This window comes from uncultured Maribacter sp., from assembly GCF_947500985.1.
Taxonomy (GTDB): domain Bacteria; phylum Bacteroidota; class Bacteroidia; order Flavobacteriales; family Flavobacteriaceae; genus Maribacter.
The window spans coordinates 1-57,455 of sequence record NZ_CANMTX010000002.1 but is presented as its reverse complement, the minus strand read 5'-3'; the positions used below and the strand labels follow the sequence as shown (position 1 = coordinate 57,455).

General features: G+C 35.6%; 62 protein-coding genes and 1 tRNA gene (1 of these 63 running past the window's edge). 41 read left to right on the top strand and 22 right to left on the bottom strand.

Annotation, left to right across the window (positions count from 1 at the left end):
• Window positions 1-96 carry the start of a DUF2945 domain-containing protein gene (locus tag Q0871_RS03865; RefSeq protein ID WP_299318098.1) on the bottom strand. It extends 117 nt beyond the left edge of the window, so only the first 96 of its 213 coding nucleotides appear in the window; its start codon is at window positions 94-96; its stop codon lies off the left edge, out of view.
• 269 nt (window positions 97-365) lie between these two features.
• On the opposite strand from Q0871_RS03865, the gene Q0871_RS03860 reads away from it, so the two are divergent.
• The 3 genes from Q0871_RS03860 to Q0871_RS03850 all read left to right on the top strand — a co-directional run bounded on the left by Q0871_RS03860 (window position 366) and on the right by Q0871_RS03850 (window position 1,941).
• Window positions 366-608: a hypothetical protein gene (locus Q0871_RS03860; RefSeq protein ID WP_299318096.1), complete on the top strand. Its 243-nt coding sequence runs from the start codon at window positions 366-368 to the stop codon at window positions 606-608.
• 49 nt (window positions 609-657) lie between these two features.
• A complete protein-coding gene (locus Q0871_RS03855; RefSeq protein ID WP_299318094.1) occupies window positions 658-1,107 on the top strand; it encodes a PA2169 family four-helix-bundle protein in 450 nt (149 codons plus the stop codon).
• Window positions 1,108-1,233: 126 nt separating this feature from the next.
• Entirely contained in the window at window positions 1,234-1,941 is a 708-nt protein-coding gene (locus Q0871_RS03850; protein WP_299318091.1) for an SOS response-associated peptidase, read from the top strand.
• Here the strand turns inward: Q0871_RS03850 and Q0871_RS03845 are convergent.
• Window positions 1,938-2,975, bottom strand: coding sequence for an AraC family transcriptional regulator (locus tag Q0871_RS03845; protein WP_299318089.1), 1,038 nt, complete (start codon window positions 2,973-2,975; stop codon window positions 1,938-1,940). The two genes, Q0871_RS03850 and Q0871_RS03845, sit on opposite strands and share 4 nt — an antisense overlap.
• Before the next feature lie 256 nt (window positions 2,976-3,231).
• Here Q0871_RS03845 and Q0871_RS03840 point away from each other — a divergent pair, with 256 nt between their 5' ends.
• On the top strand, window positions 3,232-3,414 hold the full coding sequence (locus tag Q0871_RS03840; RefSeq protein ID WP_036150642.1) for a membrane protein: 183 nt from the start codon (window positions 3,232-3,234) through the stop codon (window positions 3,412-3,414).
• 72 nt (window positions 3,415-3,486) lie between these two features.
• Here the strand turns inward: Q0871_RS03840 and Q0871_RS03835 are convergent, their stop codons facing one another.
• Window positions 3,487-5,043: a hypothetical protein gene (locus Q0871_RS03835; protein WP_299318085.1), complete on the bottom strand. Its 1,557-nt coding sequence runs from the start codon at window positions 5,041-5,043 to the stop codon at window positions 3,487-3,489.
• Between the two features lie 79 nt (window positions 5,044-5,122).
• The gene (locus tag Q0871_RS03830; protein WP_299318082.1) at window positions 5,123-5,533 is read right to left on the bottom strand and encodes a hypothetical protein; all 411 of its coding nucleotides are present in this window, start codon (window positions 5,531-5,533) and stop codon (window positions 5,123-5,125) included.
• A gap of 133 nt (window positions 5,534-5,666) precedes the next feature.
• Between Q0871_RS03830 and cls the strand changes: the two genes are divergently transcribed.
• Entirely contained in the window at window positions 5,667-7,091 is a 1,425-nt protein-coding gene (cls, locus tag Q0871_RS03825) for a cardiolipin synthase (RefSeq protein ID WP_299318079.1), read from the top strand.
• Complete coding sequence (locus Q0871_RS03820) at window positions 7,091-7,717, top strand: hypothetical protein (protein ID WP_299318077.1); 627 nt, start codon at window positions 7,091-7,093, stop codon at window positions 7,715-7,717. Before cls ends, Q0871_RS03820 begins: the two co-directional genes overlap by 1 nt.
• A gap of 104 nt (window positions 7,718-7,821) precedes the next feature.
• Here the strand turns inward: Q0871_RS03820 and Q0871_RS03815 are convergent, their stop codons facing one another.
• The 3 genes from Q0871_RS03815 to Q0871_RS03805 all read right to left on the bottom strand — a co-directional run bounded on the left by Q0871_RS03815 (window position 7,822) and on the right by Q0871_RS03805 (window position 11,265).
• Entirely contained in the window at window positions 7,822-9,345 is a 1,524-nt protein-coding gene (locus Q0871_RS03815; RefSeq protein WP_299318075.1) for a GH3 auxin-responsive promoter family protein, read from the bottom strand.
• Window positions 9,346-9,465: 120 nt separating this feature from the next.
• Complete coding sequence (locus tag Q0871_RS03810; RefSeq protein WP_299318073.1) at window positions 9,466-10,452, bottom strand: hypothetical protein; 987 nt, start codon at window positions 10,450-10,452, stop codon at window positions 9,466-9,468.
• 57 nt (window positions 10,453-10,509) lie between these two features.
• Entirely contained in the window at window positions 10,510-11,265 is a 756-nt protein-coding gene (locus Q0871_RS03805) for a sulfite exporter TauE/SafE family protein (RefSeq protein ID WP_299318071.1), read from the bottom strand.
• A gap of 75 nt (window positions 11,266-11,340) precedes the next feature.
• Here Q0871_RS03805 and Q0871_RS03800 point away from each other — a divergent pair, with 75 nt between their 5' ends.
• Entirely contained in the window at window positions 11,341-13,152 is a 1,812-nt protein-coding gene (locus Q0871_RS03800) for a sodium:solute symporter family protein (protein WP_299318068.1), read from the top strand.
• Between the two features lie 7 nt (window positions 13,153-13,159).
• A complete protein-coding gene (locus Q0871_RS03795; RefSeq protein ID WP_367275121.1) occupies window positions 13,160-14,248 on the top strand; it encodes an acyltransferase family protein in 1,089 nt (362 codons plus the stop codon).
• Window positions 14,249-14,252: 4 nt separating this feature from the next.
• Here the strand turns inward: Q0871_RS03795 and Q0871_RS03790 are convergent, their stop codons facing one another.
• Window positions 14,253-14,837: a riboflavin synthase gene (locus Q0871_RS03790; RefSeq protein ID WP_299318066.1), complete on the bottom strand. Its 585-nt coding sequence runs from the start codon at window positions 14,835-14,837 to the stop codon at window positions 14,253-14,255.
• A 137-nt stretch (window positions 14,838-14,974) separates the two neighbouring features.
• Here Q0871_RS03790 and pdxA point away from each other — a divergent pair, with 137 nt between their 5' ends.
• From pdxA to Q0871_RS03735, 11 genes are all read left to right on the top strand, one after another.
• Window positions 14,975-16,027, top strand: coding sequence for a 4-hydroxythreonine-4-phosphate dehydrogenase PdxA (gene pdxA, locus Q0871_RS03785; RefSeq protein WP_299319759.1), 1,053 nt, complete (start codon window positions 14,975-14,977; stop codon window positions 16,025-16,027).
• A gap of 122 nt (window positions 16,028-16,149) precedes the next feature.
• Window positions 16,150-16,680: a DUF177 domain-containing protein gene (locus Q0871_RS03780; protein WP_299318063.1), complete on the top strand. Its 531-nt coding sequence runs from the start codon at window positions 16,150-16,152 to the stop codon at window positions 16,678-16,680.
• A 7-nt stretch (window positions 16,681-16,687) separates the two neighbouring features.
• A complete protein-coding gene (gene rpmF, locus Q0871_RS03775) occupies window positions 16,688-16,885 on the top strand; it encodes a 50S ribosomal protein L32 (RefSeq protein WP_027065618.1) in 198 nt (65 codons plus the stop codon).
• Window positions 16,886-17,118: 233 nt separating this feature from the next.
• Window positions 17,119-18,111 (top strand): beta-ketoacyl-ACP synthase III, encoded by a 993-nt coding sequence (locus Q0871_RS03770; protein ID WP_299318058.1) that lies wholly within the window; start codon window positions 17,119-17,121, stop codon window positions 18,109-18,111.
• Window positions 18,112-18,144: 33 nt separating this feature from the next.
• Entirely contained in the window at window positions 18,145-18,636 is a 492-nt protein-coding gene (gene accB, locus Q0871_RS03765; RefSeq protein WP_299318056.1) for an acetyl-CoA carboxylase biotin carboxyl carrier protein, read from the top strand.
• An 84-nt stretch (window positions 18,637-18,720) separates the two neighbouring features.
• Window positions 18,721-20,073, top strand: a complete 1,353-nt coding sequence (gene accC / locus Q0871_RS03760) for an acetyl-CoA carboxylase biotin carboxylase subunit (protein ID WP_299318054.1) — start codon at window positions 18,721-18,723, stop codon at window positions 20,071-20,073.
• A gap of 89 nt (window positions 20,074-20,162) precedes the next feature.
• Window positions 20,163-21,278: an FAD-binding oxidoreductase gene (locus tag Q0871_RS03755; protein WP_299318052.1), complete on the top strand. Its 1,116-nt coding sequence runs from the start codon at window positions 20,163-20,165 to the stop codon at window positions 21,276-21,278.
• Between the two features lie 170 nt (window positions 21,279-21,448).
• Window positions 21,449-22,060 (top strand): hypothetical protein, encoded by a 612-nt coding sequence (locus tag Q0871_RS03750; RefSeq protein ID WP_299318049.1) that lies wholly within the window; start codon window positions 21,449-21,451, stop codon window positions 22,058-22,060.
• Window positions 22,047-22,517, top strand: coding sequence for a 3-oxoacyl-ACP synthase (locus Q0871_RS03745; RefSeq protein ID WP_367275120.1), 471 nt, complete (start codon window positions 22,047-22,049; stop codon window positions 22,515-22,517). The genes Q0871_RS03750 and Q0871_RS03745 overlap by 14 nt, the downstream gene beginning before the upstream one ends.
• A gap of 14 nt (window positions 22,518-22,531) precedes the next feature.
• The gene (locus tag Q0871_RS03740) at window positions 22,532-23,335 is read left to right on the top strand and encodes an FKBP-type peptidyl-prolyl cis-trans isomerase (protein ID WP_299318046.1); all 804 of its coding nucleotides are present in this window, start codon (window positions 22,532-22,534) and stop codon (window positions 23,333-23,335) included.
• Window positions 23,336-23,465: 130 nt separating this feature from the next.
• Window positions 23,466-24,794, top strand: coding sequence for a GntP family permease (locus tag Q0871_RS03735; RefSeq protein ID WP_299318043.1), 1,329 nt, complete (start codon window positions 23,466-23,468; stop codon window positions 24,792-24,794).
• 13 nt (window positions 24,795-24,807) lie between these two features.
• On the opposite strand, the gene arfB is transcribed toward Q0871_RS03735, so the two are convergent.
• From arfB to Q0871_RS03700, 7 genes are all read right to left on the bottom strand, one after another.
• Window positions 24,808-25,209 carry an alternative ribosome rescue aminoacyl-tRNA hydrolase ArfB gene (arfB, locus tag Q0871_RS03730; RefSeq protein ID WP_299318041.1) on the bottom strand — a complete coding sequence of 134 codons (402 nt, stop codon included), beginning with the start codon at window positions 25,207-25,209 and terminating at the stop codon, window positions 24,808-24,810.
• 14 nt (window positions 25,210-25,223) lie between these two features.
• On the bottom strand, window positions 25,224-26,213 hold the full coding sequence (locus tag Q0871_RS03725; protein WP_299318039.1) for an ABC transporter ATP-binding protein: 990 nt from the start codon (window positions 26,211-26,213) through the stop codon (window positions 25,224-25,226).
• An 85-nt stretch (window positions 26,214-26,298) separates the two neighbouring features.
• On the bottom strand, window positions 26,299-28,455 hold the full coding sequence (locus Q0871_RS03720; protein WP_299319751.1) for a prolyl oligopeptidase family serine peptidase: 2,157 nt from the start codon (window positions 28,453-28,455) through the stop codon (window positions 26,299-26,301).
• An 86-nt stretch (window positions 28,456-28,541) separates the two neighbouring features.
• The gene (locus tag Q0871_RS03715; protein WP_299318036.1) at window positions 28,542-29,531 is read right to left on the bottom strand and encodes an aspartate-semialdehyde dehydrogenase; all 990 of its coding nucleotides are present in this window, start codon (window positions 29,529-29,531) and stop codon (window positions 28,542-28,544) included.
• 242 nt (window positions 29,532-29,773) lie between these two features.
• Window positions 29,774-30,175, bottom strand: coding sequence for a large conductance mechanosensitive channel protein MscL (gene mscL, locus Q0871_RS03710; RefSeq protein WP_299318033.1), 402 nt, complete (start codon window positions 30,173-30,175; stop codon window positions 29,774-29,776).
• An 85-nt stretch (window positions 30,176-30,260) separates the two neighbouring features.
• Window positions 30,261-31,367: an alanine racemase gene (alr, locus tag Q0871_RS03705; protein WP_299318031.1), complete on the bottom strand. Its 1,107-nt coding sequence runs from the start codon at window positions 31,365-31,367 to the stop codon at window positions 30,261-30,263.
• Entirely contained in the window at window positions 31,360-32,004 is a 645-nt protein-coding gene (locus Q0871_RS03700; RefSeq protein ID WP_073241217.1) for a thymidine kinase, read from the bottom strand. Before Q0871_RS03700 ends, alr begins: the two co-directional genes overlap by 8 nt.
• Before the next feature lie 104 nt (window positions 32,005-32,108).
• Between Q0871_RS03700 and Q0871_RS03695 the strand changes: the two genes are divergently transcribed.
• The 13 genes from Q0871_RS03695 (at window position 32,109) to Q0871_RS03635 (ending at window position 43,054) form a co-directional block, all read left to right on the top strand.
• Window positions 32,109-32,801 carry a hypothetical protein gene (locus tag Q0871_RS03695; protein ID WP_299318026.1) on the top strand — a complete coding sequence of 231 codons (693 nt, stop codon included), beginning with the start codon at window positions 32,109-32,111 and terminating at the stop codon, window positions 32,799-32,801.
• Between the two features lie 155 nt (window positions 32,802-32,956).
• Window positions 32,957-33,628 (top strand): 16S rRNA (cytidine(1402)-2'-O)-methyltransferase, encoded by a 672-nt coding sequence (gene rsmI / locus Q0871_RS03690; protein WP_299318025.1) that lies wholly within the window; start codon window positions 32,957-32,959, stop codon window positions 33,626-33,628.
• An 87-nt stretch (window positions 33,629-33,715) separates the two neighbouring features.
• Complete coding sequence (locus tag Q0871_RS03685) at window positions 33,716-34,087, top strand: hypothetical protein (RefSeq protein WP_299318023.1); 372 nt, start codon at window positions 33,716-33,718, stop codon at window positions 34,085-34,087.
• A 233-nt stretch (window positions 34,088-34,320) separates the two neighbouring features.
• Window positions 34,321-35,124, top strand: a complete 804-nt coding sequence (locus tag Q0871_RS03680; protein ID WP_299318020.1) for an MbnP family protein — start codon at window positions 34,321-34,323, stop codon at window positions 35,122-35,124.
• 52 nt (window positions 35,125-35,176) lie between these two features.
• Entirely contained in the window at window positions 35,177-36,205 is a 1,029-nt protein-coding gene (locus tag Q0871_RS03675; RefSeq protein WP_299318018.1) for a cytochrome c peroxidase, read from the top strand.
• A gap of 12 nt (window positions 36,206-36,217) precedes the next feature.
• A complete protein-coding gene (locus Q0871_RS03670) occupies window positions 36,218-37,189 on the top strand; it encodes a transporter (protein ID WP_299318016.1) in 972 nt (323 codons plus the stop codon).
• A 34-nt stretch (window positions 37,190-37,223) separates the two neighbouring features.
• Window positions 37,224-37,568 (top strand): HopJ type III effector protein, encoded by a 345-nt coding sequence (locus Q0871_RS03665; RefSeq protein ID WP_299318014.1) that lies wholly within the window; start codon window positions 37,224-37,226, stop codon window positions 37,566-37,568.
• Between the two features lie 76 nt (window positions 37,569-37,644).
• Window positions 37,645-38,217 carry a uracil-DNA glycosylase family protein gene (locus Q0871_RS03660; RefSeq protein WP_299318011.1) on the top strand — a complete coding sequence of 191 codons (573 nt, stop codon included), beginning with the start codon at window positions 37,645-37,647 and terminating at the stop codon, window positions 38,215-38,217.
• A gap of 386 nt (window positions 38,218-38,603) precedes the next feature.
• Window positions 38,604-39,032, top strand: a complete 429-nt coding sequence (locus Q0871_RS03655; RefSeq protein WP_299318010.1) for an OsmC family protein — start codon at window positions 38,604-38,606, stop codon at window positions 39,030-39,032.
• A gap of 161 nt (window positions 39,033-39,193) precedes the next feature.
• The gene (gene recJ, locus Q0871_RS03650) at window positions 39,194-40,882 is read left to right on the top strand and encodes a single-stranded-DNA-specific exonuclease RecJ (protein ID WP_299318009.1); all 1,689 of its coding nucleotides are present in this window, start codon (window positions 39,194-39,196) and stop codon (window positions 40,880-40,882) included.
• Window positions 40,879-41,262, top strand: a complete 384-nt coding sequence (locus tag Q0871_RS03645; protein ID WP_299318007.1) for a VOC family protein — start codon at window positions 40,879-40,881, stop codon at window positions 41,260-41,262. The genes recJ and Q0871_RS03645 overlap by 4 nt, the downstream gene beginning before the upstream one ends.
• 62 nt (window positions 41,263-41,324) lie before the next feature.
• Window positions 41,325-41,687: a hypothetical protein gene (locus tag Q0871_RS03640; protein WP_299318006.1), complete on the top strand. Its 363-nt coding sequence runs from the start codon at window positions 41,325-41,327 to the stop codon at window positions 41,685-41,687.
• A gap of 104 nt (window positions 41,688-41,791) precedes the next feature.
• On the top strand, window positions 41,792-43,054 hold the full coding sequence (locus Q0871_RS03635; RefSeq protein WP_299318005.1) for an MFS transporter: 1,263 nt from the start codon (window positions 41,792-41,794) through the stop codon (window positions 43,052-43,054).
• Between the two features lie 638 nt (window positions 43,055-43,692).
• Here Q0871_RS03635 and Q0871_RS03630 read toward each other — a convergent pair.
• From Q0871_RS03630 to Q0871_RS03600, 7 genes are all read right to left on the bottom strand, one after another.
• Entirely contained in the window at window positions 43,693-44,457 is a 765-nt protein-coding gene (locus tag Q0871_RS03630; RefSeq protein ID WP_299318002.1) for a UDP-2,3-diacylglucosamine diphosphatase, read from the bottom strand.
• A gap of 83 nt (window positions 44,458-44,540) precedes the next feature.
• Window positions 44,541-45,527, bottom strand: a complete 987-nt coding sequence (locus tag Q0871_RS03625; RefSeq protein WP_299318001.1) for a hypothetical protein — start codon at window positions 45,525-45,527, stop codon at window positions 44,541-44,543.
• 83 nt (window positions 45,528-45,610) lie between these two features.
• Window positions 45,611-46,060, bottom strand: coding sequence for a 6-carboxytetrahydropterin synthase (locus tag Q0871_RS03620; protein ID WP_073241193.1), 450 nt, complete (start codon window positions 46,058-46,060; stop codon window positions 45,611-45,613).
• Between the two features lie 56 nt (window positions 46,061-46,116).
• Window positions 46,117-46,542 carry a hypothetical protein gene (locus Q0871_RS03615; RefSeq protein ID WP_299317996.1) on the bottom strand — a complete coding sequence of 142 codons (426 nt, stop codon included), beginning with the start codon at window positions 46,540-46,542 and terminating at the stop codon, window positions 46,117-46,119.
• Between the two features lie 213 nt (window positions 46,543-46,755).
• A complete protein-coding gene (locus tag Q0871_RS03610) occupies window positions 46,756-47,523 on the bottom strand; it encodes an enoyl-CoA hydratase/isomerase family protein (protein ID WP_282075013.1) in 768 nt (255 codons plus the stop codon).
• 69 nt (window positions 47,524-47,592) lie between these two features.
• On the bottom strand, window positions 47,593-48,927 hold the full coding sequence (locus tag Q0871_RS03605) for an MATE family efflux transporter (protein WP_299317991.1): 1,335 nt from the start codon (window positions 48,925-48,927) through the stop codon (window positions 47,593-47,595).
• Between the two features lie 12 nt (window positions 48,928-48,939).
• Window positions 48,940-49,440 carry a GNAT family N-acetyltransferase gene (locus Q0871_RS03600; RefSeq protein ID WP_299317989.1) on the bottom strand — a complete coding sequence of 167 codons (501 nt, stop codon included), beginning with the start codon at window positions 49,438-49,440 and terminating at the stop codon, window positions 48,940-48,942.
• 53 nt (window positions 49,441-49,493) lie between these two features.
• Here Q0871_RS03600 and Q0871_RS03595 point away from each other — a divergent pair, with 53 nt between their 5' ends.
• The 9 genes from Q0871_RS03595 (at window position 49,494) to Q0871_RS03555 (ending at window position 57,447) form a co-directional block, all read left to right on the top strand.
• Window positions 49,494-50,291: a universal stress protein gene (locus Q0871_RS03595; protein ID WP_299317987.1), complete on the top strand. Its 798-nt coding sequence runs from the start codon at window positions 49,494-49,496 to the stop codon at window positions 50,289-50,291.
• A 53-nt stretch (window positions 50,292-50,344) separates the two neighbouring features.
• A tRNA-Ala gene (locus tag Q0871_RS03590) sits at window positions 50,345-50,421 on the top strand.
• 884 nt (window positions 50,422-51,305) lie between these two features.
• Window positions 51,306-51,650: a single-stranded DNA-binding protein gene (locus tag Q0871_RS03585; protein ID WP_299317985.1), complete on the top strand. Its 345-nt coding sequence runs from the start codon at window positions 51,306-51,308 to the stop codon at window positions 51,648-51,650.
• A gap of 97 nt (window positions 51,651-51,747) precedes the next feature.
• The gene (locus Q0871_RS03580; protein ID WP_299317983.1) at window positions 51,748-52,197 is read left to right on the top strand and encodes a JAB domain-containing protein; all 450 of its coding nucleotides are present in this window, start codon (window positions 51,748-51,750) and stop codon (window positions 52,195-52,197) included.
• 18 nt (window positions 52,198-52,215) lie between these two features.
• Window positions 52,216-52,413: a hypothetical protein gene (locus tag Q0871_RS03575; protein ID WP_299317981.1), complete on the top strand. Its 198-nt coding sequence runs from the start codon at window positions 52,216-52,218 to the stop codon at window positions 52,411-52,413.
• Window positions 52,414-52,789: 376 nt separating this feature from the next.
• On the top strand, window positions 52,790-53,350 hold the full coding sequence (locus Q0871_RS03570; protein ID WP_299317979.1) for a BfmA/BtgA family mobilization protein: 561 nt from the start codon (window positions 52,790-52,792) through the stop codon (window positions 53,348-53,350).
• 2 nt (window positions 53,351-53,352) lie between these two features.
• Window positions 53,353-54,372, top strand: a complete 1,020-nt coding sequence (mobB, locus tag Q0871_RS03565; protein ID WP_299317977.1) for a MobB family relaxase — start codon at window positions 53,353-53,355, stop codon at window positions 54,370-54,372.
• A gap of 14 nt (window positions 54,373-54,386) precedes the next feature.
• On the top strand, window positions 54,387-55,973 hold the full coding sequence (locus Q0871_RS03560; protein WP_299317975.1) for a type IV secretion system DNA-binding domain-containing protein: 1,587 nt from the start codon (window positions 54,387-54,389) through the stop codon (window positions 55,971-55,973).
• A 472-nt stretch (window positions 55,974-56,445) separates the two neighbouring features.
• Window positions 56,446-57,447 (top strand): IS110 family transposase, encoded by a 1,002-nt coding sequence (locus tag Q0871_RS03555; RefSeq protein WP_299317973.1) that lies wholly within the window; start codon window positions 56,446-56,448, stop codon window positions 57,445-57,447.
• Window positions 57,448-57,455 lie beyond the last annotated feature (8 nt).

The window sequence follows — 57,455 nt, the reverse complement described above, 5'->3', positions numbered from 1 at the left end:
TGTCTTAGTTGTTTTTGAAGTATATGTTTCTTCAACTTTACCTTCTGCAGTACCATTACCCCATGACCATTTTACTGTTGTTCCTTTTCTTATCATAATACATGTATTTAATTGTTTGTGCTTTCCATCACAGCTAGTTTTTTGGAGAACCATGTGATGGAAATAACCATTTAGAGTAGCACAAACGTGAGAACTAATTTGATACTACAAGTTCTATAATTTTATTCTTTATTGTGTAGCAAGGGCATTATATTTTTGACCTTAAAGCCTTGAAAATTAACGCTATTCAAAGGAGTTAATGCAATAATTTTTTAAGATAAAAAGTACGTGTAATCGAATATATATTTGTCATCAAAACAAAACAGATGATACAATTAATTGCAGGTATATCGATAATTATAGGATTAGCATTCGTCAGTTTATTGCTAAGAGATTTTATCGTTGACAGTATCGATAATGATAACAGCAGTAATCAAGAAGATGCGTTTTGCGAAATTGATATGGAGCATGTGTTAATGAATTCAGATACATCAAAGAGTAAAGATGTTACTGAGCTAAAAAGAAAATTACAAGAATTTAAAAATAGAAATAAATTTTACAAGATGTAATTGTGATTGACATCTCTAAATAAAAATCACATCATTAAAACTATATAAAATGAGTACATATACAGAAGAAGTAGGAAATAAATTAAATGAACTTTTAGAAAAAACATATGATGCCGAAAAAGGATTTAAAAAGGCAGCAGAAAACACTGATAATGTTCAGTTAAAAGCTTTTTTCGAAACAAAGGCAAAGCAACGTTATGATTTTGGTCATGAGCTAAAGGCGGAAATAAAAACCTTTGGTCAAGAGATTGATAAAGGCGATAGCATAGCAGGTAAAGCACATAGAGCCTGGATGGATGTAAAAGCACTATTCTCTTTAGATAATGCAGAAGCAATGTTAGAAGAGGCTATTAGAGGAGAAAAAGCTGCAATTGAAGAGTATGAAGATGTTTTAGAAGATACTTCATTACCATCTACAACGGCAACTGTTTTAAGAAGTCAGAAAGAGGCTATTAAAAACGGACTATCAAACATTAAAATGTTAGAAGATATTAGTTAAGTACATGTTTGGGGAATGTTAAAAGAGGCTAGTAATAGCCTCTTTTTTTATGCTTATTTTTAATGGGTTATCTTTTTGTGTTTCTGCAACAATTGCTCTTTGTTTTATTGACGAAATTTGTCCTTAATGAAAACGATTGATATGTATTTTAAAATTTCGAATACAGCAAAAATGAAAGAGATAGAACAAGATGTAAATGCCTTGTTCAAGTATCCAGATTTATATACTCCACAGGTAGTAATTAGCGGCTTAAGTGAAGTCTCTATTCCCATAATTACCATGAATGAACCCAATGCTGTTAATCTAGCTATTTGGGGTTTATTGCCAAGTACTTTTAATGATGATTGGGAGCTATTTCAAAAGCTGACGAACACGTTGACTATCTCTGCTCAAAAAATAGATACGAATATATGGTATCATGATTCGTTTAAGAATAGTAGGTGTATTATACCGGTAACTGGCTTCTTTACTTCGATATTGAAAAACGGAGAAATATATCCTTACCATGTAAGTGGTAAAAATGGCGGGATATTATACTTGGCAGGTATTTATACCATTCTAGATGATGGCTTTATAACCTGTTCCTTACTTACTGGTCCGCTTGAGAAAGAAGTGGTTAATTACCAGAACCTAGTAGATTATATGCCCGTAATTATAGATCATGATGATAAGTATGAATGGCTTTCAGAAGACACTAGAATTGAAAGGGCGCAAATGATTTTACAACCGCCACATACAACAGATTTAGAAATACGACCTATTGCAAAGAATCTGTTTAATCAAGATATCTCATATGACAGTATGTTAATGCCTTATGAGTATCCAGAAAGTTAGCGTAAAGAAGCATTTTTGTTTTTTAAATGCTTTCTATAATCTGTTGGTAAAATATCATAGGCTTCAAAGAATATTTTAGAGAAATAACTTCTACTCTTTATTCCAATCGCATACACAATTTCAGACACCGATAAATCAGTATTTTTTAGATAATCTTTTGAGATTTCTAATTTCAGCTGCCTTACATATTCATTCACGGTTTTAGAATATAAAATCTTAAAACCAATTTGAAGTTTTTTTGGGCTTAGTCCAGATTCTGCGCTTAACGATGTTATAGAAACAGTATCAGAAATATGCTCTAATATATAAGTGGTTAATTTGTGAATCTTTAGAATATCCTCTTTAGAGATAGCTTCAGGTAAATTCATATTTTCTTCAAAATTTTTATGTTCTAATAACTGTAGCGATAGAATTAGATAAAGTCTGCCTTCAAGTGAAAGAGACCTTAACATTCCGCAAGTAGTATCAACATCGTTTAGTAACTTAATTTCATCTGCAATTTTTAAACTAAAATTACCACCATGGTTAAAAGTAGCCTCCCCTTCACTATCATTAAACAATGACACCAATAATTGGTTTAATTGAGAGACATTGTTGTTCTTTTTTTGTAAATATTCTTGCCGATTTATTCGTATGAAATTAATTTTTAAGTGTTCATCTTTTGGGAACAGAAATGTCTTTTCGGCATTACGTTTATGCGATATAATCGTATTCTGAAATTGCTCTAACCTGGTATAAGAATTTGTATTGTTCTCGCTGTACTCAAAGTATCCTTTACTGATAAAAATAAATTCAATTGGTGCCAGGTCTTTAGTATCAAAAACGATTTTAGCCTCTTCAGCCAGTTTCATATTACAATCAATAAGAGACACTCCCCAATTAAAATCTATGGTTCTCAAAGAGCCTTTTCCAGCTGTATTATTAAAAGTAAAAACACTTTCACCCCAATCTTCTATAAGCTCGCCTTGTATACATTTCTGTATTTGAGCAAACATATCGCTAGACTTAGAACTATTTATGGTTAACTTTTTCATTGTTTTATTTTATGTACAATGGCAATTGTACTTTATAAAAAAACTAGAAAAAAGAGAATAACCTTAACACTTTCAAGATGTTAATTGACACAAATGCGCTTTTGGTAGATGAGTTAATATTCATTTTTTTACAACTAAGCGCTCTCTCTTAAAAAGCTCATCTTTGGCTTGAAAGTTATTGGAAACTATATAGTTAACAAGTTTACCGATATGCTTACATATTAAAAATGTTAACCTAATTATTAAAATCTATATTATGAAAAAGTCACTATTAATGATTGTATTTGCATTTGCAACAATGAGCATTGCAACAAGCTGTAGAGAAGAAAAAACAACAGGAGAGAAGATTGAAGAAGGAATGGATGATGTTGGAGATGAAATCGAAGATGGAGCTGATGAAGTTGAAGACGCGGTAGAAGATGCCACTGATGACAACTAGTATAAAACATTGCTATGAAAAGAAAAGCCAGGTAGTTTACTACCTGGCTTTTTAAGTTTTAAAAGGTTTAGTTTAATCTTTCTTTCCGTTTCCTGTTAGGACATCTAAAAGACCGTCTTCTAAATTGATCCATAGATAATTAAAGAATGATTTATTCTTTATTCGTTCAGTTTCTATTCCACCATATCTATATCCATCTTGATCTGTTTTTGACCCATCGTTTATAAATAGATTACCAATAAATGAAAGTACTTTTTTTACTCCGTTTCTTTCTTTGTTAAGTACTTGAAATTCAAAATCTTCGTACCTCATTTTAATATCTCCCATAGCAGTATACTCATCACCAGAAATGGTAAAGTAAAGCTGATCGATGGTACCCGTAGTTTGGGTTCTTAAATTGGGCACTAGAAAATCATTTAAACTAGAGGTATTGAAATTAGATAATCCACCAGAAATCAGAAAAGTACTCCGGGGGTCATAAACATCAAATTGCCAATTAAGATGAAATTTTCCTGTTCCCATTAAATCGGCATTAAGTTGAATTTGAACCGGGTCTTCAATTCTTTTTTTGTTCGATAAATTACCGATTTTAGCATCTAAATTTTCAAAACTCAATGCACCTGCTCTTGCATCATTCGGAATATTCTCTTCATAGACTATTGCTCCTTTTTCGATAAAAACGGAGTCAATTGCTACTTTAAAGGGGAGTTTTTGCAATAATTTGCCATAAAGAGGCTTATTTTTAAAATCTTCTAATCTAGATTTGTCGCGGTATACTTCTAGTTTAGGTTGTGAAAGTAAAAGTTCTTTGAAGTTTACGAATAGCGAATCATTACTGACCAAATAGTTGTGATTTTCAACTTTTATGGCAGGAATAGATAAATTAATATAATCCCTTTGATAGGTGATTTCTTTACTTAATTCAGCTTTAGAGTAGACAGTAGAAAGTACAATATCGGTAATATCAATGTTAGAATTGTTTATCACCATCGACTGCATTTCAAGCTTCTCGAATTTACCTAAGGGCGCATTGAAGTTTTGAATTTTAATGTTGTATTCTGAAAATGTAAAGGGAACATATTTTGTTATAATATCCGGATCGGTAGCTACTTCTTTTAACGAAAGATTTATTTGGTCTACGGCTATTAATGAGATTTCTTCACTAGCATCCCAAATTTCTACCCTTCCTTTATCAAATATGATTTCTTCAACAAATATTTCTTTTAGTAATTTGATAGGGTTGCTTTTATTGGCAACTACATTATCAGTGTCTTCAGGGCAAGTTTTAAAATTTAGATGAGGTTTGGTAAGTGTAAGCGATTTAATGTAAATAGATTTTTGAAATAGAATTTTCCAGTAGTCTAATCCATTGATAGAAAGCATTTCAGCATCCACCTTTATTTCGCAAGAAGAAGTTTGCTTACCTAAACTAACTACAGCAACATCTTTAAATGCTATGTTGCCTTTAATAAGACCGATAGTCAATTTATCGTATGAAAAATCAATATGATCGGGTACTTTTCTCTCTAAAAAGCTAACGACCTCTTTTTTCATTTTCCATTCGGCAAGCATATAGCCACCAACGCAGAAAATTAGAAGTAGAACAAGCCATTTTAGAATTTTGTACATAAGGTATATTTAAGGGAATGTGGTTAGAAGTTTAGCAACCCTATGTATCAACTTAAACGTTGAATTTCTATAATCGCTGTTATTTATAAGGCTTTTCTATACCTGCACTATCAGGATCCATGTATTGCTTAAAGTCAGATGCACTGGTTAACTCAATAAAATTTTTACCTTTTATAACTATGGCGTTTTTAAGAAAACTAGGGTTCTTGTCCAGTACTTTCAACCAACCATCATCATCAAGATCAACAGATGTTTCGCCATAAGCTTCTTTAAAGTCTGGGTGGTCGGTATTGACCAAATCAGAAATGTTTTTATTTAGACCATCAGCAAGTTCTGCCCATTGAGTACCAGTAACGTTCGTCTTAGAAATATCTATAGTTAAATGATCTTTACCAGAAGATTCAACATAGGCATTTAGTTGTTTGCCTATTGAATTTTGCGAACTATAATATAAGGTTATCTGTTTTTTGTCCATAGCGATTACTCCCATTACTTTTTTTTAAAAGTACTCACATCTAGAGGTAGTAATTAACTCGTTTAAAACTAAAAGTATCTTAATAGGTTTAATCAAACTAGGGCTTAAGCAAATTATAGTATCTTGTTAAGGAACAAAATAATTAATAATGAATACTGTTTTTTGGCTTGCATACATAGCGGTAACTTTATGGAGTATAGTCAATATTATATTTAATGGATCTAAGGCAACTAAGATGGTTAGTTGGTCTTTATCTGTAATAATTTTCCCCTTTTTGGGTCCCCTTTTATATTATCTATTTGGTATTAACAGAAGAAAATTTAAGCTGTTTAAACTAAAGCAGACCGAAAAACGAAGACTGTATTCAGAAACCCATAAAGAGCTTGAGGGTGGTGAACAAAGTGTGCATAGGTTCGACGACTATAAACCAGAAAAATTAGCCTCACTTATTCGAAAAAATAGCTATTTCGCACCCTATGAAGGTAATGAGGTAACTTTGTTAAATAGTGGAGAAGAAGCGTTTGGGTCTATATTTAAAGCCATAGAAGAGGCTAAAGATTTCATACACCTTCAATACTACATTTTAGCAGAAGGCATGTTATTAGACACATTTCACGAACTGTTTCAAAAGAAGATAAAAGAAGGTGTAGAAATTAGAATGTTATACGATTCTTTTGGTAGCAACTCTATGCGTGGAAAGCGAGTAAAACGGTTTATAGATATAGGGGTAAAAGCATATCCGACGATGCCAATCCGTTTTGGAAATCTATTGTTTACCCTTAATTATAGAAATCACAGAAAAATAATAATCATTGATGGCAAAGTTGGTTTCACCGGCGGATTCAATGTGTCTGATAAATACATGAAACCAGTATCTGAACTTGGTGTGTGGCAAGATTTACACCTAAAAATTGAGGGTCCTGCGGTAAACAGTTTACAACGCGTTTTTGTAAAAGATTATCATTTTGCTGGTAAGGAAGAATTGTTGTTGCAAGACAAGTACTTTCCAAAAGTAGAGCCAGAAGGAGATACGGTAGCACAGATAATTTCTAGCGGACCAGATTCTAGATATCCAGCAATTATGCAGCAATACTTGGCAATGATCAATATCTCTACAAAACGTATTTGTATTGCGAATCCGTATTTTATTCCTGGAGAACCGGTTTTAGAAGCCATAAGAATTGCAGCATTAAGCGGCGTAGAAGTAACGTTGTTAACACCTAAAATATCAGATTCATTATTGGCTCAATATAGTATGTTTTCCACTTTTGAAGCTTTGCTAGAAGTAGGGGCTAATATTTACCTAAGACCAGATTTTTCGCATAGTAAGGTGATAATCATTGATGGTGAAATAGTATCTGTAGGCTCAGGTAATTTTGATTATCGAAGCTTTGAGCACAACTTTGAAACCAATGCTATTTTGTATGATAAAGAAAAAGCTTCTGAAATAGAAGAGCTATTTTCAAAACATTGTACCGAAGAGGCGAAGGTAGATTTAGAAAAATTTAAAAAGAGATCACCGTTCAGTAAATTTTTAGAAGGTCTCGCCAAATTCTTTAGTCCGCTACTATAATGAAACACCTATTCAAGGACAAATCAAATTATTTAATCTTAATACTATTAAGTTACACTATGGTTGCATCTGCACAACATACAATACCCGTTGAAATAACCGAAGAAGCAAAAATTGCACTTTCTCATTATCCCGAACTTACGAATACTAAAATTGAATTCAAGTTTAAAAAGGAAATCAAGAAGTCAACAATGCAGGCACAGCCTTCATTTTGGAGCGTTTTTAAGTCGAAGAAGAACCGTTCTTATTATATATTGATTAGTGAGAAAATTAAGATTGCCGATTCAGTGTACTATACAAAAGATATTCCATCAGAAATTATGATTGGGTGGTTAGGTCATGAACTGGGTCATGTAATGGATTACCAGCAGCGAAGCGGACTCAATTTAATAGGCTTCGGATTCAAGTATATAACCTCTGAGAACTATTTGCGTGCAGCAGAACGTCGTGCAGATTCTTTTGCGGTAGCACATGGGATGGAAACCTATATACTTGCCACAAAAGAATTTATTTTAAAAGAAGCAGGATTAACGAAAGCATATGTTGACCGTATTAAAAACTTCTACTTATCACCAGAAGAAATTATGATTTTGGTAGAAGAAAGAGATGCTGCCGGTAAAGAATAAAAGTAGCATGTACTTAATAATCGAGATGTCAATGCTCAAAGGCTTGCCATGAGATTATGCATTTGTTCTCTAACGAATACCTCATGTGTTTAACCGAAAGTAATTTATTGATGCTTTTCTACAAAAGCTTCCCACTTGGCAAACTTATCTTCTTTCATTACACGTTCCATTTTTACCTGTCCGCCTTTCTTTTTATTGCTATCGTTCCAGTCGTAAAATATATCAGGATTAATAGTAAAAACTTTCACTCCTTTTAGTGCCTTCGAACGGGCAACTTTATAATTTTTATTGGCAGCTTTTAAAGATTCATCTAGTTTATCGGCTATTTCTTTTGGGTCTTGAGTAGCCGTGGTTCCTAAATACCAAGTGTGATAAAATCCGTCTTCATACTTTTTTGCGCAAAGCGTGTATTCAGGCACTTCAATATCAAAAGTCTCCATGATATCTTGTAGGGCATCATCCAATTTATTGACAGATAACTGAGAGCCCACCGTATTCAGGAAGAACTTGGTACGCCCTGTAATTTTAATTTCGGCACGTTCTACATCAGTAAACTCAATAGTATCACCAATCAGATAGCGCCATGCACCACTAACCGTGCTTATAATAAGTACGTAATTCTGACCAGTTTCAACCTCAGACAATGTTAGGGAAGGAGCATCTTGAGAAAGAGAACCATCTTCTAAAATATAATCAGGATTGAAAGAAACAAACTCAAAGTAGATTCCGTTATCGGTCACCAATTTCATGGCATCGGTTTCTGGTCGCGCTTGAAAAGCAATAAACCCTTCAGATGCCAAATAGGTGTCAATTACCGTTACAGGTTTCCCCATTAAGGCATTAAAACTCTTTTCATACGGTCCGAATGCTACTCCCCCAGAAGTATATACCTGTAGATTAGGCCATATTTCGTGAATGTTGTTGAGGTTGTGTATTTTGATGACTTCTTTCAGCATTAATTCTATCCAAGAAGGGATGCCGCTTAAAGCACCTATATCCCAATCTGCAGCTTTTTCAGCAATTTTTGCAACACGTTCGTCCCAGTCATCAATTTGGGCAATCTCTTTTCCTGGTTTGTAGTAGCCACTAAACCATGACGGAATGTTGCTTGCACTAATACCGCTAATTTCACCCTCTAGGTGATCATTGTTTTCAACTAAATCGGTAGAACTACCCAACATTAGAATTCCAGTTTCAAAGAAATCTGCGGGAAGGTCAAAATTAGAAAGTGCTAGCACCTGCTTAATACCAGCTTGCCGAATTGAATTGATCATTTCATCGGTTACAGGAATACGTTTACTTGTTTTACCAGTAGTACCAGAGCTCAACGCAAAATAATCGGGACTACCAGGCCACGTAACATCGGTCTCATCTTCGTGCAATTTGTTCCACCATTTCTCATTGATTTGATTGTAGTCGAAATAAGGTACGCTATCGCGAAATGCTTGTTGTGGATTGTCACTTTCTAGAATATCTTCAAACTCATAGGCTGTACCAAAAGAAGTTTCTTTTGCGGTTTCTAAGAGATTTTTCAGCACTGCTTTTTGATCTTCTATAGGGTTGTCATCACCAGTAATTTTATCAGTAATGTCGATAACCCCTTTTATGAAATTTCCTATGATATTCATGTGTAGCAGTGTTTTTAAGTTATTGCTGCTAAATTACTGGTTACGTGAGTTAAAGATTAACCCTAATCTTAAATATGTGGACTTTATTGGGTTGGCGATTTAAGGATATAGCTTTAGTTTCTATTTAGACCATTTTATTATCCAAGCCATTAGTTCGTCTTTATCTACTGCAATCCAAGTAGCAGCAGTATTCTTTTTCTCTGTTTTACTTTCACGAGGATAAAATATCACTAAATCTGACTTCTCATTTCCTGTCAATTTTAATTGAGCAATGAATCCGACCATATCCGGTCCATTATTGTCTATTGTAGTCTTCCTTTTCTTCTCTAACCAGTATTGTATAGCAACTTCCATGTAGGCTCTTACCGGATAGTTTTTATAATATTTAATTTTTCTATCGGTTTTGTCTGAATAACTATAAGTTGAAAAATTAAGATAGTTCTCAAGATTTGATGTTGGGGTCCCATTAAGATTTTTCTCAAGTATAAAATTTGAGAAAGAACCTTCCCAAACAGCGCCTTCGTCATAATTTATTCTTCTATCTCTGTTGCCTTCATTGTATTGTCTTACCCAATCTAATGGTGCATCACAAATAACGAGTCCAGATAAGTTTAAAGCGAAATCAGGACTAATTTTTTCTTGATATTCAACATATTTTAAAGCTCTATGACCAGAAAGACCAACACCAATTAAGAATACATTGTTATTCGGTAAATTATTTTTATCGAAAGCCCTCTCAATTGTTTTATGCACATCTAAAAGTGAGTTCTCAGAGAAAAAGAAATCCAATGGTATTTCTGTTGAAACAGATAAAACAGCATACCCGGCTTTATTCGCCTGAGTATACAATTGTTTTGCACTCATATTCTTTTTGTCAAATCCCGAACCCTCAAAAAAGATAATTACCCCAGAAATATTCGATTTATTATCTGGTTTGGCAAGTGTATATCCTTTTTCAATATATTCAAGAAAATCAGTGTCAAGTTCTCCAATCCTTAAACTGTCGTTTTTTGATTTTTGATATTCTTCAACAATGTTTTGTCCATTAGTACTTAAAAAAGCCAGTATTGAAAGTAAAACTAGTACTGATTTTAATCCAAATTTCATCTATTATATAATTTGACAATTATGCTAAGAATTCAATATAAAGATACATGTCTAAGCCTAACTAAGCATAATAAGCACAGCACCCACAGCGGTCAACACCAATATCATCTTTCTAAAGAATGCCTCTTTGATATATTTGATAAAACGAATACCTACAAAGAAACCTATTAGTATACCTGGTAAAAGCATTAGGTTTAAGGTCAGCGATTCTTTTGTAATAGTTTCCCAAACGAAAAAATGAAAGGGAAGTTTAATGATATTTATGATTAAAAATAACCAAGCAGCAGTACCTATAAATTGATTTTTAGGTAAGCGCATGGCTAAAAAGTAAATATTAGAAAATGCGCCTGCTAAATTTCCGACCATGGTGGTAATTCCTGCAATAGTACCAATAGCTCCGGCAAATGTCCAGTGCGATGGTACATTCTTATCCTTTTGACGGTCCCAATAAAACATCATACCTACGGTTATGATAATTATGGTTGCCATGCCTATTTTAAAGAATTTTTCGGGCAGTTCGTTTCCAATAAACACACCTATTAATAAACCAACGATCATCCACGGTAGTACTTTAAAAACATACTTCCACTGTGTATATCTATTATAGTAGATGACGGCAAAAATATCGGCAAGAACAAGTAATGGTACTACCATGCCTGTAGACTGTCTTGCGCCAAATGCCAAAGCCATTATAGTGACATTTAAAACGGCAATACCTTTTATGCCGGCCTTAGATAATCCTATGATAAAGGTCGCAATTGATGCAAGGATCCAAGCGGTTGGGGTAATTTCTGTAGTTATTGATAGAAGCACGTGGTACGTTTAGCGTATTAGGTATAAGAATGTCCTAAAATAATATATCTTTAACAATCAACCTAAAACCAACTTATGGAACTCAGTACGCTAGACTATACATTTATTATAGTTTTCTTCTCCCTTGTCTTAGGCATAGGGTTTTATGTATCAAAAACATCGGGTGCAAGTTCTTCAGAATTTTTTCTGTCGGGCCGAACAATGCCGTGGTGGCTTTTAGGGCTTTCAATGGTAGCGACTACATTTTCAACAGATACGCCCAATCTGGTAACAGATATTGTTCGTACGAACGGAGTATCGGGTAACTGGGTGTGGTGGTGTTTTTTGATAACAGGTATGTTGACCGTTTTCGTCTATGCTAAATTATGGCGTAAGTCGAATGTGAATACAGATTTGGAGTTTTATGAAATGCGCTATGGCGGAAAACCGGCTAGTTTCTTAAGAAAATTTAGAGCTATTTATTTAGGAGTAATTTTTAACGTGATTACCATGTCTGCAGTAACATTGGCAGCAATTAAAATAGGAAGCATTATGTTGGGGTTAGAACCTTGGCAAACTGTAATAAGTGCAGGTTTGATTACGGTGACTTTTAGTGCCTTAGGTGGATTCAAAGGTGTGGTCTATACAGATTTTCTATTATTTTTCGTTGCAATGGCAGGGGCAATAGGTGCTGCATATTACCTAGTTAATATACCTGAAGTTGGCGGAATTGAAGCTTTAATGGCAAATGAGAACGTAGCTTCAAAATTAAATATTTTGCCAGATTTCAGTAACAAGAAAGCATTGATAACCTTATTTATAATTCCATTAGCTGTGCAATGGTGGAGTTCTTGGTACCCAGGTGCAGAGCCAGGTGGTGGTGGTTATATTGCGCAACGTATGTTAGCGGCAAAAGATGAAAATCACGCAATTGGTGCAACATTCTTCTTTAATATTATGCATTATGCATTAAGACCTTGGCCGTGGATTTTAGTGGCATTGGCGTCTATAGTGGTATATCCAGATTTGGCTAGTATACAAGAGGCTTTCCCAAATGTAACTCCAGATAAATTAGGTCATGATTTAGCATATTCAGCAATGTTGACCAAACTGCCAAGCGGATTGTTGGGAGTTGTTTTAGCATCCTTAGTTGCGGCATATATGAGTACGATAAGTACACAGTTAAACTGGGGTTCTTCGTATATCGTTTTTGATTTTTATAAGCAACAGATAAATCCCGATGCATCTGAAAAAAGATTGGTAGCAGTAGGTAGAATTTCAACCGTTGTTTTAATGATATTTAGTGCTGCATTGGCTTTATTGCTGCAAAATGCGCTTCAATTATTTAATATATTATTAGCTTTCGGTGCTGGTACCGGACTCATATTTATTCTAAGATGGTTCTGGTGGAGAATTAATGCATGGAGTGAGATTACTGCGATGTTCGCATCAGGTATTATTTCAATTGTTTTAAAATTGACTCCCTTAGGTGCATATCTTTTTGCCAAGGAAACGGGTCTATTCCCAGACTGGTCAGAATATATATTTATTGTAGTGTTGACTACCGCAATTTGGTTGATAGCAACATTTATGACACAGCCAGAATCTAACGATACCTTGAGAAGTTTTTACAAGAAGATTCAACCAGGTGGGCCGGGTTGGTCTAAAGTGGTTGCCGATGCAAAAACCGATGCTGTAGAAATTGTAAAAGAAAAAGAGAAGTGGAGTGTACCTGCTGGTATAACAGCAATGTTGTTAGGGGTAGTACTAATTTATTCTATAATGTTCGCTACGGGGTATTGGATCTATGGCAGAACCACACAAGCTATTGTTTTAACCGTAGTATCAGCAATTGCAGGAGTGTTGTTAGTAAAAGCTTGGAACCGCTTAAAAGGAAACATCTTATAGCAGTAGGATGGTGAAGGATAGAATTTTATCGGTCGATATATTTAGAGGAGCTACCATATTACTAATGGTCTTGGTAAATACACCAGGTACATGGTCTAATGTGTATGCCCCTTTCCTCCATGCCGATTGGCATGGCTATACACCGACCGATTTAGTTTTTCCTTTCTTCTTATTTATTGTGGGCACATCAATTGCATTCTCCTATAAAAATAGAGCCGTAGATGCCAAAGCGTATAAAAAAATAGTAATAAGAGCGTTGAAGTTAATTGTACTAGGACTCTTCTTAGGTGCGTTTCTTATTCACTTTCCGTTCTTTAAAAGCTTCAGTGATATTCGTTTTCCTGGGGTGTTGCAACGCATAGGTGTCGTGTTCTTTTTTGCCGCATTGTTATTCATCAACCTGAATTGGAAACAGTTGATTTGGGTAACAGCGATATTATTAATAGGATACTGGCTGTTGATGACATTTGTTCCTGTAGACGGAGTGACATCAACATTAGAAAGGGCACCAAATAATTTAGCCAATTGGATAGATGTAAAAGTATTCGGTTCTCACAATTACAAAGCAGATTATGACCCAGAAGGATTGTTAAGTACCATACCTTCAATCGCAAGCTCCTTGTTAGGAGTATTTACAGGACTCATCTTAACCAGTAAACAAGAAAAGAAAGCAACTATTTTAATGGGGTTGGGCGGTAGTCTTTTAATTATAGGACATATTTGGGATTTAGTATTCCCAATCAATAAAGCCCTTTGGACAAGTAGTTTTGTGCTGGTAACCGCAGGTTGGGCAAATCTTATACTGTCGTTGATTTATTATTTAACAGATGTCAAGAAAATAGAATTCGGCTCCGTCTTCAGATATGCAGGGGCAAATGCTATTATTATTTATTTCTTGTCAAGTTTTATTAGTAAGGTAATGGGCCAAATACAAGTTGGCGATACCTCGTTACACGGGTGGTTATTTCAAACCGTATATGTACATGATTTCCTGGCCCTAGAAACATCGTCCCTTTTATATGGGTTAAGTGTAGTGCTATTCTATAGCCTAGTGGGCTATATTTTATATCAAAAAAAGATATTTATTAAGGTATAGCTGGTTATTTCGCCATCAACTTTGCAACATACTTCCCAATAACATCAAACTCCAGGTTTACAATAGTACCCGGTTTGTAAGTGTTAAATCTAGTATGCTCGTAAGTATAAGGTATAATCGCTACTTCAAAAGTATTCTTACCAGAATTCACTACCGTTAAACTTGTACCGTCAATGGTAATAGATCCCTTTTCAATAGTTGGGTTTCCAGTTTTCGCATCGTAGGTAAATGAAAAAATCCAACTGCCATTATCTTCTTTTACGCTAGTACATTCCCCGGTTTGATCAACATGACCTTGAACAATATGTCCGTCTAACCTAGACCCCAAAATCATAGCGCGCTCTAAGTTTACGGAATCATTTGTTTTTAAGCTATTAAGGTTGGTTTTGCTTAATGTTTCAGCAATTGCGGTTACGGTATAGGTAGTATCCGTTAGGCTAACAACCGTTAAGCAAACACCGTTATGTGCAACACTTTGATCTATTTTCAGTTCAGGTGTTAAACTCGATTCTATAGTAATATCTAAGTTACCGCCTTTAGCTTCAAGAGAAGTAACCTTACCCAATGTTTCAATAATTCCCGTAAACATGTGTCGTTTAATTTAAGTAATTTTGTGCTTCAATATTTATATCCCAATGTATAAATGGGATAACCACTTTATCTTCCTTTCGGGAGATTGAAACCATTTTTATGGCTTTAGGTGGGGTTACAAAGGTACAGATTATCATGGAGGAAAACAGGAAAATTAGGTTAGGCATCTCTATAGGAGACTTGAACGGAATAGGTTGTGAGGTAGCGTTAAAAACATTCGAAGACAGCAGAATGTTAGACTTTTGTACTCCCGTTATATTTGCCTCTAATAAGACGGTTTCTTTTCAAATGAAACAATTAAAGCTCAATATTGTTTTTAACGGAATACCAGAAGCTTCGAAAGCCATAGACAATAAGATTAACATTGTAAATGTTTGGAAAGAAGTACCTAGAATTAATTTTGGGCAGGCGACTAAAGATGGTGGTGAATATGCCATTAAATCATTGCGAGCTGCAGTAGACGCATTAAAAAAGGGAGATATAGATGTGTTGGTAACGGCACCGATCAATAAAAACAATATTCAGTCAGAAGAATTTAAATTTCCAGGGCATACAGACTTTTTAGCACAGGAGCTTGAAGGTGAAAGTTTAATGTTTATGGTGACAGATACCTTAAAGGTAGGTTTGCTTACAGATCATGTAGCTGTAAAAGATGTTTCTGCTGCAATAATTCCGAGACTAATACGAGATAAGATCAATACCATTGAAAAGTCGTTGATGATGGATTTTGGTATTCGTAAGCCAAAAATCGCTTTGTTAGGTATAAATCCGCATAGCGGAGATAATGGCGTAATTGGTAAAGAAGATGATGAGGTAATGAAGCCGGTTATTAAAGAAATGTCTAATATGGGTCATTTAGTATATGGACCATATTCAGCAGATAGTTTTTTTGGATCTGATGGCTATAAAAAGTTCGATGCAATTTTAGCGGCATATCATGACCAAGGATTAATTCCGTTTAAAACAATAGCATTTGGTCAAGGTGTAAATTTCACGGCAGGTTTAAGTAAAGTTAGAACATCGCCGGATCATGGTACTGCCTATGAAATAGCAGGAAAAGGGGTAGCTGACGAGAGCTCCTTCAAAGAAGCGGTCTTTATGGCATTGAAGATTTTTAAGAACAGAACAGAGTATGAAGAGCTAACAAAAGACGTATTAAAAAAGCAACGTTTAAAGCGGGAACGTTAATTTTTAGTCAGATTAAAAAGTTATGAAGATAAATAGTTGATAACTATTGTCTTTTATCAAAATTATAGTATCTTTGCACCCGCCTTTTGTGGGCGATTAGTGTTAATTTAAGTGTGTACGAGATGAAGCAAAAGGAGTTCAATATTCCTTTCTCAGGATTGAAGCAAGGGAAACACAACTTTAATTACCAGATTGAAAATACGTTCTTTGATTCTTTTGGATACGATGAATTCAACGCTACCAACATCAATTTAGATGTAGTACTTCATAAAACAAGTACAATGATGGAGGTTGATTTGGAAGCATCAGGAACAGTGAATGTTGATTGTGACATAACTAGCGAGCCGTATGATCAAGCTATAAGCGGAGATTTGCATTTGGTAGTTAAGTTTGGTGAAGAGTATAATGATGAGAATGATGAAATATTAATTCTTCCGCATAACGAACACCAATTGAACATTGCGCAATATGTGTATGAAATGCTAGTATTGGCAGTTCCACAAAAAAGAATTCATCCTGGTATTGAAGATGGCACTTTAGAATCTGAAGTGTTAGACAGGTTAAACGAGCTTCAACCAAAAGAGAAAAGATCAGAAAAAGAAGAAAACGATCCCCGTTGGGACGAATTAAAGAAACTATTAACGGATAAATAAGGTTTAAATGGCACATCCTAAGAGAAAAATTTCCAAAACAAGGAGAGACAAAAGAAGAACACATTATAAGGCAGTAGCTCCTACTTTGGCTACAGATTCTACAACTGGCGAGACTCACCTATTTCATAGAGCTCACTGGCACGAAGGAAAATTACATTATAGAGGTCAAGTTTTGGTTGACAAAACCGAAGAAGCAGAAGCTTAAGACCCTTTTATATTATACTAAACTCCCACTTCATTTGAAGGAGGGAGTTTTTTTTAGCCCAATTTGTTTTTTACCACCTTGTTATTCAGATAATTCAAGGGCTTAAATGGATATGGCTATTAATTGCAATTTTTCAAAAACCCGATAACTTTACCCAAAAAGTCGTTGAAAATCACTAATTTTCATGACTTTTGACAGGTTTTTTAAGTTTTTTACAAGAAAGCAAATAAAGTATGACCAAAATTACAGCAGCTATTACCGCGGTAGGAGGCTATGTTCCCCAGTTTGTAATGACCAACAAAATGCTCGAGGACTTGGTTGATACCAATGACGAATGGATCACCAGCAGAACGGGCATTAAAGAAAGAAGGGTACTAAAGAAGGAAGAGGGAGAAGGTACGTCGTATTTGGCCATTAAAGCGGCACAAGACCTCATGGAGAAGAAGGGGCTAGATGCCTCAGAAATAGACCTTGTTATAGTTGCTACGGCAACACCCGATAGTATGGTAGCTTCTACAGCTGCTTTTGTTGCTTCAGAAATTGGAGCCGTTAATGCTTTTGCCTACGATTTATTAGCCGCATGTTCAAGTTTTCTTTTTGGCATGTCAACAGTTGCCGGTCATATCGAAACCGGTAGATATAAAAAAGTATTACTTATAGGGGCAGATAAAATGTCATCTATTATTGATTATACCGACCGTACCACATGTATTATTTTTGGAGATGGTGCCGGGGCCGTGCTTTTTGAGCCAAATACAGAAGGTCTTGGTCTACAAGATGAGTATTTGAGAGCAGACGGTAGCGGAAGACAATTTTTGGGCATGGAAGGTGGCGGATCATTAATGCCGGCTACTATAGAAAGCGTGACCAATAAAAAACACTACATTTTTCAAGAAGGAAAAACAGTGTTTAAATTTGCGGTATCTAATATGGCAGATGTAGCAGCGAAAATCATGGATAGAAATGATCTTACTGAAGAGGATGTAGACTGGCTAGTGCCGCATCAAGCGAATAAACGTATAATTGATGCCACTGCTAAAAGAATGGGTGTAGGCGAATCAAAAGTGTTGATGAATATTCAACGTTACGGTAATACCACTTCAGCAACCTTACCATTATTATTATTCGATTACGAAAAACAGCTTAAAAAAGGAGATAATCTTGTATTTGCAGCCTTCGGTGGCGGCTTTACATGGGGTTCTATCTACTTGAAATGGGCTTATTAACAAACAACAACTACCAATTATAACTTAGAAAATATGGATATTAAAGAAATTCAAAGCCTTATCAAGTTTGTTGCCAAATCTGGCGCTAGCGAGGTAAAACTGGAAACGGATGATATTAAGATCACCATTCGTACCGGAAGCTTATCAGCTAATTCTGAGCCAACTTATGTGCATACGATGCCTATGGCTCAACAAGCTATGTCAGCTGCAGCTCCTGCACCAGTAGAAGTTCCTGCAGCAGCCGGAGCTACAGAAGCTGAAAAGCAAAAAGCTGAAGATGATAAATACATCACTATAAAATCTCCGATTATTGGTACTTTTTATAGAAAGCCTTCTCCTGACAAACCAGTTTTTGTTGAGGTAGGACAAACTATTGGTACTGGAGATGTACTATGTGTTATTGAGGCAATGAAATTGTTCAACGACATAGAATCTGAAGTTTCTGGTACTATCGTTAAGATATTGGTAGATGATTCTTCACCAGTAGAGTTTGATCAACCATTATTCTTGGTAGATCCGTCTTAACTAAATTTTGAGTAGTTATTGTTAGATGCCGTTGCTAAACGATGTTTAAGAATGTTATGGAATCAAGAACTTAAAATTTAAAAGATGTTTAAAAAAATACTGATTGCCAATAGGGGAGAAATCGCTTTGCGTGTTATTCGTACCTGTAAAGAAATGGGTATTAAAACGGTAGCTGTATATAGTAAGGCAGACGAAGAAAGTTTACATGTGCGTTTTGCAGATGAAGCTGTATGTATTGGTCCTGCTGCTAGTAGCGAATCCTATTTAAAGATCCCTAACATAATTGCGGCTGCAGAGATTACAAATGCAGATGCTATTCACCCAGGATATGGTTTTCTTTCAGAAAACTCAAAGTTCTCACGTATATGTGCAGAGCATGAAATAAAATTTATTGGTGCTTCTGGTGACCAAATAGACAAAATGGGAGATAAGGCTACGGCCAAAGAAACCATGAAAGAAGCTGGTGTACCATGTGTACCTGGTTCAGAAGGTCTTTTGAAAGATGTTGCAGATGCCAAGAAAATAGCCAAGAAAATGGGCTACCCTGTAATGATTAAAGCTACTGCCGGTGGTGGTGGTAAGGGTATGCGCGCTGTGTTCTCTGAAGACAAAATGGAAGAGCTTTTTGATAGTGCCGTTAACGAAGCAACTGCTGCTTTTGGTAATGGTGGTATGTATATGGAAAAGTTGATCGAAGAACCAAGACATATTGAAATTCAAATTGTAGGTGATCAATTCGGTAAGGCGTGTCACCTATCAGAAAGAGATTGCTCTATTCAACGTCGTCACCAAAAGTTGACAGAGGAGACTCCGTCACCTTTCATGACAGATAAGTTAAGAGAAGCAATGGGTGAAGCTGCTGTGAAGGCTGCGGAATTCATAAAATATGAAGGCGCCGGTACTATAGAATTTTTGGTAGATAAGCACCGTAAGTTCTATTTTATGGAAATGAATACGCGTATTCAAGTTGAGCACCCAATTACAGAGCAGGTTATTGATTACGATTTAATTCGTGAGCAAATACTTGTAGCTGCAGGTGTGCCAATTTCAGGTAAAAACTATCTTCCAAAACTACATTCTATCGAGTGTAGAATTAATGCGGAAGACCCATATAACAATTTTAGACCATCGCCAGGTAAGATTACAACCTTACATACACCAGGTGGTCATGGGGTAAGAATGGATACGCACGTATATAGTGGGTATAGTATTCCTCCAAATTACGATTCAATGATTGCTAAGTTGATTACTACTGCCCAAACTAGGGAAGAGGCAATCAATAAAATGAAGCGTGCTTTAGATGAGTTTGTAATTGAAGGAATAAAGACGACTATTCCGTTTCACAGGCAATTAATGGATCATCCAGATTATTTGGCCGGTAATTATACGACAGCCTTTATGGATAGTTGGAAAATGAATCCACCTAAAGAAGATTAATCAAAAAAACTCTAACAGCAATGTTGGAGTTTTTTTTATTCTTTTTTTAGATTGATTTTTTTATCTTCTATCGCAATCAAAATGCTACTATGAATTTAAGCTTCTGGGAACGTACATCGTGGTTTTCGAATATCGATTTTACAATTATTGGTAGTGGTATTGTAGGCTTAAATTGTGCATTAGAATTAAGACGGATGCATCCGAAGGCACGTATTCTTATTTTGGAAAAAGGGAAACTTCCGCAAGGTGCGAGTACTAAAAATGCCGGATTTGCCTGTTTTGGCAGTATTTCAGAAATTTTATCCGACTTAAAAACACACTCAGAACAAGAGGTAATTAACTTAGTGCAAGAAAGATATGATGGTATACATTCTTTGCGAAATCTTTTAGGTGATGCAACAATAGGGTATCAGAATAATGGTGGGCACGAGTTATTTTTAAGCAAAGATTTAGAGTTGTACGAGCGTTGTCTGACGGAATTAAGGTCGGTAAATGAACTACTACAACCCATTTTTAAAGAGGATGCCTTTAAGATTACATCAGATAGTTTCAATTTCAAAGGAATCAATAGCAACTATATATCTCAGGTTTTTGAAGGGCAAATTGATACCGGTAAGATGATGACATCTTTAGTGCAATTAGCACAGCAAAAAGGCATCACAATTGTAAATTCAACCGAAGTACATTCTTTTGAAGATGCAGGTGCAAAAGTAATAGTCAGAACAGATGACCTAGAATTTATAACCAAGAAATTACTAATAGCCACCAATGGTTTTGCTGCTCAATTATTATCTGAGAATGTTAAACCGGCACGAGCACAAGTGTTGATTACAAAGCCAATTAAAGATTTACATATAAAAGGTACTTTTCATTTAGAAGAGGGCTACTACTATTTCAGAAATATTGATAATCGTATTTTGTTGGGTGGTGGGCGTAATTTGGATTTTAAAACAGAAGAAACTACTGAATTTGCTAATACTGTCTTGATTGAAAACAAACTAAAGCAACTATTAAATACAGTCATATTACCAAATACCGTTTTCGAAATTGATTACAGCTGGAGTGGTATAATGGGTGTTGGTCAACAAAAGAAACCAATAGTAAAACAAGTAACCAACAATGTTGCATGTGGTGTCCGCTTAGGTGGTATGGGTATTGCAATCGGTAGTTCAATAGGTAAAAAGTTAGCTTATTTGTTCGGTTGAGTTATTTTTTATTTAGCCTGTTTTTTTAAAACTTATTCAAAAGGTAGGTATACTCTTATATTTATTTATAAATTGTATGTCCCCTCTGATTATCTATTACCCAAAAATGCACCTATCAGTTTATCTAGAACAGTAGACTTATAAGATGGTTTGTAATAGCATTATACTATATGAAAACATTTTTAAAAAGAAATACTTCAGCTGTGCTAACAGTTGTGATGACAGCATTTTGCCTTACTAGTTGTGCATTGTCGAAAACTGACTACCAACGAGAATATGCAAAAGTCTGGAAAGAACATATTAAGAGCGAGGCTTGGAAACAATCGCTGATTGCTGATAACTCATATAACCTAGATAACTTATATGCTAGTACAGATGCTGAAGTGCCATTAGCTGATGATGATAACATGGAATCTAGATTCCATTCTAAATATGAATCTTTAGTATCTAGAGCTTATTTTAAAATTATTACGGAAGCAGAAAAAGCAGATGCACAAATTACGGCCGATTATAAGTTGCTAAACGAAAACGAGTCAGCGGTAAAAGTTGATAAGAAGAGAGTTCAAGCAATAACAAAACGATATGAAGCTCATAAATCAATGCTAGACGGACTTAAATCGTGGAATATTTTTAGTGATGATCGGTCTGGTGATTTGGACTATTTTAAAGCTGAAAATGAAATAGAAATTCAAAACATGATAAGTGGTGGTGAAAGTGATAATCAAATCGTAAATTACTTGATTTATAAACTAGCAGATCTGTATCACATTGAAGGAAATTGAATCACTTGATATTTTAAAAAAAGACGCTTACGACTTTTGTGTACTTTTTGTAAACGACAGGTTGACAAGAATACAGAATCAAATTAAAGAATTGGAGTCGGCATTAACCTCAGAGACTAAGAGTAGTGCTGGTGACAAGCATGAGACTGGTCGTGCCATGATACAATTAGAGCGAGAAAAATTAGGTCAGCAATTAGCTGAACTAGAAAAAACACAACAACTACTTTCAAAAGTGCCAAAAGACAGAAACGCCCCAACCGTAGGTTTGGGTAGTTTGGTCATCACAGATGCCTTTATGTATTATATAGCCATATCGGCAGGAGAATTTAAAAGTAAATCTAAGTCTATCTATTGTATTTCTGCCGCAACACCTATCGGCAAACTAGTATTTGGTAAAGCTGTCGGCGATGTTTTTAGTTTTAATGGTAAGGAGTTGGCTATTGTTGGTGTTCTATAACTGCAATTAGTATTATGAAAAAAGTTTTTGTTCTATATATCGCCATTGCTTTATTTTATTCTTGCAAGCAGGAGGAAAAAGAAGAGTTTAGAAATATAATTTTAGGTGATACAATATGTACACCAAGTGGGTTAAAATATATTTTTTTAAAAGAGGGCAACGGAAGACCAATTCATTTGAAATCTAAAGTGGAAGCATATATGGATTTGTATATAAATGAATCTGATTCTATTTATTGGTCAACATCCACAGAAGAAGATTCTATTTTTAGATTCATTCATGGAGTAACTTTTATGATTAAAGGATTTGAAGAGCTTAATAATTATTTGATTGAAGGAGATGAAGTGACTGCTATTTTACCAGATTCAATTGCCTATGGTAGGGAAGGTGGTAATGGAATGCCAGCTGCTGCTACCTTGATTTATAATCCTCTAATCATAAAAAAAGTTTCAAAACCTAAAAGATTAATAAGTGATACACTTCAAATCATTATTACAAAAGAAGGTTCTCAAGCTGCAATTGACTTTTATAGTAAAACAATTAATAGTGATTTAAAAGAAGAGTTTCATACGGATACGGAACTAATATTCAATTTGCTTGACTCGCTAATGGTCAAAGAATTTTATCAAGAAACTGAAAAATTGTCACAGTATTTTGAAAAAACAAACAATAATGATTTTGAGTTACAAACCTTTGCTTATTATGAAATGCTTGGATTAGAAGAGCAAGGTAAAGTTAATGATGCTATGCTAATTGTAGATGAGCAACTTAATAGAGAATCTCATTGGGAATGGTGGAATGATAAAAAAACGAACTAGTACAGAAGTTAGATTCCTTACAGGCAAAATAATTACTAAGTTCAATCAAAAGATTAAACCAAAATTTTTAAAAAGGATTTGGCTAAATTAGTACTAATTACGATTCAGCTAAACCTTACCACCACCAATCATGGAAATATTCTATTTACTAATCGCGGTCATTGCCATAATTATAATGACGACAAAGCTTAAGATCCATGCTTTTTTGGCATTGTTCATCATTTCAATTTTATATGGCATTTTTGCTGGCATGCCTTATGCTGAAATCATTGTTTCTATCAATGAAGGTTTTGGTGGTACACTTGGTAAAATAGGGTTGATTATAGTGCTTGGGGTTATTATCGGTGCATTTTTAGAACATACAGGTGGTGCATTTGCAATCGCAGAAAAAGTACTGGGTTTAATAGGTAGAAAACGAGTGCCAACGGCAATGGGAATCATCGGTTATATTGTTTCTATTCCCGTATTTGCAGATAGTGGTTTTATGCTGCTGCATCCTTTAAATAAAAGTCTTTCCAAAAAAGCGAAAATATCAATTGCTGGTCCGGCAATAGCATTAGGTTTGGGCTTAATGGCATCGCACACGATGGTGCCGCCAACTCCTGGTCCTATAGCTGCAGCAGGTATTCTTGGGGCAGATTTAGGTCTTGTAATTGCTTTTGGGTTTCCCACGAGTATAGTGGCTTTAGTAGTCGGTATTATATTCGCAAAAAAGTATGCTTCTAAAACCATGATAGAACCTGATGTTGAAGATGCATTAGAGGCAGAACAAGAAATTAAAGATTCGCCCAGTGCTTTGAAAGCATCTATACCAATACTGGTTCCTATTTTTCTAATTGTCTTGAAGTCCGTTTTAAACTCCATGGATATCGGACAAGAAAACGGACTATTAGATTTTATCAATTTTGTGGGTGAACCTGTCATATCATTATTGATAGGCGTATTCTTATGTCTGCTCTTGCCTAAAAAATTAAATTACGACATGCTTTCTTCTTCGGGTTGGGTAGGCAAGGCAATTAAAGATGCGGCTTCTATACTATTGATAACTGGTGCTGGTGGCATTTTTGGTAAAATATTACAGAACTCAGGTATTGCCGATATACTAGGGCAAACATTGACTGATTATAATATGGGTATTTTCTTGCCTTTTGTTTTAGCGGCAGCGTTGAAAACCGCACAAGGTTCTTCAACGGTGGCATTGGTAACGACAGCATCTATAATCATGCCGATGATGTCATCACTTGGTTTTGATACTGAAATACAGAAAGCTTTGGTAGTTGTGGTTATTGGTGCGGGTTCTGCAGTTATTTCTCATGCGAACGATAGCTTCTTTTGGGTGGTAACACAAATGAGCGGCATGAACGTAAAAACAGGATATCGTCTTTTCGGCTTAGGTACAGGTGTTCTTGGTCTTACAGGTGCGATAACCGTTTTTGTATTCTATTCCATTTTCGCATAAAACCATATAGCTATTAGTAGTCTGGTTTACCGCGATTCAGCTTTTTAAGTGAAGCAATTTTCTTGCCTTTTAATCTTTTTTCAATAGATGATCTGGTGGGTCTGCTTTTCTTTCTTGCCTTAGGTACTAACAAAGATTTTTCTAAAAATTTCAAGAATCGTTTAATAACCAATTCTTTGTTTTTGTGCTGGCTACGAGATTCATCACATTGTAATATTAGAATTCCTTCTTTACTAAGTTTATTTTCTAATTTTAGTAGCACCCTCTTTTTCTGGCGCTCTGTTAGTCCCGCTGAAGCTTCAATATGAAAAGACAATTCTACTTTAGAAGAAACTTTATTGGCATGCTGACCACCCGGACCACTACTTCTAATGGCTTTGAATTGTAGCTCGGTAATTATTTGTTCTTGGTTCACAACATGTTTTTAAATTAATTAGCAGCAGCTTCTTGTATGCGCTGATTGATAGTTTCAATGGCCACATTCAAAAACAATTCTTTCCCCTTGGGGTATAATTTATCTGCATTGAAGAAGATAGTTTCATTCTCATCGCTTTTACTTTCGGTCAAGTAATGACTACCCATTGGATATGCTTTTTCTACCGTAACATGAAATCCTTGTGAAGGTGAAACTCGAAACTCATGTGCATAAACGATAATTTTTCTTTTGGTATTTGCGTACGTTTTAAGCACATCTATAGAAATCATACTTGCCTCACCGAAAAGTGAAGCGACATACAGATTTTTCGGATTTTTATAAAGCTCCATAGGTCGTGCTCTAGCTATAATGCCTTTATCTCGTAAAACAACGGCACGATCGGCAAAAGGCAAAACATCGTTTACATCGTGGGTTGCGACAATAGTTGTAATAAGATTCTCTTTCAGGTAATTGAAAATATTTCGACGTAAGCTATTTTTGAGAAAGTTGTCGATATGACTAAAGGGTTCGTCTAAAAGTAACACTTGCGGCTTTTGAGCTAGTACTCTTGCTAAAGCGACACGTTGTTGCTGACCGCCGCTTAAGGTTTTCACCTTCTTATCGGCAAACTCGGTCATCTCTATCATTTCTAATAGTTCTTCAGTTCTTGCTTTTAATTCATCAGGATAAAAAACGGATAGGTACTGACTTATATTTTCAGAAACAGTAATGAACGGCATTAAATCAAAATCTTGAGATAGGTACTTCATAAAAGGCGCACCAGGAACCAAATTGTAAGCCGGACCTAAAATTTGTTCGTCTTCCCAGAAAATCTCTCCTTCTTCTAAATCCATCAAACCATACATTAGTTTGAGTAAGGTACTTTTACCGCATCCGCTTTCTCCAATGATAGCCACATGCTCTCCACGTTGAATACGTAAATTAATAGCTTCTAAAACTGGAAGTTTATCATATGAAAATGATAGATTCTCTACTCGTAACATGTTTTTATTCTTAGGAATGCAAAATTGAAAAATCCGTTCCAATTTGAAACGGATTTTTCAATAATTTATTGATTTCAAAAGGCAATTACTCTTTAAAATCTTTCAAAATACTTTTATTAGGTAGCTCTGTGTAGCCCATATTGTAGAGTGTAAAGCCATAAATGTCTGCATATTGCTCTATAGTTTTACTTACCGGCGTACCTGCACCATGACCAGCATTTGTTTCAATTCGTATTAATGTTGGGTTTGTGCCTTCTTGTTTTTCTTGAAGTTCTGCGGCAAATTTAAAACTATGTGCCGGTACTACTCTATCATCATGATCACCGGTGGTGACCAAAGTAGCAGGATAAGCTGTACCTGCTTTTACATTATGCACTGGCGAATATCCTTTCAAGTACTTAAACATTTTATCATCGTCTTCTGCAGTACCGTAATCATAAGCCCATCCGGCGCCAGCCGTAAATGTATGATAGCGCAACATATCCATAACCCCAACTGCAGGCAATGCTACTTGCATTAAATCTGGTCTTTGTGTCATTGTGGCGCCAACTAGCAATCCGCCATTAGAACCTCCGCGAATAGCTAAGTATTCTTTTGATGTGTATTTATTATCTACTAAATATTCTGCAGCAGCAATAAAGTCATCGAATACATTTTGCTTTTTAGTTTTTATACCCGCATCATGCCATTTTTTACCATATTCGCCACCACCACGAAGATTGGGAACAGCATAAATTCCGCCTTGTTCCATCCAAACGGCATTACCGATACTGAATGAAGGAGTTAAACTCACATTGAATCCGCCATAGGCGTAAAGAATTGTTGGATTTTTACCATTCAACTCCGTGCCCTTTTTATAAGTAATGATCATAGGCACCTTAGTACCATCTTTGGAGGCATAGAAAACTTGCTCAGAAGTATAATCTTCAGGATTGAAATCTATGTCTGGTTTCCAGTACAATTCATATTCACCGTTTTCAACATTGTATTTGTAGGTAGAGCCGGGTGTGTTGTAATTGGTAAAAGAGAAGTAAAATTCTTTATCTTCTTTTTTGCCACCAAAACCACTAGCAGTACCTAAACCAGGTAAGTTTACTTCACGTATAAGTTTGCCATTATAATCGTACTGAAAAATCTTAGAGACAGCATCTACCATATAATCTGCAAAGAAGTATCCACCACCAAAATCAGCACTTAGAACATTTTCCGTTTCAGGGATAAAATCAACCCAATTTTTAGCTTCAGGGTTTTTGGCATCTACTGTAACTATTTTCTTGTTCGGTGCATTTCTGTTTGTTTCTATGTAAAGTTTAGAGCCGACATTGTCAATTACATAGTTGTCAGAGTCAGTATCTTCGACCATAGGAATAAGTAAACCGTTAGGGTCTTCTAAATCTTTTATAAATAGTTTATTACCAGAAGTGGAAACAGAGGCGCTAATTAATAAGTACTTATTATCTTCAGTAACATAAGCACCAATATACCTATGCTTTTCAGATGGTGTACCACCAAATATGAGTTTATCATCTTTTTGAGAAGTACCCAATTTATGATAGTATACTTTGTGCTGATCGGTTTTAGCCGATAGCTCACTACCTTTTGGTTTGTCATAACTAGAATAGTAAAAACCTTCTTTACCTTTCCAAGAGAGTCCGCTGAATTTAATATCAATCAAAGTATCTTCAACGATCTCTTTGGTTTCGGCATTTAAAATAATTGCTTTTCGCCAATCGCTACCACCTTCAGAAATTTGATAGGCCGCTAATGAACCATCTTTAGTAAAACTCAAACCCGCCAAAGATGTAGTACCATCTTCAGAAAATGTATTTGGATCTAAAAATACTTTTGGCTCCTCATCACCTTTGGCTCTATATATCACATATTGGTTCTGTAATCCATCATTTTTATAGAAATAGGTATAGTCGCCTTTTTTAAACGGTGAACCTAGTTTTTCGTAGTTCCACAATTTTTCCAGCCTATTCTTTAAGTCGGTTCTGAAAGGAATATGTTCTAAATAACCGAATGTAGTTTTGTTCTGTTCTTTAACCCAAGCTTCGGTTTCTGGGCTTCTATCATCTTCTAACCAACGATAAGGGTCTTTAACTTCGGTTCCAAAATAAGTATCTACAGTATCAACTTTTGCGGTAACAGGATAATTCACAATAATGGGTTCAGGTTTAGATTCGTTTTTACAAGAAGAAATGAGCGCTAAGACAAGTAGCGTAGGTATTACTTTTTTAATTAGTAGTTCAGTTTGTACTAAAATACCATAAAAAAACCTTCAAAACAGTGAAGTTTTGAAGGTTTTAACGTTGTAAAGGGTATAAATTAAACTAAGCCTTTTTCTACTAGGTATTCTGAGATTTGAACAGCGTTTGTTGCTGCACCTTTTCTAAGGTTATCGGCAACAATCCACATATTCAATGTATTTCTTTGCGTTTCATCTCTACGTATACGACCAACAAAAACCTCATCTTTATCATGAGCGTATATTGGCATTGGGTAGGTATTGGTGTCTGGATTATCTTGAACGGTAACACCAGGCATTTCATTTAACAAACGACGAACTTCGTTAAGTTCAAAGTCATTTTCGAACTCTACGTTTACAGATTCTGAATGTCCGCCAGCTGTAGGTATTCTAACTGCTGTTGCGCTAATTGAGAAAGTGCGGTCATCTAAAATTTTCTGTGGTTCACGCGCCAATTTCATTTCTTCTTTTGTGTATCCGTTTTCCATGAAAACATCGCAATGCGGTAATGCATTTCTGCCGATTGGGTAAGGATACGCCATTTCGCCTTGCACACCTGCAATTTCATTTTCTAGTTGCTTAACTGCTTTTACCCCAGTACCAGAAACCGACTGATAGGTAGAAACAATAACACGCTTCATTTTATATTTTTTGTGTAATGGGTATAGTGCCATTACTAACTGAATAGTAGAGCAATTTGGGTTTGCTATAATTTTATCTTCAGCGGTAAGTTCGTGAGCATTAATCTCAGGCACAACCAATTTTTTGGTTGGATCCATTCTCCAAGCAGAAGAGTTATCTACTACGGTAGTACCCACTTCTGCAAATTTTGGAGCCCATTCTAAAGAGGTGTCACCACCTGCAGAGAATATGGCAATATTAGGTCTTGCGGCTACAGCATCTGCTAAACCTATAACCGTATGCTCTTTACCTTTAAAGGTCATCTTTTTACCAACAGAACGTTCAGAGGCAACTAATAATAATTCCGTTAACGGAAAATTACGTTCAGCCAATACTTTCAACATTACATCGCCAACCATACCTGTGGCACCAATTACAGCTACTTTCATTTGTAAAACAATTATATTAAGCGGCAAAAATAGGTAATACTGGTACTTGCGCAAGTAAAAAAGAAAAGAATAATCAAAATATAACAAATTGTTTAAAATATAACAATTGTTTATTGAGAGGTAATTTGGAAAGTGTACTAAAAAAAGAACCGTCAACAATGTTAGCGTAACAAAGTTGACGGTTTTAATTAATTTGAGTTGCAGTGCAACGGTTCCCTAAATTTTAGGGTGTGTATTTTAGATTACTTTTTTAAAGCATCTCTTATTTCTGCTAATAACTCTTCTGCAGTTGGTCCTGCTGGAGCAGCTGGAGCTGGAGGAGTTTTAGTTTTGTTGTAAGCTTTAACAATGATAAACATTACAAATCCAACAATTAATAAGTTGACAATTGTATTGATCCATGCACCCCAACGAATAGCATTTTCTGGTTTAGCAATTGCGCCATCTGCACCAACAACTGCTTCATCTAAGATTAATTTCAAATCTGCGAAATCAACTCCACCTGCGAAGTGACCTACGATTGGCATGATGATATCAGCAACAAATCCGTTTACTACTAATCCTACTGCTCCAGCTAAAATAACTGCTACAGCAAAATCGATGACGTTACCCGTCAAAATAAAATTCTTGAATTCTTTTAACATGTTTACTTAATTTATATTAATGGTTAATTTTAAAAAGTATCGCAATTTACTAAAAAAATCGATTCCTTAATGAAATGTTAACGAATCAATTTATTAAAACTCGTTTTATGCGTTGAGAAAGTCCCGTAAGTATTTCATAAGTGATGGTTTGGGCAGTTTCCGCAAATTCGTTGGCGGACAGGTTTTTTCCAAAAATCTCTACTTCATCCCCTTCTTCACATTCAATGTTGGTGACGTCTACCATTATCATATCCATACAAACATTTCCAATAATAGGGGCTAGTTTTCCATGTATACTTACATATGTTTTTCCATGACCATATTCTCTACCTATACCATCTGCATGACCCAAAGGCAATGTAGCTGTTGTTGTTTTGTGGTCAGATTTGTATTTACGATTATAGCCAACAGATTCACCTTTAGGTATCGTGTGTTTTTGAGAAATAATCGTTTTTAAAGTTATTACAGGTTTTAACGCTGCATCTACTTGTGGTTCGTTACCATAACCATAAAGTCCGATTCCACTTCTTACCATATCATATTGTGCATCTCCGTAATTGATAATACCCGAGGTATTGAGCACATGCTTTAAAGTCTTGGTTTTAAAAAGTGCATCTGCCTGTTGGCAAATAGCATCAAACCGTTCTAATTGAAGGTTGGTAAAGTCGGTTTCGTTAGCATCTTCAGTAGCTGCTAAGTGTGACAACAACGCAATTACCTGAACTGCTTTTTGTTGATCAATAATAGTAGAAATTTCAGGTAAGTCATCCGCAGAAAAACCTAATCTATTAAGACCCGTATTAAATTTTAAGTGAATAGGATAATCTGTTTTGCCCATTTCTTCAGCAGTTGCTATAAAATCAGATAGAATAGCTTTAGAATATATGCTGGGTTCAAGATTGTACTCGATGAGCGTTTTAAAATGAATTTTCTGTGGGTGAAGCACTAAAATAGGAGCGGTAATACCACCTTCTCTAAGCGTTATGCCTTCATTTACATAAGCAACGGCAAAATAATCAACACCTAAATTTTGAAGGTTTGTGGCAATAGCAACAGAATCACTGCCATAAGCATAAGCTTTTACTACCGCCATAAATTTGGTTTCGGGCTTTATTTTAGAGCGTAAAAAAGTGTAGTTATGACCAAGTGCTTTTAGGTCAATTTCTAAAACGGTTTCCTCTGCCTTAGCCATTTTCATTCTTTTTGATGGTATCTATTTCCTCAGATTTTACATCCATCGTTTTCACCTTTTCTTTAAGCATAGCTTTGTAATATGCGCCTCTACTTAAAGGTTCATATTCATTTACTTCGCCCAACATGACCAATTTATCGTTATTAGATTTTCTAAAACTATAATTTGCCAAGTTGCCCGTACGTGTGCAAATGGCGTGTACTTTGGTAACATATTCTGCGGTAGCCATAAGAGCAGGCATGGGTCCGAATGGTTTTCCTTTAAAGTCCATGTCTAGTCCGGCAACAATAACTCTAACCCCTTTATTTGCTAGGTCATTGCAAACAGTGACTATTTCATCATCAAAAAATTGGGCTTCATCAATACCGATAACATCGCAAGTATCTGCTAGAATACGAATATTGGCAGCTGCGGGTACCGGAGTAGAACGAATTTCATTGGCATCATGAGATACCACCATTTCATCATCATAACGGGTATCTACCATAGGTTTAAAGATTTCAACCTTTAATTTGGCAAACTGCGCTCTTTTAAGTCTACGAATCAATTCTTCTGTCTTTCCAGAAAACATCGACCCGGCAATGACTTCTATCCAGCCGAATTGTTCTTTATGATTAACTGTGTTTTCAAGAAACATTTTGTAATTTTAGACGAAAATAATGGGTTTTTCGTTTATTCTTTAAAGATGATAAAGGTATTTAAAAAACCCACTATTTAGGTCTTTACCATAAAATTTGTGAGATGAAAAATAAGTTGAAACTAGAATTGAGAAAGTTATCTACAGAAATTTTGACTGCTGATAATTTAGATGATGTAACAAATTTGTATGAGGTTTCTAAAAACCTATATGAGAAACTTGCTGTGCTTAAGTTTATTGAGGTAGAACTCAATGATATGGAAGTTGATGTTTCTAAAAATGCTATTGCGGCAAAATTTGAAGAAATGGCAAATGCGGTATTAAAGGGAAATACAGGAGTGCCAGAGAGTAATCCACATGATGAGGATATCGTTAAGCACCCAGGCATGGAAACCATAAAAGGATTTATTTCTGAAATGCCAGATAATTATCAATTAGAAGATGTTTTGGCAGAATTTATGTCAAAACCTAATCTAATGAAAAATGACATGGAGCTTTTTACACCGTCTAAAGAAGACCTAAAGCAACCAGATGCTACACCAAAATCATTAAATGACCGTTTGGCAAAAAGTAATGTAAAAGTAGATTTGAACGATCGTTTAGCATTTGTAAAACATTTGTTTAATAATAGTACGGAAGATTATAACCGTGTGCTATCTCAGTTAAATACTATTGATACAGAAGAGCGTTCAATATCTTTTATAAAAAATATGGTAAAACCAGATTATAATAACTGGGCTGGTAAAGAACCATACGAAGAGCGTTTTATAGAATTGGTATCGCGTAGATTCTCTTAGTTAATACAATATATGTATCAGCAACCCAGCACCTGTGTTGGGTTTTTTACACGATAATAGAGATTTAAAAGCTCTTACATTTGCGCCGAAATCTAAATTAAATTTTCAATTCAATTCTTCGAGGGCATGCCTTGAGGTTTTTCACTTTAAAATACATGGGAAAGCTTTATTTAGTGCCTACACCTATCGGGAATCTAGAGGACATGACCTTAAGGGCGATTCGTATTCTTAAAGAAGTAGATTTAATACTTGCGGAAGACACACGTACCAGCGGAAAATTATTACATCATTTTGAGATTGGTACGCAGATGAAAAGTCATCATATGCACAACGAGCATAATATGGTCGACTATCTAGTAGGTAAGCTAAAAGGAGGTGAGAATATTGCACTAATTTCAGATGCAGGAACCCCGGCAATTTCTGACCCAGGCTTTCTTTTGACAAGAGCCTGTGTTGAAGCAGGTGTTGAAGTTGAATGCTTACCAGGTGCAACGGCTTTTGTACCAGCTTTGGTCAATAGCGGTTTACCAAATGATAAGTTTGTTTTTGAGGGTTTTTTACCCGTAAAAAAAGGAAGACAGACAAGGTTAAAATTATTAGCAGAAGAACCACGTACCATTATTTTTTATGAATCTCCGCATAAGCTGTTAAAGACATTAGCGCATTTTGTGGAATATTTCGGAGCAGAAAGACCTGTTTCCGTTTCTAGAGAGTTGACCAAACTGTACGAGGAAACAGTTCGTGGTACTGCCGAAGAAGTTCTAAAGCATTTTACCGAAAAACCTCCAAAAGGAGAAATTGTTATTATTGTTGGAGGGAATAAGTAGAGACCAATAAAATTTTAAAGATTTAAGTGTTAATTCTAATAAAGAGTTAAGAAAATTTCAAAATCAGAATTATCTTCGTGACGATTAATGAAAAAAATTCTCACGTACACCTTTATCTTGTTATACCTCACTGCGATGGTAAAGCCGGTATTGCCTGTATTAGAATATGTAATTAATCAAGATTATATAGCTGAGGTTTTATGTATTAATAAAGATAAGCCAATGCTAAATTGCGATGGTAAATGCTACCTCTCGCAATTGATTAAAAAGCAGCAGCAAGATGACCATCAAGATATACCTTCTGCTGATCTTCGGGAATACCCAATTGGTTTTGTAAGTATTCTTGATTGTAATTTTCAAAGTACAATTGTTGAAACAAAAGTGGTTTCAATGCATCCTAACTTAAACGAGCAGCAGTATATATCAGCTGTATTTCATCCGCCTAACTTCTTATCTTAAAATACAACACAGTATACATATGCCTTTTTTAAAAAGGTGCATACTGTTGTATACCCAAATCACGACACATATCCTGTAGTCGTATACACAATCAATTATTTTAAAATCAAGCCTAATGCATTGTCATTAGGTAAAACCATTACGTAAACAAAGATGTAATGAGCCATTATATTTTGGGTTCTACTCAGAATAAATAAGGGTGAATTACATCTGGATAATAATAAAATTAACAGATGAAATTTATAAACAGACTTTTTATTGGAACCCTTATTTTAAGTGTATTCGCTAGCTGTAGCGGTGATGATGATACAACAGATGAACTAATGGGTGAGAATAGTATAACTCTAGAGTTCGACAACAGTGTTGGTTCAGATGATTTGTTACTGGCAACCTCAAGTTACACCAATTCTCAAAACGAAACATTGACCATTACAAGACTAAATTACATTGTTAGTAATTTTAGATTAACTAATGATGAAGGTGAAGTGTTTACCTATGAAAAAGACGATAGTTATTTTGTAACTAGTGAAGAAACGGGTAGTACAGAAGTCGTGTTAGAGAATATACCAGCAGGTAATTATGTGTCTATAACTTTTGGCATAGGCGTAGACCAAGAAAAATACCTTCAAGGAGCGGAGGGTCAAGGAGATTTTTTGACTGTAGCCGAAGAAACCAATATGATGTGGTCATGGCAAGCGGGTTATAAGTTTCTAAATTTTGAAGGGACTTTCACATCGGAAACTATTACTGAGGCAACAGATTTTAAAGTACATATGGGTAGTCACGGTTCTAGTTTGGACAACTACAAAGAAGTTACTTTGAGTTTGGGGACAGATGCTTTGGTAAGCGATGAAATGTCGCCTATTATACATCTGGTAGCGGATGCCAATGCCATTTTAGACGGAGAAAACAAACTATCATTAACCGAGCAATCGGTAATTATGGTAAGCGAAGAAAAGTCGCCACAAGTTGCTTTGAATACTGCAAGCATGTTTACGGTAGACCATGTTCATAACGGCACAGGAGATTCACACTAAATATTTTCGGGTCGCTCTTAATAGGGCGGCCCTAATTTTAAAACGATAACAGATGAAATATCTATTTTGGGTATTACTGTCCGTGTTTTTGGTGTCTTGCAGTGATGATGATTATGTGGCTATTGAGAACACGCTTTTAACGGTAGAAGTTCCAGAGAATTTTCCTGAATTGGCTTATGATATTGAGGCTAATCCGCCAACACAATTAGGATTTGAGCTGGGTAAGAAATTATTCTATGATGGTAAACTATCTTCAAGTGGGTTTATATCATGTGGCTTTTGTCATGAACAAAGTTCTGCTTTCACTCACCACGGACATCAATTTAGTCACGGTGTAAATGATTTGGAGGGTACAAGAAATACGCCCACCATATCTAATATGGCATTCTTTAATGAATTCGCTTGGGATGGTGCTACGTCTCACTTAGACCTCTTTCCAATAATTCCTATCACTAATGAAGTGGAGATGGGTGAAACCATGACAGGGGTTATCAATAAACTGATAGCAGATGCCGAGTATCAAAAAGAATTTGAAATGGCTTTTGAGGAAGGTGGTGTAAATGCCGAGAACTTTCTAAAAGCGATATCACAGTTTATGGTCATGATGATTTCTTCTAATTCTAAGTATGATAAATATGTACGGAATGAAGAAGGAGGAGAATTGACTGAGCAAGAAGCATATGGTCTAGAAGTGTTTCAACAGAAGTGCGCTACATGTCACGCAACAGATTTATTTACCGATGGCAGTTTTAGAAACAATGGCTTGCCACCTAATCCACAATTAAATGATATTGGCAGAGCCGAGGTGAGTGGTAGCGATAGTGACGATTATAAATTTAAAGTGCCAAGTTTAAGAAACGTATCACTGACCGCGCCTTACATGCATGATGGTAGGTTTGGAAGTCTAGAATCGGTATTGAATTTTTATACCAGCGGCATGGTTGAATCGGAAACAATTGATGATTCTCTACGCACCGATGACGGACTAGAAATACAATTAAATGATACGGAAAAAGAGGGATTGTTAGCCTTTTTTGAAATTTTGACGGATGATACTTTTATAAATGACGAACGATTTTAAGAATATTAAAAAATGAAAAAAATAATAGTAATTATAATTATGCTTGGCGGATTTTTTACTGTCCAAGCAAATGATTTACCAGAAGGAACAACCGAGTGTATCTGGAAAAATACCGCATATGAATATTTCTGCGATACCTGTGGGTGTGGTGGCAATGGAGGAAGTATGGGTTTTGGAACCGGATTGAATAATAACTTTGTAGGGCTTAGATATATTGGTCAGAAGTACCGTTCTCGCGATGGTATTTTTGATAATTCGCCATGGATAAATGAGAATTTCAATACCGTACAGGCGTGGGGAAAATTCCCGATTGGAGACCTTTTTTTGGTAAATGCCATACTCCCTTATCATTCACACAATAGAACATTTGCAGATAATACAGAGCAGACTATAAATGGTATTGGTGATGCTACGGTTTTAGCATATTACAATGTACTGAAGCAAACTGCCGATAGTATAATTTCAATAAAACCAGAACATGCTTTGCAAATTGGCGGAGGTATAAAATTACCGACAGGAACTTTTAATGCAGCCAATAATGAAGGCAGTGTTAACCCTGGTTTTCAGTTAGGAACGGGAAGTTGGGATTATATTTTAGCCGCAAATTACGGTATTACACATAGAAATTGGGGTTTTGCTGCCCTATTGAACTACACGATAAAAACGGAGAACAGTAAAAATTATTTGTTCGGAAATCAGTGGAATGCAACATTGAATACCTATAAGACCTATTACCTGTCTCCATCGGTTTCCCTAACCCCACAAGCAGGTTTAGGAGCAGAGTTCTTCTCCGAAAATAAAGAGTTTGATTTTGTTGTTCCTGACACAGGTGGCGATGTGTATTTTGCTAGATTTGGGTTAGAGGCGAACTACAACAGATATGCATTGGGCATTTCAAGTATGTTACCAATATCTCAAAATTTGAATGAAGGTAAAGTAGAGGTAAAAAATAGAGTTTCATTATATTTGAATATCAATATTTAATTTGATGACTATTTTAAAATCTAAATAACTAACCATGACCTTAGAAGAATTCAAGAAAAAATTAGCTGCTAGTCCAAAAGAGATTCTCTTTTCAGAGACTATGGTGGTTATAGATTCTAAGTATGCATTTACGCCAACCGCTTATACCAATGGTAAAGTTAGAAATGAGGTTGGTCAGAATTCCGGGTCTTGTAAATTATTCTCTTTTGCGATAAAAGAAGGACTTTCAAAAGAGGAAACCTTGGCCTGTTTTGGTCAATATTATTTTGATGAGGTATTACTAGACCTTAAAGGAAGCTCTCATCAAAATATTAGAAACTTTATGGAAACAGGTTTTGAAGGATTGTCTTTTGATAGTGAAGCATTGAAGTTGCTTTAGAGGTAATCTGACTAATCATAATTAGAAGGTGATCGGATACTATTTATTTAAATAATCAATTTAATAGAAAGATAACGTGCAAGAATTATTAGCTGAAATAAGAGGTTGCGAGGTTTGTAAGGCACATTTGCCTTTAGAACCAAGACCAATTGTTGCGGGTACTAATAATTCGAAAATTATATTGGTAAGTCAGGCGCCGGGTAGAAAAGCACATGTAGAAAATAAAGCTTGGGATGACCCAAGTGGTAAAAAGCTTAGAGAGTGGCTTGGTGTAAACGAAGAGGTATTCTATAACCCTGATAATTTTGCAGTACTGCCCATGGGCTTTTGTTATCCGGGAAAGGGAAAAACTGGCGATTTACCTCCCAGAAAAGAATGTGCTCCCTTGTGGCATTCTCAGGTATGGGACCAATTCAAAAATGTACAGCTCATTTTACTGATCGGTAAATACTCTCAAGATCAATACTTAGGTAAGCAAGCCAAAAAGAACCTGACCGAGAATGTATTGCACTATAAAGAATACCTGCCAAAGTTTTTTCTCTTACCACATCCATCACCAGTAAATCATTTTTGGAGAGGAAAGAATCCATGGTTCGAAGATGAAGTTGTTGGGGAGTTGCAGAAATTAGTGGCTAAGATTTTAGAGTAGGGTTGACTTTGTTGCGATTCCGATAGCTAATTGCTACGAAGGAGGATATTTAATTAGTCTTTTTAATATCACTTCGAGTAAATTTTGGAGGCACGAGAAAATTAGTATCGAGAAGCAATCATGTTCCTAAAGGTTCTCGATACCCTCCTAACCGGCGGGCAGGCATTTTTTAATTCAATGAAAAATTGAATTAAAAACCATTCGAACTGACAATTGAGACAAATGAAAAATTAAGATTTAAAATAAACAGGTAGTCTTGCACTTGTAAAAAATGATTTTTATTTTCCAACAGCCAATACCTGAATCATTAACTCTTTTCATTCGTCTACCTAACATCATCTCACCCTATATTATCGTATTTTTGTACCCTACAAAAACATAAAATTATGAGTACAACAAATCATATTAGCACAAAGTGGTTGGGCAACATGTCCTTTGAAAGTAATAATCCTTCTGGGCACTCTTTACGAATAGATATTGCAAAAGAAGACGGTGGCGATGGTAGTGGTTTAAGACCAAAAGCATTAATGTTGTCTTCATTAGCTGGTTGCTCTGGCTTAGATGTAGCGGCAATGTTCAAGAAGATGAAACTAGAAGTAGATGAGTTTCATATTGAAACAATCGCAAACTTAACAGATGAGCATCCTAAGTTTTATGACAAAGTAGTTATAGAATATCATTTTCATGGCGCAAATTTAGCCGAGAAAAAATTACAAAGAGCGGTTGACCTATCCGTCGAAAAATATTGCGGAGTAATGGAGATGTTCAGACAATTTGCCGAGCTTGATATTAAGACTGTTTTTCATACAAAATAAAACGTCATTGCGATTCCGATAGCAATCGGAAGAAGCAATCTGTTTGTTTGGTACACCTAAGTGAGAGATTGCTTCGTGCCTCGCAAAGACGATAAAGATTTTATTCTGCCAACTGTTATTGAGAACTGCCAACTGAAACTGTAAACTGAACACTGACTAGAATGCGCTGGACAATTAAACCAAAACCGAAACAAGAAGATATTGATTCTTTAGCCGATGCATTAAGTGTCGATGCTTTGGTGGCGCAGCTATTGTTGCAAAGAGGTATTTCTACGTATGAAGAGGCTAAAGATTTCTTTCGTCCGCAGTTAGAAGATTTGCATGATCCTTTCTTAATGAAGGATATGGATATTGCGGTCAGTAGAATTGAGGAAGCCATTGCCAACGGAGAAAACATTTTGGTATATGGTGATTATGATGTCGATGGTACTACGGCCGTAGCTTTAATGTCATCATATCTGTTAAGCTACTATCCTAATGTGGCAACCTATATTCCGGATCGATATGATGAGGGATACGGAGTGTCGTATAAAGGAATCGATTTTGCAGAGGATAATGGGTTTACATTGATCGTTGCGTTGGACTGTGGAGTGAAGGCAATTGACAAAGTAGCGTATGCCAAAGAAAAGGGAATCGATTTTATCATATGTGACCACCATAGGCCTGGTACAAAATTACCAAGTGCAATAGCAGTTTTAGACCCAAAAAGAGAAGATTGTTCATATCCGTATGATGAGTTGTGTGGTTGCGGAGTCGGTTTTAAATTGATTCAGGCATTAGGTTCCCGTAGAGGAGAAACTATTGACGATGTTATCTACTACCTTGATTTAGTGGCAACTGCGATTGGGGCAGATATTGTACCGATAACTGGAGAAAATCGAATACTAGCTTTTTATGGCTTGCAAGTTATCAATCAGCAGCCTAGAATCGGTTTTAAAGCTATTATTGATCAAATCAATAAAAAAGAACTTACCATTACCGACGTAGTTTTCATTATTGCACCTAGAATTAATGCAGCCGGTAGAATGAAACATGGTCAATATGCAGTAAACTTAATGACGGAAACCAATATGAATCAAGCCATACAATTCGCTTCTGAAATTGAAAAATTCAATACCGATAGAAGAGGGCTAGATCAAGAAATTACGATTGAGGCACTAGGGCAAATTCAAGAAAATCAAGAGGAAGAAGGTTTTACTTCTGTAGTTTATAAAGACACTTGGCATAAAGGGGTTATCGGTATTGTAGCATCCAGATTAACGGAAACCTACTACAGACCAACGCTGGTTTTTACAAAAAGTGGTGATAAGTTGGCAGCATCGGCAAGATCAGTTAGAGGTTTTGATGTGTACAATGCTTTAGAAGGTTGTGCAGATTACATAGAACAGTTTGGTGGTCATAAATATGCAGCGGGTTTAACGATGTTAGAAGAACAGTATAACAACTTCAAACATCAGTTTGAGAAAGTGGTGAAAGAGAGTATCGACCCGCAAATGTTAATACCAGAAATTACAATAGATACGGTTATTGAGTTGAAAGATATCAATGCAAAATTAATGCGAATTCTAAAGCAGTTTGCTCCTTTCGGTCCCGGTAATATGTCTCCGATATTTATGGCAGAAGACTTAAAAGATACGGGTTATGCAAAAGGTGTTGGTAAAGAAGAAGCACATTTAAAAGTTTCGGTGGTACAACAAGACAGTCATAAAATTGATGGTATTGGCTTTAATATGGGCGATAAACTATCATTAGTAACGGGTAGAAAACCTTTTAGCGCCGTTTTCTCTATTGATGAAAATGAATGGCAAGGTAATGTGAGTTTGCAATTGAAATTAAAGGATATTAAATGAGAATAGAGCATATCGCTATTTGGGTTATTGATTTAGAAACAATGCGTACATTTTATGAAACGTATTTCAATGCCATAGCAGGAGAAAAATATCATAACCCTACGAAAGAATTCACATCTTACTTTTTAAGTTTTACTGATGGTGCAAGGTTAGAACTTATGCATAAACCAAGTATTACTGCAACTACAGATAATGAAGTAAATCCCGGATTCATACATTTTGCCATGTCCGTAGGCTCAAAAAAGCAAGTAAATGTTTTAACTGAAAAGTTGAGAGAAGACGGATTTACAATTGCCGGCGAACCTAGAACTACCGGGGATGGTTACTACGAAAGCTTGGTCTTGGATCCAGAAGGTAATCAGATAGAAATCACCATTTAACAATACTATTTATAATTGTTCTAAATAAGATGCATATATTTATACTAAATATGTAGATTCTTATGAACGATATACATCCTATTTACCAGAATGATTTTGGAATAGCCTTCCAATGGAAAAAAAATAAACCTAGCCAAGCCAATAAAGTTCAAGTGATTTTTAGGGATATTGGATTATTACTTACCCAAAGTGAATTGCGCCATTTTTCTAAATGCATTGCAGATACTGTTGAAAACGGCAAAGATCATCTTTGTGGAGATTGTAAAACAAAAGAGACTTGTAGGTCGCTATTGTTGAGCACTCCTGCACATCAAGTAACCTTCGCGGTAAGTTATCAAGAAGCTGTAGAGGTAAGAGATTTAATAAACGGCACATTATTTAAACTAGAATTAGATACTTTTTTTGGCGAATTAGGTATTGATTAGGTTGCAATGAAACTAGTAGTGCTTCTATCTATTAATTAGTTCGATATTATTTATATGCCCTGTTATTTATTAAATATCTTTAGACCCTATTTAGCGATTGCCTTATGAGCGTTAATGATCCATATGCAGCCTTAAGATATAAGGAATTCAATATTTTTCTTCTAGTTCGTTTTGCCATGGTTTTTGCCTGGTCAATGCAATTTATAGTCATAGAATGGCAAGTCTATTCAATGACTAAAGACCCGCTCTCATTAGGTATAATTGGTTTGATGGAGGTGATACCTGCGGTAAGCATGGCACTTTTTGCCGGTCATATTGTGGATCAAAAAGAAAAAAGAAATCTTTTAATAAAATGCATACTCGGGTTTTCTGTCATTAGTTTTGGACTTTTTATGTTAAGTCTACCGTCTGTTTTAAAAACCTATGAGACTAAAGTTATTCTATATGGTATTTATGCATTAGTCTTCTGTGGCGGATTAGTTCGAGCATTTCTAGGTCCTACAATATTTTCTTTAATAGCCTTAATTGTACCTAAAAAAATATACCCTAATGCTGCTACGTGGAGTAGTACAACATGGCAAATGGCATCGGTTCTTGGTCCGGCATTAGCAGGGTTTTCTATTAGTTTAATAGGAGTACATTGGTCTATGTGTGTCATTTTCGGCTTTTCGTTACTGGCATTAACGGCACTTTTCAATATTTCTAAAAAACCAATTCTTAATCCGAAGATAGGGGAGCCCGTTTTTCAAAGTTTAAAAGAAGGACTAACTTTTGTATTTAAGACCAGAGCGGTATTAGGCGCATTGACCTTAGATATGATTGCTGTTTTATTTGGTGGAGCCGTAGCTTTATTACCCATATTTGCGCAAGACATTCTTAATGTAGGTTCAGAAGGTTTTGGTGTGCTAAGAGCAGCACCTGCCGTTGGAGCTGCCATAACGATGTTGGGATCTACGAGATTTCCGTTACATAAAAATGCAGGGAAGAAATTATTATTCGCCGTATTCGGATTCGGAATTTGTATGATTGTATTCGGGCTATCAACCTATTTCTGGTTATCGGTAATAGCACTATTTTTAAGTGGCGCGGTTGATGGCGTATCGATGATAATTCGACAAACGATTTTACAATTAAAGACACCTGATAATATGCGTGGGCGAGTAGCTTCTGTAAATTCTATGTTCGTAGGATCATCTAATGAATTAGGTGCTTTTGAAAGCGGGGTAACAGCAAAATTAATGGGAACGGTAACCGCAGTTGTTTTTGGCGGGACCATGACTTTATTGACCGTGGGTCTTACGGCAATTGTTTCGCCTAAATTTAGAAAGCTCGATTTGCAGAAAGATGTAGAAGAACACGAGAGTTAATTTACTAAGATTTATATCATAAAAAAAGCCCCTTACTCAGGGGCTTTTTTTATTGTAGGTAATGCTTAATGATCTTGTTATTAAGCGGGGGAACTTGTAGGTAACTGTAGATTTGGGAATCAACACTTAATCTTAACAACAGTTTAAAGGTATTACCAATTGGTAGTTTACACTAACTTTTGTTGTGAATTGTCATTTTTAATACGTAAGAAAAGGATTAGATATTGTTTGATAATATATTTGACTTGAATATGTCTGATTTTGTAAAATAAACAGAGTGTATAAAATATAAATTATTTGTTTTTTCTGAAGTATAAATTAATAGCATATCCCTTTTTAAAAATTCATTAGGTTTTCTAAACGTAAAAATTTATAATTGAAGTAGAAAAATTAAAACAACGAAAAAGCCCCTAAAATAGGGGCAGTTCTTTAAAGTAGGTACACTTAAAATTTGGGTTTTAAGCTAGGGAAACTTGTAGGTAATGTGAAGATTTGGGTCAACACTCAAACTTAATAACACTGTAAAGATATAACCAAGAACTAGTTTTATAAAACTATTGTTGTGAACTGTTCAATTCTTTTTGTAAGAAAAGGATTACAATTTAAATTATGTATTTCGTCGATGTTTTTGCTGGAATTTAGCTGAATTCTTTTAACGAAAGTTGCTGACCATCAAACTCGGCATAAGTGTAGTAATTGATCCAATCTCCAAGATTAGTATATTTTGAATTTTCTTTTAGTTCTATTTCTAAAGGAAGATGTCTATGACCAAAAATAAAATGATCGTAATGTTGAGTTTCTAATTTTCGTTTGGCATATAACACCAACCATTCTTTGTCTTCACCTAAAAACTTGGCATCATCATCTCCACTAATCAATTTGTTGCTTACAGATAGGTGTTTTGCCAAACGAACACCTATATCTGGGTGTAGCCATTTAAAGAACCATTTAGCTACGGGGTTGGTAAATACCTTTTTCATTCTTTTGAAACCCTTGTCATCTGGTCCTAGTCCGTCACCATGACCTATAAAGAACGATGCTCCGTTAATGGAATATTGCTGAGGTTTATGGTTCACAGGTATGTTTAGTTCTTCTTCAAAGTAACCGTTCATCCAAAGATCATGATTACCAACAAAGTAGTGTATTGAGATTCCGGCATCAGACAGTTCTGCAAGTTTTCCTAGGGTTCTAGTAAATCCTTTTGGGATAACGGTTGTGTATTCAAACCAAAAATCGAACAAATCACCCATTAAGAAAATGACTCCTGCATCCGACTTGATCGTATCTAACCAGCGAATAAACTTTAGTTCTCTCAACCTACTTTCTTCCATAATAGGTGCACCTAGGTGGTTATCACTAGCAAAGTATACTTTTTTTCCTGCGGGAAGTTCAATATTCGTCATCAGGATGTAAATATAATAACTGTTTTGCGTACCGAGGGAATATACGGGTCAAAATAAGAGAATGCTAGTTTTTAGATGTATAATTATACAGCAGCATCTTTTTCGTTCAGTACCATTTTAATTGGTAGGTGATCACTAAACCCTTTTTCATTGAATGTTGAAGAATTAGGTCTACCAAATTTTACAGGTTTCTGGTATGAGCCAGAAGTAAGTTCAGGGTAGGCAATGATCTCTACGGTACTTAGTTTAAAAGGTAATTCTGACTTCTCTGAAACGATACTTTTTGATATCATAAACTGATCAAGCATATTATATTCATTACCGAATACGAATGTGCCAATTTGAGCATCTAAAAATCTATGCATTACATTATAGAAGTACTTTAGGCGCACTCTATTACTTTTTACCAAGGCTTTGTTATTGATAGCTTTTAAATATGCTGTAATACTCTTGTTATACGGGTTATCATTAAAATCGCCCATTAATATAATATTGGCATCATTGCCTTGCTCTTCGTAAATTCTCTCGATCCAATATGATAAATTTTCGGCAACCATAATTCTAAATGGTTCGCTTTCGAGTTCACCACCAGATCTAGATGGCCAATGGTTAAGTACGCATACCAACTTATTGCCATTGGCAGTATTGATATGAACTTGAAACAAATCTCTGGTAGTATTTCTTTTTATAATACGTAGACTAAACGTTTGCTGTTCTGGTCCGTATTTGGTTTTATCATAAATAAGGGCAGTGTCAATACCTCTTTTATCATCACCTTCAGAAATTACAAAGCCGTAGTTCTTATTTAAGGCAGTGTTCATGGCATCAATAAGTAGCTCAATAACATACTCATTTTCTACCTCACAAACTCCCAATAAATCTGGACCTTCACCATTATTGAATTTTGATATTACCGCTGTTAGGTTGGTAATTTTCTGATCAAGAATAGCAGCACTCCATCCGTCGAGTTCTTTACCCAAGTGGTTATTTAAAAATTCACTTCTTCGAGGTGAGTTTTCAATATCGAACAGATTTTCAAGATTCCACCAGTAAATATGATGCTTGGTCATGTTGTTATATGTTAAGGAGTTGCCCTAAAAATAAAACAATTTATAAGCTTGTAAAGAAAGTAAAAGGTTAAGTTTTGTTGAACTTAATTATCACTAGCATACCATTCTGCAAAAGAAGTATCTGTTTCTTGCAGTTTTAAAGAGAATAATGAAATGTTCTCTGGAAGGCGAGATTTAATTTTCGCTGCAAAATCGATCACCATATTCTCACTAGTAGGTTGGTAATCTGCCAAGATAACACTGTGCCCTCTATCAGTTAATTCTTTGGCAAGTTCAACATGAGGTGTGTTTTTATTGAATACCGTAGAATGATCAAAAATGTCAACTATATCTTCTTTGACTATTTTTTTAAGATCTCCGAAATCGATAACCATCCCTAATTTTACATGGCTGGTATCGGTAATAGGTCTACCAATAACGGTTACAGATAATTTATAGCTATGGCCGTGTACATTTCTACATTTACCGTCATAACCGTAAAGTGCATGTCCCGTTTCAAAATTGAATTGTTTGGTAATACGAATATTGCTCATAGCCTATAATTATATGGCAAAGGTAGGGAATCTTTAAAAGCATTTATAGAGAGAAATCATTCTAAAACAATCTCGTTATTTCCATTGATTAAGCTCACATGACAGCAGTCTGCGCCAACTTCATAGGTTTCGTTGATGACCTCTTCATTGTCAATAACACCTTTAAAAGTCAGTGTAGCGGTCGAATTTTGGTATTGAACCCGATTGGCGTCACTAATAATAGGGTAGAAACCTTGTTCTTTTAGGTATTGATATTCTTCGCCGTTTAAATCTGAAGCTAAGTCTTCACCAGTTGCATTATCGATAACCACATAGCTATCTAATGCTATTGCTTCACCCGATGCGTCTTTTATATTAACAGTTATGGTAACAAAATTAAGCGTACAAATAGTTTCAGAACAGTCTTGCTGTTCAGCATCGTCGTTGTTATTACAGGCAACAAGAAATATAGAAAGAAAAACTAATGTGATTTTTGCGAACATAAAACTGGTTTTTTATAAGATGTTCAAATACCGATTAGTTGCGTAGGCTGTTGAATTACCTCTTGTACTTCTTCTTTGCGCGCATTTTGTTTACGAAATAAATGATCAAAACAGATAGTGCAAGAACTGGAAATACTAGGTTACCGTTTAAAAATTGAAAGAAATCCATACTAATTATTTAGAAACAGAACGAAGAGCTGTTTCAGTTATTGTTTATTTTTTAAATTTTGACAGTGCGTTTCTAGTAAAATCAGAAAGGGCTAATTTTCCTGTGATAGCTGCGCGTTCTGTCAATAAGGTATCCCAATGGTCGGTACCTTCCCATAAAACTTTCTTCCATTCAGTTAAAGCATCAGCATTATAGCTGGCTAATTTGTGAATGAAGAAGTCAAGTTCCTTATCCATTTCTTGTGCAGAGTCGTACACTTTATTGAAAAGTCCTTTTTCTTGAGCCCAATAAGCGCTTTTCCATTCGGTAGGTGCTAAAGACATTTCGCCCATAGCGGCAGTGCCTATTTTACGAGCTACGGCTGGGGCAATTACTAAAGGAGCAATACCAATACTAAGTTCAGATAGTTTAATTGATGCATTTACATTAGAATACACATAATCACAAGCAGCAGCAAGACCTACGCCACCACCAACAGTTTTACCATGTACACGACCTACAATTACCTTTTTACATGTACGCATGGCATTGATGACATGGGCAAAACCGCTAAAAAATGCTTTTCCTTCTTCAAGATTAGAAACTTCAAGTAACTCATCAAAAGAAGCACCGGCACAAAAAGCCTTTTCTCCTTCAGATTTTAATAGGATAACAGATACGGCCTCATCTTCAGAAAGCTCATTAATAGTGTCTGTTAAGCGTTCTAGAAGTTCAGAAACGAATGAATTACTAGCAGGATGCCCAAACTCTACATGAGCAACTTTACCATCTATTCGTGTATATAAACTTCCATTTTTTCTTGAAGTGACCATAGCATTTTATTTTACTCGAAAATCGAGATTATATACTTCGAGATTTGTCTTGAAGCAGCTGATACAAAACTACGGATTTTGCAATAAAGGTTTAAATTTGTTTCTAAATTTCCACACTAGTGCACCACCTCTAATAAACATCCAAACGGTGAAAGCAAGCCATATTCCTGTTAATCCCCAGTGAAGATATTTACCTAAAAATAGCATGGGCACAAAGCCTAAAAAAGTAGCTACAAGCAAGGTATTTCGTAAATATTTCATTTCACCAAGACCTTTAAAAACTCCATCTAAAACAAAAGCAGTACTATTAAACGGAAGCCCCAGAATAATAATATAGAAGATGCCGTAAAAAGCAGAAAGCACCAAAGGCTCATTAGAAAATAAGTTTCCCAATGGTTTGTAGAAAATAGTAGCCAAAGCCATAATGACCAGGCTAACAATGAGTCCGTATTTCGTAATCTTTTTTGCCAATAACCAGAGTCCGTCATAATTTCGTTCCCCCAATAATCGACCGCCCATAATATTTCCTGCAGCACCATAACCATCAATAAAAAAGGCAGAAAACAACCATAGATTTATGGCAATGGTATGCGCACCAATGTATTTATCGCCAAGCGCGGTAGCTTCGCGTACAGCAAGAATAAGTGCGGTGTTCAAGGCAATGGCACGAACAAATAAATTTAAGCTCATGATTACTAAACGACCAAGTTCTTGGTGAACGGGTAATTTTAGTTTTAGGCTAATATCGGTTTTGGTTACAAGAAGATAGAACGCCATGATTGCCATAATCGCTTGCGCCAACAAACTGGCATAGGCGGCACCTTCAAGATACATGGCAGGGATGAATCCTTCAATTCCGTATACAAAAGCAAAATCGAGAATAACGTTTAAAACAGCCCCTGTAATAGCAATGACCATGGGCCAATAGGTATTCTGTAATCCGCGAAAAATACCCATCACAGCGAAAACGAATAAGGTTAAAGGAAAACCCCATACTCGAATGGAGTAGTAGCTAATACAGTATTGCAATATTTTACCTTTGGCATTCAAAAGCTCAAAGATTTCTTGAACAACAAAAATGGTAGATAGCAAAACCAGAATACTCAAAGCAATGTTGAGGTAAATAGCCTGTGCGGGCAGAGTTTTAACGGCCTCTAATTTACCGGCACCTAAATATTGTGAAATAATTGAAGAAATAGCACTACGCGTTTGCCCAAGAATCCAGATGAGCATTGAAAGAAAAGAACCTACAATACCTGCTGCTGCAAGAGATTCTAGCCCGTCTACCGGAATATTCCCCACAATAGCCGTATCGGTTATCGACAATAGCGGTTCTGCAATACCTGCAATAGTTGCAGGGATAGCCAAGGCATTTATAGATTTAAAATTAACGGAAGTCTTCAAAAAATATGGTTTCTATAGTACAAGTTCGTAGCAATGAAAAGGATGTTCGCTTTGCTTTGGAAAAAAGATATCTCCTAATTTGGTATAACCACGTTGCTCGTAAAATTTCTGATTTCTTTTGTTCTGGCTAAAGGTATCTAACCTAACGGATACGGCATTGTTTTCTCTGGCAAAGTTTTCGCCGAAGTCCATTAAGCGCTGTGCAAAACCTTTACCTTGATAGTTAGGGTGCACCGCTAAGCGATGAATATAGTAGTTATTTGCATTTTCTGTTAGCCAGTTTACAGAAGAGTATTCTTCATCCATAAAAAGGGAAACAACAATACAGCCTGCTATTTCGTTATCAAGGTGTAGTACAAAAAGTTCATTGCGTTCTATATCATTTTCAAATGCCTGTTTAGAAGGATATTCGGTAGTCCATTGATAAATACCATTGGCTTCCATTGCAATTCTACAAGCGTCTGTCATGATAAGAATTTCGGGTATTTCCGATATCTTTGCCGATGCTATCATAAAATGAATTTAATTAAATTGTAAATTTAGAGTTATAATCAACACTTTTTATCATGATGAATATTCTTGTTCCGATCGGGACCTCCTCAAACGCGAATCAAACATTACAATATGCAGTAGATTTTGCAAAAGACTTTGGTGCAGAAATATATGTAATGGAAGTTTTTAATGTCAGCGGAAAAACAGGAACGCTTGCCAATATAACACAAAAGGTAGCCGATAATTCTAAGGAAAGATTAAAAGAAATTATAGGTACAGTAGATACAAAAGAAGTGTCTATAAAAATAGCAAGCTTTAATGGTGAGCTAAAAGACGGATTAAAAGAAATTGATAAGGGTATTGGTATTGACTTAATTATACTGGCACCTAGAAGTAATGACATTAAAGAAGAGAATTATTTAGGACAGACTTCAGGAGCTATTATTAAAAGAACCAACATACCAACATTGATTGTACCAAAAGGAACAGCGTATAAGTCGTTTAAAAATATATTAGTTGCCTTTAAATCTGGTATTCTAAAAAGAAAGAGAATTCTTGATCCGTTAATTGAGATGAAGAATAAGCATAACGCCAATGTAAATTTACTGATGGTGAAAACCCCAGGGTATTCAGATGACGACTTAAAGATAAATACGGCATTGATGGACATTTCTTCTCAGTTGACCTTTACAGAAAACTCAACAACTTATCATGGCGTTTTAGAGCATTTTCAAGCAAAACAACCCGATTTATTGTGTGTTTTTAGAAGAAAACGTGGTTTTTTCAAGAAATTATGGGAAAAGAGCACTATTTCAAAATCAGAGTTTTATGCCCCTGTACCGGTATTGGTATTAAGTGTAAAGAAAGATTAAGTAGTACTTTGTTGGCATACTAAAATGTATTTTCTTTGAGCTTCTTAAAAATTGGGGGATTAGCTCAGTTGGCTAGAGCGCTTGCCTGGCAGGCAAGAGGTCACCGGTTCGAATCCGGTATTCTCCACCAGTAAAGACGGGGCTTCACAGATGTGAGGCCTTTTCCGTTTTAAAAAATTGCACACTTTTTGCACACTTTCTTGTTTTTCCTCAAACTTTAACATTTGTAAAGTCATTTAGTATCATTCTCAATCATTTTTTATTAACTCCTGAGATTTGATTATACATGTTGAATTTGTGACTTTGGTTGTATGTCTCTTCCCCAAATCTTACCATAACTTATCTGCGCAGGATCCTGTTGGGTTTTTGTAGTATTCGGGTTGATAAGCGTTAATCAAAAACCCAATAGGGCGCATGCTACTTTACTACTGAATTACCGTTCAGCACATTCCCCTACATTCCGTAAACTCCATTTTAGTAAATAAGCTTCACTCCAATATCTTGGACACAATTACGGATTTTAAGCTCCCCTTTTTATACATTATTGTATCTCTGATGAATTCTTTATATCGATTAACATTTAGTAAAAATCCGTAATTAAGTCCGCTTGAAAGGAATTAAATGTGTTTGCATTTTGTTCCACTCCAAGAGTTTTTTGAATTTCATAATTCAATGTTTTAGACCTATTGCCCGTACCTCCACTAACCTTTTTTTGACCGCAAAATAACAACATTCAAACTTGGACAGCGGCATAAAGCAGCTGTGCTTTTTATACGCCTTGCCAAGTATGAATATTGAAAAGTCTAAGCAACAAAAAAAGGTAACAGCGAAGGCACTATGGGAAGTAAATCTAAAACGGAAACTATGAAATCATATCAAATCCTCAAAAATGAATCGGAACAAAAGTTAAAAAACAAAAAAGAGAAAAACGCTCTGGATATAATAAGTAAATCGATTTTAAAGGTCGTCCGATAGTCGGGCAGGTCTTAGTATTAATTCTAAATTTTTTCAATTATGAGTACCATTAGAAACAAAGTGCAATTAATAGGCAATGTGGGTAATGACCCTGAAATGACTGTTTTGGAAAGCGGTAAAAAAGTGATTCGTTTTTCATTGGCGACAAATGAGAACTACAAGAACGGTAAAGGCGAGAAGGTGCAAAACACCGACTGGCACAATATAGTTGCTTGGGGCAAAACTGCCGAAATTATCGAAACCTATGCAAGCAAGGGCAAACAAATTGCCATTGATGGCAAACTGACTTCCCGCAGTTATGAAACCAAGGAAGGCGATAAACGCTACATCACAGAAGTAGTAGTAAGTGAAGTTTTGTTATTGAGTTCCAATACTGAAAACTAGAGAGCCTAATCTGCTAACTATTTGAAAATACAAAGAGGGCATCTCTCGGAAAAGTTCTGCCCTCTTTTTTATACCCATAATCCTAAAATTATAAGTAATGAAAGACAAAGTTAATGAAATACAAATAAGCTATAAGGAGCGGATAACCTCCCCATTTTGGCAAAAGATAAATTCTTCAAAAGATGCAGCAGATCTTCTTTTTGAGCATTGGGATAAAGATACAATCGGGCTGCACGAATCCTTTAAAGTTGTATTACTGAACAACAGCAACAAAGTGAAAGGCATTTACCAACTTTCAAAAGGTGGCATAACAGGAGCTTTGGTAGATATCCGCATACTTTTTGCGGTGATATTAAAGTCCCTTTCCGTTGCGGTTATTTTAACCCATAACCACCCAAGCGGAACATTGAAAGCTAGCGAAGCAGACAAGAAGCTAACTGACAAAATTAAAAAGGCAGCCGAACTTTTTGACATAAAGGTTTTGGACCATATTCTACTTGTACCCAATGGAGACTATTACAGTTTTGCCGACGAGGGTATTTTATAACTTTTAAATAAGCATATCATGGTAAAGCTAAACTATAATAATCTCGATGTTGAAACACAAGAAAAATTATTGTCAACCTCTAAGGCTGAAATTGAAAAACGATTTGGTAAAGATTTAAAAACCCACGCTTTGGAAAATGGATTGAATTTCGATGAACTTTTAAACGAAGAAGCCATCCGAAATTTATACAACTATCAATTCATGTTCAGGCTTTAAATATTAGATTTTATTGGACAGGGCGACTTATAAAAGTTGCCTTTTTCTTTTTATGTATTGCCAGAATTTTAAAACATTAGCTATCAAATCCTTAAAAATGAGACTTCTAAACTCTTAAAAAAGATTGATTTACATCGATTGGTAACAAGAGCCTTTACCTTGAAGGGAAAGGTATTTATTTTTTCCGTGCGGGAAAAAAGGAATAGCAAGACGGTAACACGCTAAAGCGATGTTAAAGAGTTTGATATAATATTCAAGTAATTGAATATTAACGATTTAAATAGGAAATTCGACAAAATAAAAATTATGAAAGCTATAAGGGTTTATTGAAAACAGCCTCTTACAAACCATAAACATTGAAAAAGTTTATTGAAAAATGAAAGTAAAAAATAAATATATCTATGATTATCTATCCGTCTGTTTAAAAAAAACGGTGGTAGTGCGCTTTCGTAAGCTTTGTCGCAAACTGTCCAAGCCTCAATCTGAAACGTTGGATGCTATGATTGATTTTTTTGAATGGCACGGTTTCTCACCATTCGAAAAGAGAGAGAAAAGTTTCTTGAACGAACTCCATAAAAATAGAAAACGTACCGAGGCGGTTATTGCTATCATAAAAGACATCGAGAAGAATCATGACAAACCTACAACGGCAATGCTGCAATCTCTATTTCAGGGTGTTGCAGAAAAGGAAGAACCTGTTAGAAAAGAAAAACTATTAAGGGAGAAAATAAAAGAACCAGAGAAGAAAACCGAAGCAATCGTTTCTCAATTTGTACATGAACGAACAGAATTAAAATTGAAAGAAGTCCGAAAAGAATTCGGGTATGTTTTGGAACATATTCAATTAGTCAAAAATAGTTTTGGAAAAGATTATCTCAAATTGGAACTATCCCAACAGGAATATCTACGCATTAAAAGGGAACTAGAAAATTATTAAAAATGTATGTAGCTATAACAAGACAAAAAGCAGGAAATACTTACGCAAATAGCGTAGCGGATTATGTTGCTTATTTAGAGAAGGAAAACCAAGAACTTGCGCCTGAAATGCAAGAACATTTCTTTGATCAATATAATGACAGAATTTCTCCTGAAAAAGTCATTCAAGAAATTGATGGTAATACCGCAAAACTAAAAAAGAAAGAACCCAAATTCTATTCCATCATTGTAAATCCTAGTCAACGTGAATTAAAGCATATCCAAAATAACCCTGAAAAATTAAGGGCGTATACACGAGAGTTAATGAAAGAATATGCCAAATGTTTTTATAGAGATGAGACGGTTACTGTAGACAATATTAAATATTATGCTAAGATTGAGAAGGATCGCAGTTATAGAGGCTTTGACCAAAAGGTGAAAGAGAATCAGGAATATAAAGGCAAGATAGTAAAGCTCGAAAATGACATTCGAAAAGTAGAACGGGGCGAACTGAAAGGGAATACTTCCCAGATGAAAAATGAGATTAAAAACCTGACAGCTCAAATTCCCCATAGGGTTAATGGCGAAATACTAGTTTCCGGAATGAAAAAACCTGGAATGCAGACCCATATACATATCATCGTTTCTAGAAAAGATGCCAGCAATACCAAAAGTCTTTCTCCAGGATCTGTATATAAAGCATCTGAGGTAATACTTAATGGGACTAAACAAAAGAGAGGTTTTGACCGTGACAAGTTTTACGAGGCTGCCGAAAAAACCTTTGATAGTACTACAGGATACAATCGAAATTATGTGGAGAGTTATAAAGGGCAAAAGCAGTTCATTAAAGACCCAAAACACTTTTACGCAAAGCTTTTGGGATTACCTGTTTCGGAAAGGGCGATAGCCTTTAAATTGATACGAAAAACAGGGCTAGATATTCCTATCATTCCAACCTCTACAACGCAATTAGCGGTATCGGCTTTTAGAAAATTAAAACGAGGGTTAGAAATTGCTTTGCGTTCTGGTTCAATTGGATATTAATTTAAAATCACACTATGGAAACATTTGTCTGGGAAATTGCATTATTAATTATAATAGGAGGGATACTTATATATCTAATAGTTCGCTTTATTCGTTTTGGATTCTTTTTCAATCTATTTGGGTTGCTTATTATATTAGTTGTTCAATGGTACACGATACTGGAATTAAAAGAGTTTTTACAGTTATTGCTTATCGGATTTCTGCCTCTCTTTTTATTGAACATTCTCTGTTATGTATTTATTGGGATTGAGAAGGAAAACACTTCTGTAGACCCTAAATACCGAGTCAAATTTAAAGTGAGACAAGGGAATCTAGTTTTGGAAAATATCCGGAGGGGAATATCCATTATAGGTTCTGCTGGGAGTGGAAAAACGGAAAGTGTAGTATATGGACTTTTACAACATTTTAATACACATAATTTTTGTGGAGTAATTCATGATTATAAGGATTTTGAGATTACCGAAATGGCATATCCCATCTTTGGAAACGGAGAAACACCTTTTTATATCATTTCCTTTGACCCCATTTATTTCAAGGTAAATCCCATTGCGCCGCGCTATCTTCCTGATGAAGAAAGCGTGCATGAGGTTTCCAGAGTGCTAGTAGAAAATCTTTTGGAATTCAAGGAAAGTGGTGGTTCAGGAAATTCGCGTTTCTTTAACGATGCAGCTGAAGGATTGGTGGGTGGAATGATGTGGAGGCTTAAAACAGATTATAAACAATACTGCACTTTACCACATCTTATCGCCTTATATCAATACCTAAGCACTAAAGAGCTTGTTGAGTTTTTAAGCGCGGATATCACCTCTAAGGCAATGGCTGATGCCTTTATTAATGGTGCGGATTCTGAGAGGCAGACTGCTGCTGTTAAAAGCACCTTGTCCAATGCTTTTAAAAAGATAAGCACGCAACGTATTTTTATGGCATTGTCCGATGACAAAGTACCGCTCAATATTAATTCTGGTAAAAATAACTCGGTTGTCTGTGTGGTAAACAATCCTAAATACGAGACCTCATTGTCTCCGATTATTGCCACTATTATTCATACCATAACGAAACAAATGAGTGTTCGTAAGGGCAAATCTTCTTTTTTACTAATGGAGGAGGCGCCAACCATTCGAATGCTGAATATGCATCGTGTACCGGCAACTTTACGTAGTTATGATATTGCTACTGTATATGTAATGCAGGATAAGATACAGAACGATATGATGTATGGGGAGAAGGGTAGCCGTGCGATTTTAAGTAATCTCTCCTATCAGTTTTTTGGGAAGACCAATGACCCTGATACCGCTAAATATTACGAACGTTTTTTTGAGATTATAAAAAAGAAAACCAGAAGTATAAGTAAAGGGTTTAACCTAAATTTTGATACCCGAGTAACCAAAGGGGAGAAAGAAGTATCTAAAAATCGTGCAGATACTTTTTTCGGACTGCGACAGGGTGAATTTGTAGTTTTTGCAGATGGGAAGGATAACAAAGTACGTTTTAAAGAACCGCATATAAAGAGGGAATTACCTCTGCCTGAACTGAATTTAGAAAAGGAGCTAAAGGATAATTTTGAACGGATTCATAAGGAGGCCAAAGGGATTTTTAGTTGAAAATAACATGTTATTGAAATTTTGGTAAGTCTACTATAAATCATAATAAGTTCTTTGCAATGAGTAGATTTTGTATAGAATCTGGCATAGAATGCATCCTTTATTTGAACTTTGATAACGTTGTTGTATAAGAATAGTTGCGTGTTTGTATGCGAGGATTTTCCGAAGGAAAATCAGATGTAGCAAACACGCAACTACCTTTTTTTTAGCACTAAACCGCAATTATTTTTATACGGCTTAAGTTTGATTCTCAGTAAATTGTTGCTATAACTAGAAAGAACAAAAGAGAGAATTAAGGTTACTTTATACGGTGAAGCTTCAGACTTCGACAACATTGATAATTGGCTCTCTTTTACTACTTAAATCACGTTCAGTTCTGTGAGACTTTAGATCTCGTTTTCAAGCGGTGCACTGAGCTTGCCGAAGTGTTGTTGTGAGCAGAAGTATCCAGTTCTTTCATAAAATATTTCTTATGAATAAATATAAAGAAACTTTTGGAGTTGACATCAGTAAAGATGTCTTTGATGTACATGGTAGTAACAAAGGTCACGACCAGTATAAGAACGATGAAATTGGATTTAAGAAATTCCTTAAGGAATTACCCAAAGGTTCATTGGTCGTTATGGAAGCTACCGGATATTATCATTACAGACTTGCACAGTTTCTTTACAAAAAGGGCGTAGTAGTTTCAGTAGTAAACCCATTATCTGTAAAACGTTTCATTCAAATGAAACTTGCCAAGGTAAAAACGGACAAGAGCGATGCCAAGGCTATATGTGAATATGCCCTTATCAACGAGGTTCCTATTTACAATGCCTTGACAGATACGCAGTGTGAGTGTCTACAATTGTTTAGATTATTGGATACTTATTTAAAACAACGTACCGCAACTAAGAACAAAATACATGGGGAAGCTGTTTTGGACATACCCTCAAAGTTTGTTTATCGTTCCTTGATACGTAACAAGAAGCAGCTCAATAAAGAAGTAACGGCAATCGAATCAAAGATTTTGTCATTGGTGAAAGAGGACCAACAAGAGCAATTGACCTTGTTGACGTCAATACCTGGTATAGGTCAAAAGACCGCATTATTTTTAATAGTGGTCACCGATGGTTTCAACAAGTTCGAAACTGCATCACAGCTTTGTAGTTATGTAGGTATAACCCCAACGATACGTGAGTCGGGGAGCAGTGTAAGAGGTCGAGCGCGAATAAGTAAGGTCGGTAATAGAAAGCTTCGTAATCTATTGTTTCTATGTTCTTTCAATGCCTGTAAGCACAACAAGGCTTGCAAGGAAGTTTATGAGCGAATTGTGAACAAAGGAAAGAGTAAGAAACTAGCATTGATAGCAGTTGCCAACAAACTATTAAAGCAGTCTTTTGCTATGGTAAAATCTGGTAGACCATATTGTAGGCTTCCCCTTATTAGGACACCTCTAAATTCGATAAATAATTATTATTTAGGTCAGGTTTGATGAAGAAT

What these genes read in the sequence shown, in the direction of transcription:
- Q0871_RS03625 (WP_299318001.1), bottom strand. Translation starts at nt 45,527, where the DNA reads ATGACCAAGCATCATATTTACTGGTGGAATCTTGAAAATCTGTTCGAT.
- Q0871_RS03600 (WP_299317989.1), bottom strand. Translation starts at nt 49,440, where the DNA reads ATGATAGCATCGGCAAAGATATCGGAAATACCCGAAATTCTTATCATG.
- Q0871_RS03815 (WP_299318075.1), bottom strand. Translation starts at nt 9,345, where the DNA reads ATGAATATCATAGGAAATTTCATAAAAGGGGTTATCGACATTACTGAT.
- Q0871_RS03715 (WP_299318036.1), bottom strand. Translation starts at nt 29,531, where the DNA reads ATGAAAGTAGCTGTAATTGGTGCCACAGGTATGGTTGGCGATGTAATG.
- Q0871_RS03845 (WP_299318089.1), bottom strand. Translation starts at nt 2,975, where the DNA reads ATGAAAAAGTTAACCATAAATAGTTCTAAGTCTAGCGATATGTTTGCT.
- Q0871_RS03800 (WP_299318068.1), top strand. Translation starts at nt 11,341, where the DNA reads ATGGAACTCAGTACGCTAGACTATACATTTATTATAGTTTTCTTCTCC.
- Q0871_RS03740 (WP_299318046.1), top strand. Translation starts at nt 22,532, where the DNA reads ATGAAAAAAGTTTTTGTTCTATATATCGCCATTGCTTTATTTTATTCT.
- Q0871_RS03835 (WP_299318085.1), bottom strand. Translation starts at nt 5,043, where the DNA reads ATGTACAAAATTCTAAAATGGCTTGTTCTACTTCTAATTTTCTGCGTT.
- mobB (WP_299317977.1), top strand. Translation starts at nt 53,353, where the DNA reads ATGTATGTAGCTATAACAAGACAAAAAGCAGGAAATACTTACGCAAAT.
- mscL (WP_299318033.1), bottom strand. Translation starts at nt 30,175, where the DNA reads ATGTTAAAAGAATTCAAGAATTTTATTTTGACGGGTAACGTCATCGAT.
- Q0871_RS03795 (WP_367275121.1), top strand. Translation starts at nt 13,160, where the DNA reads ATGGTGAAGGATAGAATTTTATCGGTCGATATATTTAGAGGAGCTACC.
- pdxA (WP_299319759.1), top strand. Translation starts at nt 14,975, where the DNA reads ATGGAGGAAAACAGGAAAATTAGGTTAGGCATCTCTATAGGAGACTTG.
- accB (WP_299318056.1), top strand. Translation starts at nt 18,145, where the DNA reads ATGGATATTAAAGAAATTCAAAGCCTTATCAAGTTTGTTGCCAAATCT.
- Q0871_RS03725 (WP_299318039.1), bottom strand. Translation starts at nt 26,213, where the DNA reads ATGTTACGAGTAGAGAATCTATCATTTTCATATGATAAACTTCCAGTT.
- Q0871_RS03820 (WP_299318077.1), top strand. Translation starts at nt 7,091, where the DNA reads ATGAAACACCTATTCAAGGACAAATCAAATTATTTAATCTTAATACTA.
- Q0871_RS03860 (WP_299318096.1), top strand. Translation starts at nt 366, where the DNA reads ATGATACAATTAATTGCAGGTATATCGATAATTATAGGATTAGCATTC.
- Q0871_RS03645 (WP_299318007.1), top strand. Translation starts at nt 40,879, where the DNA reads ATGAGAATAGAGCATATCGCTATTTGGGTTATTGATTTAGAAACAATG.
- Q0871_RS03655 (WP_299318010.1), top strand. Translation starts at nt 38,604, where the DNA reads ATGAGTACAACAAATCATATTAGCACAAAGTGGTTGGGCAACATGTCC.
- accC (WP_299318054.1), top strand. Translation starts at nt 18,721, where the DNA reads ATGTTTAAAAAAATACTGATTGCCAATAGGGGAGAAATCGCTTTGCGT.
- Q0871_RS03780 (WP_299318063.1), top strand. Translation starts at nt 16,150, where the DNA reads ATGAAGCAAAAGGAGTTCAATATTCCTTTCTCAGGATTGAAGCAAGGG.
- Q0871_RS03855 (WP_299318094.1), top strand. Translation starts at nt 658, where the DNA reads ATGAGTACATATACAGAAGAAGTAGGAAATAAATTAAATGAACTTTTA.
- rsmI (WP_299318025.1), top strand. Translation starts at nt 32,957, where the DNA reads ATGGGAAAGCTTTATTTAGTGCCTACACCTATCGGGAATCTAGAGGAC.
- Q0871_RS03610 (WP_282075013.1), bottom strand. Translation starts at nt 47,523, where the DNA reads ATGGTCACTTCAAGAAAAAATGGAAGTTTATATACACGAATAGATGGT.
- Q0871_RS03575 (WP_299317981.1), top strand. Translation starts at nt 52,216, where the DNA reads ATGGTAAAGCTAAACTATAATAATCTCGATGTTGAAACACAAGAAAAA.
- Q0871_RS03670 (WP_299318016.1), top strand. Translation starts at nt 36,218, where the DNA reads ATGAAAAAAATAATAGTAATTATAATTATGCTTGGCGGATTTTTTACT.
- Q0871_RS03810 (WP_299318073.1), bottom strand. Translation starts at nt 10,452, where the DNA reads ATGAAATTTGGATTAAAATCAGTACTAGTTTTACTTTCAATACTGGCT.
- Q0871_RS03750 (WP_299318049.1), top strand. Translation starts at nt 21,449, where the DNA reads ATGAAAACATTTTTAAAAAGAAATACTTCAGCTGTGCTAACAGTTGTG.
- Q0871_RS03680 (WP_299318020.1), top strand. Translation starts at nt 34,321, where the DNA reads ATGAAATTTATAAACAGACTTTTTATTGGAACCCTTATTTTAAGTGTA.
- Q0871_RS03700 (WP_073241217.1), bottom strand. Translation starts at nt 32,004, where the DNA reads ATGTTTCTTGAAAACACAGTTAATCATAAAGAACAATTCGGCTGGATA.
- rpmF (WP_027065618.1), top strand. Translation starts at nt 16,688, where the DNA reads ATGGCACATCCTAAGAGAAAAATTTCCAAAACAAGGAGAGACAAAAGA.
- Q0871_RS03770 (WP_299318058.1), top strand. Translation starts at nt 17,119, where the DNA reads ATGACCAAAATTACAGCAGCTATTACCGCGGTAGGAGGCTATGTTCCC.
- Q0871_RS03615 (WP_299317996.1), bottom strand. Translation starts at nt 46,542, where the DNA reads ATGTTCGCAAAAATCACATTAGTTTTTCTTTCTATATTTCTTGTTGCC.
- Q0871_RS03560 (WP_299317975.1), top strand. Translation starts at nt 54,387, where the DNA reads ATGGAAACATTTGTCTGGGAAATTGCATTATTAATTATAATAGGAGGG.
- Q0871_RS03555 (WP_299317973.1), top strand. Translation starts at nt 56,446, where the DNA reads ATGAATAAATATAAAGAAACTTTTGGAGTTGACATCAGTAAAGATGTC.
- Q0871_RS03695 (WP_299318026.1), top strand. Translation starts at nt 32,109, where the DNA reads ATGAAAAATAAGTTGAAACTAGAATTGAGAAAGTTATCTACAGAAATT.
- alr (WP_299318031.1), bottom strand. Translation starts at nt 31,367, where the DNA reads ATGGCTAAGGCAGAGGAAACCGTTTTAGAAATTGACCTAAAAGCACTT.
- Q0871_RS03675 (WP_299318018.1), top strand. Translation starts at nt 35,177, where the DNA reads ATGAAATATCTATTTTGGGTATTACTGTCCGTGTTTTTGGTGTCTTGC.
- Q0871_RS03840 (WP_036150642.1), top strand. Translation starts at nt 3,232, where the DNA reads ATGAAAAAGTCACTATTAATGATTGTATTTGCATTTGCAACAATGAGC.
- Q0871_RS03630 (WP_299318002.1), bottom strand. Translation starts at nt 44,457, where the DNA reads ATGACGAATATTGAACTTCCCGCAGGAAAAAAAGTATACTTTGCTAGT.
- Q0871_RS03570 (WP_299317979.1), top strand. Translation starts at nt 52,790, where the DNA reads ATGAAAGTAAAAAATAAATATATCTATGATTATCTATCCGTCTGTTTA.
- recJ (WP_299318009.1), top strand. Translation starts at nt 39,194, where the DNA reads ATGCGCTGGACAATTAAACCAAAACCGAAACAAGAAGATATTGATTCT.
- Q0871_RS03640 (WP_299318006.1), top strand. Translation starts at nt 41,325, where the DNA reads ATGAACGATATACATCCTATTTACCAGAATGATTTTGGAATAGCCTTC.
- Q0871_RS03595 (WP_299317987.1), top strand. Translation starts at nt 49,494, where the DNA reads ATGATGAATATTCTTGTTCCGATCGGGACCTCCTCAAACGCGAATCAA.
- Q0871_RS03580 (WP_299317983.1), top strand. Translation starts at nt 51,748, where the DNA reads ATGAAAGACAAAGTTAATGAAATACAAATAAGCTATAAGGAGCGGATA.
- Q0871_RS03735 (WP_299318043.1), top strand. Translation starts at nt 23,466, where the DNA reads ATGGAAATATTCTATTTACTAATCGCGGTCATTGCCATAATTATAATG.
- Q0871_RS03635 (WP_299318005.1), top strand. Translation starts at nt 41,792, where the DNA reads ATGAGCGTTAATGATCCATATGCAGCCTTAAGATATAAGGAATTCAAT.
- Q0871_RS03685 (WP_299318023.1), top strand. Translation starts at nt 33,716, where the DNA reads ATGAAAAAAATTCTCACGTACACCTTTATCTTGTTATACCTCACTGCG.
- Q0871_RS03850 (WP_299318091.1), top strand. Translation starts at nt 1,234, where the DNA reads ATGAAAACGATTGATATGTATTTTAAAATTTCGAATACAGCAAAAATG.
- Q0871_RS03830 (WP_299318082.1), bottom strand. Translation starts at nt 5,533, where the DNA reads ATGGGAGTAATCGCTATGGACAAAAAACAGATAACCTTATATTATAGT.
- Q0871_RS03620 (WP_073241193.1), bottom strand. Translation starts at nt 46,060, where the DNA reads ATGAGCAATATTCGTATTACCAAACAATTCAATTTTGAAACGGGACAT.
- Q0871_RS03755 (WP_299318052.1), top strand. Translation starts at nt 20,163, where the DNA reads ATGAATTTAAGCTTCTGGGAACGTACATCGTGGTTTTCGAATATCGAT.
- Q0871_RS03585 (WP_299317985.1), top strand. Translation starts at nt 51,306, where the DNA reads ATGAGTACCATTAGAAACAAAGTGCAATTAATAGGCAATGTGGGTAAT.
- cls (WP_299318079.1), top strand. Translation starts at nt 5,667, where the DNA reads ATGAATACTGTTTTTTGGCTTGCATACATAGCGGTAACTTTATGGAGT.
- Q0871_RS03665 (WP_299318014.1), top strand. Translation starts at nt 37,224, where the DNA reads ATGACCTTAGAAGAATTCAAGAAAAAATTAGCTGCTAGTCCAAAAGAG.
- Q0871_RS03790 (WP_299318066.1), bottom strand. Translation starts at nt 14,837, where the DNA reads ATGTTTACGGGAATTATTGAAACATTGGGTAAGGTTACTTCTCTTGAA.